44 protein-coding genes (2 of these 44 only partly in view) are annotated in these 57,671 nt (G+C 62.2%); 31 read left to right on the forward strand and 13 right to left on the reverse strand.

Annotated features, from left to right (window positions below):
- Window positions 1-1,543 carry the 3' portion of an AbgT family transporter gene (locus tag BLT92_RS16770; RefSeq protein ID WP_092107425.1) on the forward strand. 95 nt of this gene lie to the left of the window's left edge, so 1,543 of the gene's 1,638 nt are visible here — the last part of the coding sequence; its start codon lies off the left edge, out of view; its stop codon occupies window positions 1,541-1,543.
- Window positions 1,544-1,563: 20 nt separating this feature from the next.
- Here BLT92_RS16770 and BLT92_RS16775 read toward each other — a convergent pair whose 3' ends face one another.
- Window positions 1,564-2,583, reverse strand: a complete 1,020-nt coding sequence (locus BLT92_RS16775; RefSeq protein ID WP_092107427.1) for a Rossmann-fold NAD(P)-binding domain-containing protein — start codon at window positions 2,581-2,583, stop codon at window positions 1,564-1,566.
- A gap of 154 nt (window positions 2,584-2,737) precedes the next feature.
- Between BLT92_RS16775 and BLT92_RS16780 the strand changes: the two genes are divergently transcribed.
- Window positions 2,738-3,391: a TetR/AcrR family transcriptional regulator gene (locus BLT92_RS16780; RefSeq protein ID WP_092107429.1), complete on the forward strand. Its 654-nt coding sequence runs from the start codon at window positions 2,738-2,740 to the stop codon at window positions 3,389-3,391.
- A gap of 60 nt (window positions 3,392-3,451) precedes the next feature.
- On the opposite strand, the gene BLT92_RS16785 is transcribed toward BLT92_RS16780, so the two are convergent.
- Together BLT92_RS16785 and BLT92_RS16790 are read right to left on the reverse strand one after the other, a co-directional pair.
- Window positions 3,452-6,904, reverse strand: a complete 3,453-nt coding sequence (locus BLT92_RS16785) for a DEAD/DEAH box helicase (protein ID WP_092107431.1) — start codon at window positions 6,902-6,904, stop codon at window positions 3,452-3,454.
- Between the two features lie 120 nt (window positions 6,905-7,024).
- Window positions 7,025-7,396 (reverse strand): DUF1844 domain-containing protein, encoded by a 372-nt coding sequence (locus BLT92_RS16790; RefSeq protein WP_092107433.1) that lies wholly within the window; start codon window positions 7,394-7,396, stop codon window positions 7,025-7,027.
- A gap of 273 nt (window positions 7,397-7,669) precedes the next feature.
- On the opposite strand from BLT92_RS16790, the gene infC reads away from it, so the two are divergent.
- The 8 genes from infC to BLT92_RS20520 all read left to right on the forward strand — a co-directional run bounded on the left by infC (window position 7,670) and on the right by BLT92_RS20520 (window position 12,896).
- Window positions 7,670-8,350, forward strand: a complete 681-nt coding sequence (infC, locus tag BLT92_RS16795; RefSeq protein WP_197679631.1) for a translation initiation factor IF-3 — start codon at window positions 7,670-7,672, stop codon at window positions 8,348-8,350.
- A 98-nt stretch (window positions 8,351-8,448) separates the two neighbouring features.
- On the forward strand, window positions 8,449-8,655 hold the full coding sequence (rpmI, locus tag BLT92_RS16800; RefSeq protein WP_009885053.1) for a 50S ribosomal protein L35: 207 nt from the start codon (window positions 8,449-8,451) through the stop codon (window positions 8,653-8,655).
- 101 nt (window positions 8,656-8,756) lie between these two features.
- A complete protein-coding gene (gene rplT / locus BLT92_RS16805) occupies window positions 8,757-9,146 on the forward strand; it encodes a 50S ribosomal protein L20 (protein WP_009885052.1) in 390 nt (129 codons plus the stop codon).
- 105 nt (window positions 9,147-9,251) lie between these two features.
- Window positions 9,252-10,142, forward strand: a complete 891-nt coding sequence (locus BLT92_RS16810; protein ID WP_092107438.1) for a TrmH family RNA methyltransferase — start codon at window positions 9,252-9,254, stop codon at window positions 10,140-10,142.
- 101 nt (window positions 10,143-10,243) lie between these two features.
- Window positions 10,244-10,924: a hypothetical protein gene (locus tag BLT92_RS16815; protein WP_092107440.1), complete on the forward strand. Its 681-nt coding sequence runs from the start codon at window positions 10,244-10,246 to the stop codon at window positions 10,922-10,924.
- Entirely contained in the window at window positions 10,896-12,032 is a 1,137-nt protein-coding gene (locus tag BLT92_RS16820; protein WP_269457397.1) for an XRE family transcriptional regulator, read from the forward strand. The genes BLT92_RS16815 and BLT92_RS16820 overlap by 29 nt, the downstream gene beginning before the upstream one ends.
- The gene (locus tag BLT92_RS16825; protein WP_092107444.1) at window positions 12,029-12,709 is read left to right on the forward strand and encodes a pentapeptide repeat-containing protein; all 681 of its coding nucleotides are present in this window, start codon (window positions 12,029-12,031) and stop codon (window positions 12,707-12,709) included. The genes BLT92_RS16820 and BLT92_RS16825 overlap by 4 nt, the downstream gene beginning before the upstream one ends.
- A gap of 28 nt (window positions 12,710-12,737) precedes the next feature.
- Window positions 12,738-12,896, forward strand: a complete 159-nt coding sequence (locus BLT92_RS20520) for an SdpI family protein (protein WP_157691482.1) — start codon at window positions 12,738-12,740, stop codon at window positions 12,894-12,896.
- A 237-nt stretch (window positions 12,897-13,133) separates the two neighbouring features.
- On the opposite strand, the gene BLT92_RS16835 is transcribed toward BLT92_RS20520, so the two are convergent.
- Complete coding sequence (locus BLT92_RS16835; RefSeq protein WP_092107448.1) at window positions 13,134-14,789, reverse strand: acetolactate synthase large subunit; 1,656 nt, start codon at window positions 14,787-14,789, stop codon at window positions 13,134-13,136.
- A 220-nt stretch (window positions 14,790-15,009) separates the two neighbouring features.
- Between BLT92_RS16835 and pheS the strand changes: the two genes are divergently transcribed.
- From pheS to BLT92_RS16860, 5 genes are all read left to right on the forward strand, one after another.
- Window positions 15,010-16,053, forward strand: coding sequence for a phenylalanine--tRNA ligase subunit alpha (gene pheS / locus BLT92_RS16840; protein WP_092107450.1), 1,044 nt, complete (start codon window positions 15,010-15,012; stop codon window positions 16,051-16,053).
- 1 nt (window position 16,054) lies between these two features.
- A complete protein-coding gene (gene pheT, locus BLT92_RS16845) occupies window positions 16,055-18,628 on the forward strand; it encodes a phenylalanine--tRNA ligase subunit beta (RefSeq protein WP_092107453.1) in 2,574 nt (857 codons plus the stop codon).
- A gap of 179 nt (window positions 18,629-18,807) precedes the next feature.
- Window positions 18,808-19,689, forward strand: a complete 882-nt coding sequence (locus tag BLT92_RS16850; protein ID WP_092107455.1) for an SDR family oxidoreductase — start codon at window positions 18,808-18,810, stop codon at window positions 19,687-19,689.
- A gap of 1 nt (window position 19,690) precedes the next feature.
- Window positions 19,691-22,150 (forward strand): aminodeoxychorismate synthase component I, encoded by a 2,460-nt coding sequence (gene pabB, locus BLT92_RS16855; RefSeq protein WP_172802612.1) that lies wholly within the window; start codon window positions 19,691-19,693, stop codon window positions 22,148-22,150.
- Entirely contained in the window at window positions 22,147-23,001 is an 855-nt protein-coding gene (locus BLT92_RS16860; RefSeq protein WP_092107457.1) for an aminotransferase class IV, read from the forward strand. Before pabB ends, BLT92_RS16860 begins: the two co-directional genes overlap by 4 nt.
- On the opposite strand, the gene BLT92_RS16865 is transcribed toward BLT92_RS16860, so the two are convergent.
- Window positions 22,899-24,275, reverse strand: coding sequence for an ISL3 family transposase (locus BLT92_RS16865; RefSeq protein ID WP_231938889.1), 1,377 nt, complete (start codon window positions 24,273-24,275; stop codon window positions 22,899-22,901). The genes BLT92_RS16860 and BLT92_RS16865 overlap by 103 nt on opposite strands.
- 629 nt (window positions 24,276-24,904) lie before the next feature.
- Entirely contained in the window at window positions 24,905-25,216 is a 312-nt protein-coding gene (locus BLT92_RS16870; protein WP_092107459.1) for a putative quinol monooxygenase, read from the reverse strand.
- Between the two features lie 107 nt (window positions 25,217-25,323).
- On the opposite strand from BLT92_RS16870, the gene BLT92_RS16875 reads away from it, so the two are divergent.
- Window positions 25,324-26,265 (forward strand): GlxA family transcriptional regulator, encoded by a 942-nt coding sequence (locus BLT92_RS16875; RefSeq protein WP_062244175.1) that lies wholly within the window; start codon window positions 25,324-25,326, stop codon window positions 26,263-26,265.
- Between the two features lie 824 nt (window positions 26,266-27,089).
- Here the strand turns inward: BLT92_RS16875 and BLT92_RS16890 are convergent.
- Entirely contained in the window at window positions 27,090-27,803 is a 714-nt protein-coding gene (locus BLT92_RS16890) for an aspartate/glutamate racemase family protein (RefSeq protein ID WP_092107465.1), read from the reverse strand.
- Window positions 27,804-27,913: 110 nt separating this feature from the next.
- On the opposite strand from BLT92_RS16890, the gene BLT92_RS16895 reads away from it, so the two are divergent.
- The 4 genes from BLT92_RS16895 (at window position 27,914) to dctP (ending at window position 32,436) form a co-directional block, all read left to right on the forward strand.
- Window positions 27,914-28,951, forward strand: a complete 1,038-nt coding sequence (locus tag BLT92_RS16895) for a LysR family transcriptional regulator (protein WP_231938890.1) — start codon at window positions 27,914-27,916, stop codon at window positions 28,949-28,951.
- Window positions 28,951-29,445, forward strand: a complete 495-nt coding sequence (locus BLT92_RS16900; RefSeq protein WP_092107467.1) for a TRAP transporter small permease — start codon at window positions 28,951-28,953, stop codon at window positions 29,443-29,445. Before BLT92_RS16895 ends, BLT92_RS16900 begins: the two co-directional genes overlap by 1 nt.
- A complete protein-coding gene (locus BLT92_RS16905; protein ID WP_231938891.1) occupies window positions 29,442-31,016 on the forward strand; it encodes a TRAP transporter large permease in 1,575 nt (524 codons plus the stop codon). The genes BLT92_RS16900 and BLT92_RS16905 overlap by 4 nt, the downstream gene beginning before the upstream one ends.
- Before the next feature lie 139 nt (window positions 31,017-31,155).
- The gene (dctP, locus tag BLT92_RS16910; protein ID WP_092107469.1) at window positions 31,156-32,436 is read left to right on the forward strand and encodes a TRAP transporter substrate-binding protein DctP; all 1,281 of its coding nucleotides are present in this window, start codon (window positions 31,156-31,158) and stop codon (window positions 32,434-32,436) included.
- A gap of 57 nt (window positions 32,437-32,493) precedes the next feature.
- Here the strand turns inward: dctP and BLT92_RS20525 are convergent, their stop codons facing one another.
- Window positions 32,494-33,882: a hypothetical protein gene (locus BLT92_RS20525; protein WP_157691483.1), complete on the reverse strand. Its 1,389-nt coding sequence runs from the start codon at window positions 33,880-33,882 to the stop codon at window positions 32,494-32,496.
- Between the two features lie 441 nt (window positions 33,883-34,323).
- Between BLT92_RS20525 and BLT92_RS16915 the strand changes: the two genes are divergently transcribed.
- Window positions 34,324-36,339: an ABC1 kinase family protein gene (locus BLT92_RS16915; RefSeq protein WP_092107471.1), complete on the forward strand. Its 2,016-nt coding sequence runs from the start codon at window positions 34,324-34,326 to the stop codon at window positions 36,337-36,339.
- An 82-nt stretch (window positions 36,340-36,421) separates the two neighbouring features.
- A complete protein-coding gene (locus BLT92_RS16920; RefSeq protein ID WP_257944362.1) occupies window positions 36,422-36,886 on the forward strand; it encodes an XRE family transcriptional regulator in 465 nt (154 codons plus the stop codon).
- Between the two features lie 108 nt (window positions 36,887-36,994).
- Here the strand turns inward: BLT92_RS16920 and BLT92_RS16925 are convergent, their stop codons facing one another.
- From BLT92_RS16925 to BLT92_RS16935, 3 genes are all read right to left on the reverse strand, one after another.
- The gene (locus BLT92_RS16925; protein ID WP_009884120.1) at window positions 36,995-37,732 is read right to left on the reverse strand and encodes an RES family NAD+ phosphorylase; all 738 of its coding nucleotides are present in this window, start codon (window positions 37,730-37,732) and stop codon (window positions 36,995-36,997) included.
- Window positions 37,729-38,373, reverse strand: coding sequence for a hypothetical protein (locus BLT92_RS16930; protein WP_009884119.1), 645 nt, complete (start codon window positions 38,371-38,373; stop codon window positions 37,729-37,731). Before BLT92_RS16930 ends, BLT92_RS16925 begins: the two co-directional genes overlap by 4 nt.
- A gap of 100 nt (window positions 38,374-38,473) precedes the next feature.
- Window positions 38,474-39,712, reverse strand: coding sequence for an MFS transporter (locus tag BLT92_RS16935; protein ID WP_231938892.1), 1,239 nt, complete (start codon window positions 39,710-39,712; stop codon window positions 38,474-38,476).
- A gap of 185 nt (window positions 39,713-39,897) precedes the next feature.
- Between BLT92_RS16935 and BLT92_RS16940 the strand changes: the two genes are divergently transcribed.
- Window positions 39,898-43,023 carry a DEAD/DEAH box helicase gene (locus tag BLT92_RS16940; protein WP_092107475.1) on the forward strand — a complete coding sequence of 1,042 codons (3,126 nt, stop codon included), beginning with the start codon at window positions 39,898-39,900 and terminating at the stop codon, window positions 43,021-43,023.
- Window positions 43,007-43,813: an SWIM zinc finger family protein gene (locus tag BLT92_RS16945; protein WP_172802613.1), complete on the forward strand. Its 807-nt coding sequence runs from the start codon at window positions 43,007-43,009 to the stop codon at window positions 43,811-43,813. The genes BLT92_RS16940 and BLT92_RS16945 overlap by 17 nt, the downstream gene beginning before the upstream one ends.
- Window positions 43,814-43,872: 59 nt before the next feature.
- Here BLT92_RS16945 and BLT92_RS16950 read toward each other — a convergent pair whose 3' ends face one another.
- Window positions 43,873-44,091 (reverse strand): hypothetical protein, encoded by a 219-nt coding sequence (locus BLT92_RS16950; protein ID WP_009884115.1) that lies wholly within the window; start codon window positions 44,089-44,091, stop codon window positions 43,873-43,875.
- Between the two features lie 83 nt (window positions 44,092-44,174).
- On the opposite strand from BLT92_RS16950, the gene BLT92_RS16955 reads away from it, so the two are divergent.
- The 5 genes from BLT92_RS16955 (at window position 44,175) to BLT92_RS16975 (ending at window position 50,659) form a co-directional block, all read left to right on the forward strand.
- Window positions 44,175-45,113, forward strand: a complete 939-nt coding sequence (locus BLT92_RS16955; RefSeq protein ID WP_009884114.1) for a patatin-like phospholipase family protein — start codon at window positions 44,175-44,177, stop codon at window positions 45,111-45,113.
- Between the two features lie 109 nt (window positions 45,114-45,222).
- Window positions 45,223-47,286, forward strand: a complete 2,064-nt coding sequence (locus tag BLT92_RS16960) for a PQQ-binding-like beta-propeller repeat protein (protein WP_092107479.1) — start codon at window positions 45,223-45,225, stop codon at window positions 47,284-47,286.
- Window positions 47,287-47,373: 87 nt separating this feature from the next.
- Window positions 47,374-47,733 (forward strand): TA system antitoxin ParD family protein, encoded by a 360-nt coding sequence (locus tag BLT92_RS16965; protein ID WP_172802614.1) that lies wholly within the window; start codon window positions 47,374-47,376, stop codon window positions 47,731-47,733.
- Window positions 47,733-48,308 (forward strand): ATPase, encoded by a 576-nt coding sequence (locus BLT92_RS16970; RefSeq protein ID WP_092107483.1) that lies wholly within the window; start codon window positions 47,733-47,735, stop codon window positions 48,306-48,308. The genes BLT92_RS16965 and BLT92_RS16970 overlap by 1 nt, the downstream gene beginning before the upstream one ends.
- On the forward strand, window positions 48,305-50,659 hold the full coding sequence (locus BLT92_RS16975; protein ID WP_092107485.1) for a 2OG-Fe(II) oxygenase: 2,355 nt from the start codon (window positions 48,305-48,307) through the stop codon (window positions 50,657-50,659). The genes BLT92_RS16970 and BLT92_RS16975 overlap by 4 nt, the downstream gene beginning before the upstream one ends.
- 265 nt (window positions 50,660-50,924) lie before the next feature.
- On the opposite strand, the gene BLT92_RS16980 is transcribed toward BLT92_RS16975, so the two are convergent.
- Window positions 50,925-52,835 (reverse strand): GmrSD restriction endonuclease domain-containing protein, encoded by a 1,911-nt coding sequence (locus BLT92_RS16980; RefSeq protein WP_092107487.1) that lies wholly within the window; start codon window positions 52,833-52,835, stop codon window positions 50,925-50,927.
- A gap of 173 nt (window positions 52,836-53,008) precedes the next feature.
- Between BLT92_RS16980 and BLT92_RS16985 the strand changes: the two genes are divergently transcribed.
- Window positions 53,009-55,885, forward strand: coding sequence for a PD-(D/E)XK nuclease family protein (locus tag BLT92_RS16985; RefSeq protein ID WP_092107489.1), 2,877 nt, complete (start codon window positions 53,009-53,011; stop codon window positions 55,883-55,885).
- A protein-coding gene (locus BLT92_RS16990; protein ID WP_092107491.1) for a UvrD-helicase domain-containing protein crosses the window boundary here: on the forward strand, window positions 55,882-57,671 show its 5' portion. Its footprint extends 1,630 nt past the window's final position; 1,790 of the gene's 3,420 nt are visible here — the first part of the coding sequence; its start codon is at window positions 55,882-55,884; the stop codon falls past the right edge of the window. Before BLT92_RS16985 ends, BLT92_RS16990 begins: the two co-directional genes overlap by 4 nt.

Consider the following 57,671-nt stretch of genomic DNA (forward strand, 5'->3'; position numbering starts at 1 on the left):
CTTCCTCGGGCTGTTCCTGATCACGGGAGCAATCTCGACCGGCATGGCCATGGCAGACGTCTCCGTGTCCATTCCCGGCAGCGACGAGACCGTTGCGATCAGGGGACTGTTCACCGGCGAGGGACTGTCGTGGCTGACGACGACGATGGGCGACAACTACATCGGGTTCCCGCCCTTGGCCACGGTGCTGCCGATCCTTCTGGCAGTGGGCGTGGCCGAGAAGTCGGGCATGCTCGCCGCGGCCGTGCGAATCGCCTTCGGCAAGAGCCCGCGCTGGCTGCTGCCCTATGCCGTCGGCTTCGTCGGCGTGGTCGGGTCGATCATGGCCGACTCCGCCTTCATCATCATCCCGCCGCTGGCCGCGCTCGTGTTCAAGGCCGCCGGACGGCACCCGATGGCCGGCCTCATCGGCGGATTCGCCGCCACCGGTGCCGGGTATTCGACCTCGATCGTGCCGACCAGCCTCGATGCGCTCTTCGCCGGCATCACCACCTCGGTGATGGGGACCCTGCCCGGTACCGACTATACGGCCGTCAACCCGGTGTCGAACTACTTCTTCAACATCGTCGCCTCGATCGTGCTGGCACTCATCGCCGGTTTCATCATCGACAAACTCATCGAACCGAACATGGTTCGTAAGGGCGTTCCGCGCGAATACGCGGATGCCAAGGGTTCGGGCCTGGCCAAGGAATACCAGGCCAAGGACAACCCCTACGGTGAGAACGCCGTGTCTGCCGAGGAAGTCGAGGAGTCACAGAAGGAGGTCAAGGCCGAGCTCGAACCCGAGGAGAAACGGGGATTGGTGTGGTCCTTGGTCTCTGCAGTGCTGCTGACTGCGGTGGTGCTCTTCGGCGTGCTCATTCCCGACTCGCCCTGGCGCAATGAGGACGGCGGATTCTTGCCGAAGTCCCCGCTGCTGTCCTCGATCGTCTTCATCGTCTTCGTCTACTTCATGCTCATGGGTGTCGTCTACGGCTTCGTGGTGCGCACCGTCCGGTCAATGAATGACCTCGTGCGGATGATGAGCCAGTCGATCATCGACATGATGTCCTTCCTCATTCTCGCTTTCATCCTCGGCCAGTTCATCGCGCTGTTCAATTGGACGGGGATCGGCTCGTGGATCGCCGTGGCGGGTGCTTCAGGGCTCGAGGCCATCGGACTCACGGGCTTCGCCGCAGTCCTCGGATTCATGCTGCTGGCCAGTGTGCTCAACCTGTTCATCGTCTCCGGCTCTTCGATGTGGACGCTCATGGCGGCGGTGTTCGTCCCGCTGTTCGCGATCCTCGGCTACGAACCGGCCTTCATCCAGGCCGGATTCCGCGTCGGCGACTCGGCCACCCAGGTCATCACCCCGCTCAACCCCTACATGATCGTGCTCCTGGGGCTCGTGCGCCGCTACGAACCCAATGCCGGGCTGGGCACCATCATCTCGAGGATGTTCCCCTTCGTCATTCCGTTCTGGCTGGCCTGGGCGGCGCTGCTGGCGATCTGGTTCTTCTTCGACTTGGCTCTGGGACCCGGCAACGGCATCTTCCTCGAATAGGCTCCCTCGCCGAGGCGGTCTCACAGCATCTGCGTCACGCCCTTACGCCAATCCGTGGTGCCGAGCGACTCGGCGAAGTCTCCGGACTCGATGACGCAGGGGGAGTACCAGATCGGGGAGAGCTGATGGAGCTCGTACATCGACCGTTCGACGACGCCTGCGACGCGAGTCGTCCAACGGGGGAGTGCCAGGGGCTTTCTCGGCTTCGTGCCCGAATGCTCGTGAGTGAACTCCGTGATCTCGCCCAGAGTCGGGTTCGAGGAGGGAGCGATGAGCAGACGATGCGTCCCCGCGGGGACGTCTTCGAGAAGCTGTGCCGCGCGGATCATCGCGGCGGCGAGGTCCGCGATGACGGTGATGCCGTGGGCGACATCGGTGCGTGCGGGCACGATGGCCCGATGCCCTTTGGAGATCGGAGCGGTGATGCACATCTTGATCACAGAGGACCACGGTTGCGCGGTGCTGCCGAGCAGGTCCCCGGCGATGACGCTCGCCGTGGTGGCCGGGTGTTCGCGCCTGGCTTCAAGGAGTCTCTGGCGAATCCGTCCCTTGTCCTCGACCGGGGCGAACGGGGAGGACTCTGTGATCGCTTGACCGAGTCCGGCGAAAGCATAGACCGATTCGGGGAAGATGACGGGAATGCCCAACCGCGCTGCGGTGTCCATGATCGCCGAGTCGAGCCGGGGGAGGGTCTGCTCCCACTTCCGGCTGTCATAGGGAGCATGGGCACAGGCGAAGATGACGTCACTGCCCGCGGCGGCATCGTGAAGCTGTGCACGGTCGGCCGCATCTATGCGAATGTGCGTGATCTCGGTGCCGGCCTCGGGGCTGTGCAGTGTTTGCCCCGTATCGGTCACCGTCTCATTGCCGGCTGGTGACTGAACGTCGGTCACCGTCCGATTGCCTGCTGCAGCTGCCGCAACCGGTGCCGAAGCTCTGCCCGAGCGGGTTGCGACTGTCGTGTGAATTCCTGTTGTTGAGAGTTGGGTGGCGATTTCTTCGCCGATCTGTCCATAGCCGATGATGAGTGCGGATTTCATGAGGTGAGTCCTTACTGAGGTCGTGATTCGGTCGAGCTGCGGAAGACAGTCGAGAGAGCGGTGCTCTCTAAAGTCAGAGTAGACCGCCGAGGACTCCAATTCAAGAGCAGTGCTCACTATTGTTATCTTTGCTCTCTCGTTCTAGGGTGGACGCATGACCACTTCGACTCCGCGTCAGCGAGCCCGGCTGGAAACCGAAGCCCAGATCACCCGCATCGGGAATCAGATGCTTGACGCCGATGGCCTCGACGGGGTCTCACTTCGTGCGATCGCCCGGGAGCTCGGGATCGTCTCAAGCGCGATCTACCGCTATGTGAAGAACCGTGATGAACTGCTGACCATACTCATCCGTGACGCATTCACCTCGATCGCCGACGAGGTGGATGCGGCCCTCGAGAGCAACGAATCCGTTCTCACCGTCGGGGTGACGATGATCGCGTGGTCGCGTAGGTACCCGAACCGTTGGGCGCTCATCTATGGCACTCCGGTCCCCGAGTACCAAGCACCGCGGGATGAGACTGTGGTCCCCGGGACTCGGATTATGGTGACGCTGACCAATTTGGTCGCGAAGAGTTCTGCGGCACAGACGAAGAATCAGGTCCCACCCGCACACGCGCTGGATGCATTGCGGGAAGGCCTGCGAGAACTGGGACTGGAGCCGGACGATCAGGTGATCATGCGTACCGTGACTGTGTGGGCGGCGCTCATCGGACTCATCAATGCTCTGCGGTTCGGACAGTTTGGTCCCGGCAATGATCAGGTCGAAGACGAGCTCATGCAGGGACTCGTGTCGACGCTCGGGCACTGAATCAGCGTATGGGGCGGGCCAACGGACGGGCCAGCGTACGGAGCGGAAGCGACGAGCTGCTCATCCGTCGAGAAGCCCGCGAATGTCCTCGCCGGTGATCGTCGATGAGAATCCCTCACCCTCATTGACCAGGGAGTCGAAGAGCTGGGCCTTCTTCTCCTGCAGAGCCAGTACCTTCTCCTCGATCGTCTTCTCCGCGACCATCCGATAGACCATGACGTTCTTCGTCTGCCCGATTCGGTGCGCGCGGTCGATGGCTTGAGCCTCGACCGCAGGATTCCACCAGGGGTCGAGCAGGAAGACATAGTCGGCCTCCGTCAGCGTCAGGCCGAATCCGCCGGCCTTGAGGCTGATCAGGAAGACCGGTGCATCCCCGGCCCTGAAGTCGTCGATGACCGCGCCTCGATTGCGAGTCGAGCCGTCGAGGTAGCAGTAGTCGATATTGCGGTGCTCGAGCTGTTCGCCGACCCGGGACAGGAACGAGGTGAACTGACTGAAGATGATGGTGCGGTGACCTTCGGCAACGACGTCGTCAAGATGGGAGAAGAGCGCGCTGAGTTTGCTCGATCCGATCGATTCGTACCTCTCATCGATGAGGAATGGGTCGATGGCCAGCATCCGCAGGAGTGTCAGCGACCGGAAGATCGCGAAGCGGTTGCGGTCCATGTCATTGATGAGGCCGAGGAGCTTCTTCCTCTCCTTCTGCAGAATCGTGTTGTAGAGGTCCCGGTGTTTGGTGCTGAGCTCGACGCTGAGGACCTGTTCCTGCTTCGGCGGCAGGTCGGCTGCGACGAGTTCTTTGTTCCGCCGTTTCATGAACGGTCTGATTCGCCGCCGCAGCAGAGCCATTCCATCCGGGGACTCACCTGATTCGATAGGGGAGACGATCTCGCGACGGAACTTCTCGATGCCGGGCAGCAGGCCCGGTGAGGTGATCGAGTACAGCGACCACAGGTCGGTGAGAGAGTTCTCCATCGGTGTGCCGGTGATGGCCAGGCGGAACCGGGCCTGTACCGCCTTTGCCGCAGTGTGGACCTTGGCGGTCCTGTTCTTGACGAACTGCGCCTCGTCGAGGACGAAGGTGTCCCACTCGATCGACCTGAAGGCTTGTGCGTCGAGGCGCAGGATTGCGTATGAGGTGATGACGAGGTCCGCGTCCTCGATCTCTTCGGCCAAGGTGGTCTTCCGCTTCTTTTCCGTCGCGGAGATGGTGGCGACTCGAAGACCTGGTGTGAATTTCTCGGCCTCCGCACGCCACGTCGACATCACCGAGGTGGGCGCGACGACGAGGATGGGGGAGGCGTTCACGCTCGTGTTCTTGATGTGGGTGAACAGGCTCAGTGCCTGCAGCGTCTTGCCCAACCCCATGTCATCGGCCAGGATGCCGCCGAGTCCGCTGGACCACAGGGCCGCCAGCCAGCTGAACCCTTCCTGTTGGTAGGGACGCAGTGTGGCTTCGACCCCGTCGGGCACGTCGAGAGCAGGAATCTCGCCGAGGTGGCTGAGCGCTTCGACCGAGCGTCGCCACGAGGCGGCGGCGGTGGATTCGTCGACAAGCCCGTCGAATTCGGCCCACAGATCCATATGATAGCGCGAGAGGCGAGGTGAGTCCGGCTGCCAGTCTGCGATGACATCCGATTCGGCGAGCATGCGACGAAACTTGTCGAAGAAGGGTGCATCGAGGGAGAAGTACGAGCCATCGGGCAAGACCATCATCGCCGCCCCCTGCGCCAACGCGACGAACAGGTCGGCGAAGCGCACCTGCTGTCCCGCGATCATGATGTGGAAGCGGATGTCGAACCAATCGCTGTCCTCGGCTTCGTCGGTCGACATCGAAACCAGTGGTGCCTCGGTGACTTCTCGATAGGCCGGGCGATCGCCGATCTCATGCACCTCGAGATGGTCGATGTCAGTCAGAACAGGCAGCAGTTTGTCGGCGAAGACCGCTGTCTGCAGACCGTCGAGGTCCACGGTTCCGGCACGGCGTATCTCGCTCGGCAGCGTCAGCGGCATCGAGGTCGCGGCAACAGCGGAGCTCAATTTCGCGAGCACTCCGTCTTCGTGTTCGATGCTTCGGTCGCGGTCTGGCAGATGCCCACGGTGGACGGGAAACGTTTGCATCGGGTGATGATAGTGCCACTCCCACGCCAGGTGCGCACCCCGGTCTCCGTAGGTAACGGTGAGTGCGAGGTCAGGAGGCACGAGCACGGGCAGGGCCACCGAGTCGTCTGAGGAGGCGACGGAGGTGGCGTAGGCGAGCTTGGGATAGAAGTCCGTGAAGAAATCATGAACCTGGTCATGGGAGATGGTGACCGGTTCCCAGCGACGCAGCATCTGAACCACATCATGATTCGTCCGTGGCTCGGCAGGGGCCAGCACGAGGGACGTACCGCCGGAGGTCGAGATTCCGTAGAAGCCATGATCATCGATCGGGCCGCAGAAGCCCTGGTCGAACGACTCGCCGTCTATCGTGATCAGGGAGCGGGCCTCGAGTCCATCCGAGACCGCAACCACATCACATTCGGTCGACCCTTCCTCACCTCGGTGAATCGAGAGTCCGCGGCTGGCGCCGACGAGTTCGATGCCCAGCGACCTCGCCTGATCGAAGAGATGCCAGAGCAAGGGCGAAGTGAACCAGTCAAGGACCACCGAGTCATCATTCGTGATGAGGTGATTCGAACTGATGGCGGACAGGCCGTAGAGCTGTGCGAACCAGGCCGCCTGCCCCTGTGCATATGCACGAGTGTTTGAGTTGTTGGCGATGTTGGACCACGACACGTTCCCTTTGATCCAATTGCTGCGCGCGCCTTCCATCAGTGGTCTCAAGGTGACGACGAGGTCGGTGCGACCGGTGAGCTTGGAGCGTCTGATGGGGTGGGTTTCGAAGTTCCCGAAGCCCGTGCGTCTCAGTTCGGAGATTTCGAAGCCGAGGGCCAGACGGGTCGGTGCACTGCCGGCCAGGGTGCCTCCAGGCCCCGATGCCCAGACCGATTCATCGACTTGGTCGGAGGAGAAACCCGACAGAATCGACTTCCAGTCGGATTCTCTGGGTCCGCGTGATGACGGGGCACTGCCGCCCGCAGGAGTCTGATGCCTGGCCTCCTTGCGGGCAGCGCCGCTGTGGGCAGCCTTCCAGGTGGCGTCTTCGGGGGAGCGGCGCTGGTCGGGGTCGTGCAATGCCGTGGAACCGAATGGTGCAACCTGTCGGATCGATGCCGCCATCAATGCGGCCACCACGTGTTTGCAGTCTCCGCCCACGGGGCAGGTGCATCGCGAGGAGAGAACAGTGAATGATTTGGCTGTGGGGCTGTGCTGTTCCAGTCGCACGATGCTGGTGTAATCGTGTGCAGCAGTCCCCGAGACATCGGCGCGAAGCGTCATCGCGTCGGGATCCCAGCTGGCTTGGCCGACCATGCCCTTGTTGGCGTAGCTGCGCCCGCGCTCGTAGAAGGTCGAGCCGAAGTAGTCCTGCAACTCCTTGGCGCTCACGTACGGCAGTTCAACGGGAGACATGCAACGATGATCTCACTCGCCGCTGACACAGCAGAGCGGCTCCCGACCAAAGGTCGAAAGCCGCAGCGGATATGTCAGCGTCAGGTACCCGACGCAGGCGTCGGCACACAATTGCTTCTGTCAGCGAACCGGGCCGGTGAACTTCTCGCCGGGGCCCTGTCCGGGCTCATCCTGAATCTCCGAGGCTTCGCGGAAGGCCAGCTGGAGGCTGCGCAGACCGTCACGCAGCGGACGGGCGTGATGGTCGCCGATGACGGTCGCGGCCCCTGTGACCAAGCCGGCGAGAGCGGTGATGAGCTTGCGCGCCTCGTCGAGGTCCTGCAGCTCGGCTGCCGGAACATCCGGGGAGTCTTCGGCCAGCCCGCATTTGACGGCGGCGGCAGACATCAGGTGTACGGCTGCGGAAGTGACGACCTCGACGGCGGGTACTTCGGCGATGTCACGGGTGACATCGGCAACCGCCTCGGCGGGTACAGAATTTTCAGAGCTCATGGGACTAGCTTGACATATGATTGACCCGACGATTGCATGTTCGGCTTCGATGTGCGAAGTGTCATGAAGCGTAGTACACTGAGTTGTGGTGCGAAGCGGAGTCTGACTCCCACCTTGATCGCGTAGAGCGATCGGGTCCAATGATCTGATGATCGAACGCCCGGGTGCAAGCTCGGGATCGAAGGTCTCAGATCGAGGTGTATTCACTTGATGCGTGACGGCGATCGAATCCGTTGCTCTGATGTGTGTGCAGGCTCCCTTGGCATGTGGTCAATGGGAGCCTTTTCTATTGCCACGACATCATTTGAGCTAAAAAGGAGTGAACACATCAGCGAGACGCGCATCAATGACCGGATTCGGGTTGCCGAGGTCCGGTTGGTCGGACCCAACGGTGAACAGGTCGGTATCGTTGCCATTCGCAAGGCACTCGACCTCGCAAGCGAGGCTGATCTCGATCTGGTCGAGGTCGCACCGCAGGCGAAGCCTCCCGTGGCCAAACTCATGGACTACGGGAAATTCAAATACGAATCTGCTCAGAAGGCCAGAGAAGCTCGCAAGAACCAAGCGAACACTGCGCTGAAAGAGATCCGCTTCCGTCTCAAGATCGATGAACACGACTATGAGACGAAGAAGGGGCATGTGACCCGCTTCCTCGCCGGTGGCGACAAGGTCAAGGTCATGATCATGTTCCGCGGACGTGAACAGTCCCGCCCCGAAATGGGCATCAAGCTGCTCAACCGCTTGGCCGAAGATGTGTCCGACCTCGGCACCGTCGAATCCTCACCACGGGTCGACGGACGCAACATGGTGATGGTCATCGGCCCACACAAATCTAAATCCGACGCCAAGGCCGAGGCCCGCAAGGCATCATCAGATGCCAAGGGCAGCGCCGCCGAGGTGAAGTCCCGACGTGATCGTGTCGCTGCCGAAAAGCAGGCAGCACCCGACACGTGAGAAGTAAGTACCGAATCGCTGGAGCCTGAACGGTTCCAGCGTGTGAAGTAGTTGTCGGTGGTCGCCACTGACAACGAAATGCAAAGGAGAACGGCTCGATGCCGAAGCAGAAGACGAACAGCAGCGCCAAGAAGCGCATGCGTGTCACGGGTACTGGCAAGATCATGCGTGAAGGCGTGAACAACCAGCACAAGTTCGAGGGCAAGTCCTCGGCCCGTAAGCGTCGCGTTGCCGAGGACCAGGTCCTCACCGGCGGAGATCGCGCCAAAGCCCGCAAGCTTCTGGGCAAGCTCAAGGGCAGGTGAGACCCTCTCGGGTCTCCAACCCGGGCAGCCACGCACGTGGTGCCCACAGCTTGAACCAGACTCCGGCACCGCCGGTTGAACCAATTTTGAAGGAGTAACACGTGGCACGTGTTAAGAGAGCGGTCAACGCTCACAAGAAGCGCCGGGTCATCCTTGACCGGGCAAGCGGCTACCGGGGACAGCGCTCGCGCCTGTACCGCAAGGCCAAAGAGCAGGTCATTCACTCGCTGGTCTACAGCTACCGTGACCGTCGCGCCCGCAAGGGTGACTTCCGTCGCCTGTGGATCCAGCGCATCAACGCCGGCGCCCGCGCCAACGGCATGACCTACAACCGCTTCATCCAGGGCCTCAAGGCCGCTGGTGTCGAGGTTGACCGCCGTATGCTCGCCGAGCTCGCCGTCAACGATTCAGCCACCTTCGCGCACCTGATCAAGGTTGCCAAGGAAGCCCTTCCGGCTGACGTCAACGCAGCGAAGACCGCTGCAGCCTGAGCTGCCGGTCCTCACGCTCTCAACGGCCCCGAACTGACTTGGTTCGGGGCCGTTGATTTTGTCTCAACCAGTCCCTCCAGCAAGAATGCGGGTCAGCGAAACTCCATGAAACTTCCAGACGCCATCTCCTCACCGAATTCGAAACGGGTCAAGAACGCGGTGAAGCTGCTCAAGCGTCACAGCCGCAAGACGATGGGCCAGTTCCTCGTCGAAGGCCCACAGGCGGTGCGTGAAGCTCTGGAACGGCATGCCGAGCTGGATCTTCCCGGCCAGGCACCCGGTACTCCCGACTGGGTCGGGTCGAACGTCGATCCGCAAGGTGGCGTCATCGAACTCTTCATCACCGAGGAGGCCGCCGAGGCTCATCTGGAGTTCGTCGAGACGGTCAAAGACTGTGACATTCGCTGGAACATCATCACCGATGAGGTGCTGACCGAGCTGTCCGCGACAGTCAATTCGCAGGGCGTCGTCGCCGTGTGTGAGCGCATCGATGTCGATCTGACTTCGGTCATCGACAAGGAGGCACAGCTCATCGTCGTGCTCTCTCAGGTCCGTGACCCCGGCAATGCCGGCACGATCATCCGCCTCGCCGATGCGGCAGGGGCCGACGCCGTGGTGCTCACCTCGTCGAGCGTCGACATCTACAACGACAAGACTGTGCGTTCGACCGCTGGCTCTCTGTTCCATGTTCCCGTGGTCACCGGCGTCGGCGTCGCCGAGGTGACCGAACTGGCCCGTGCCCGCGGCCTGCAGGTGCTCGCCGCCGATGCCAACGACCGAGCACACGACATCCACCATCCATGGGACACCGGACTCGACCTGACTGCCCGCACGGCTTGGGTCTTCGGCAACGAGGCCTGGGGGATGAAGGAGGCCGACCTGGAGCTCTGCGATGCCTCGGCGGCCGTGCCCATCTATGGGAAAGCCGAGAGCCTCAATCTGGCCACGGCGGCTGGGGTCTGCATCTACGAGAGTGCCCGCAACCAGCGGATGTGAGTATGAGCCTCGGTCGACACTCCTTCTGACCTCGACGTATTCCGGTTTTCGACAGTGATGTGAGAGCATAGATCATCGCGAGTATCGGGAAGGGATACGTGATGGACGAGCCACTGTTCGACGAAGAATTCGGCAATCGATCCTTTGATACTGTTCAGCAAGGTGAGAGCTGTCTACGCAGACTCAGGGAGCTTCGAATCGGTATTGATCGAGTCCAGCACGCCTTACGTGCCGGTGACCAGGCTGCACGTCAGGCAGATGAATTCAGCCCGAAGACTGCAGCTGGATTGCAGCGGTGGACGAACACGATACAGGAGCTGCGCCGTGGTCTTGCGACTGACGGTTGGGAATGTGAAGATCCGAAGAACTCGCCGCGTTTGGTCCGTGCAGATAAGGCTGTCTCGCTGGCGGTGGTGACCGGAGATAAGCACACAGGGGTACCTGAGCATTTTCCGAAGAATGCACATCCACTTGGGTCGACGATGGTGGATGCAATTCGTCATAACGACTCGAAACAGGTTGCCGGCCAGCAGCCGATTGAAGTGGTTGACTCGTTCGCCAAGGGAATTCTGGAGCTGAACTCGATTACTTGGGTGTTGCTATATCGAAGGACCGCGAAATTCGGGCTGCGGGCCGAGATCTCTTATCCAGCACTGACCCGCGACCGAGTCATCACTGATTGGAAAGAACGTTTGATTCTGCCAGAGGCAAAGTTTATTGAGGAGAACACACCATTGGACGCCGACACAGATGATGTCTATTTCGAGATCCGTGAAGCGTAACAGAGCGGTGCTGGATCCCACTAGAATCACGCTTGCACGAGAGCTCCGAGGGCTGAGCAAAACAGAGCTTGCCAAAATTCTCGGCGTGACACCTCGAACACTGCAGAAGTACGAATCCGAAGGTGCGCCAGTCGAACGGGCCAGCGTCCTTGCTGATGCAGTCGGAGTAGAACAGGAATTCTTCCGGTTGCCCGCAAACGAAGGACTCTCGACCGAGCAAGGTTTCTTCAGATCTCTTCGCCGTGCAACTGCAGCTCAGCGCAATACGGCCAGAGCTGCCGCAGCGATCGGCACCGAGGTGTACACGTTCATTACCGAACGCTTCAAGCTGCCTGTACCCAATATTCCAGAAATTGAGCAGTTGTCGCCTGCTCAGGCTGCCGCAACGCTGCGTGCAGCCTGGGGGAGGGGCACTGGGCCACTGCCAAACCTCATACAGCTGGCAGAAGCAAATGGAATTCGAGTACTGTCTTTGCCATCGAACGCAAAGACGGTGGATGCGTTCAGCTTCGTTCGCGATGACGAGGCATACATTTTCCTGTCGACGGTGAAGACAGCCGAACGTTCACGTTTTGACATTGCTCATGAGCTCGGTCATCTGGTGATGCACACTCGGGAATCCCCAACTGGCGCAACAGACACTTTGGCTAGTCAGGAGCTTGAGAGACAGGCGGACGAATTCGCAGCGGAGTTCCTGATGCCAGCGGAAGCTGTACTCCCTCGTTCCAGCAGAGAACCAGCCGTACCAGAGATCATGGAGCTGAAGGCAACCTTCAAAGTGTCTGCTATAGCGATGACAAAACGCCTCCACGACGTGGGTAGGGCTTCCGAGTGGGCCTATCGGCAAAATTGCGTTGAGCTCGCGAAGCGAGGATTTCGAGTAGGGGAGCCTGATGGAATCTCTCGCGAACGCTCGAGGGTGTTTGACACGGTATTCCCTGCGATAAGAGAGAAGCACAATCTACATGCTGAGGTTGCTGGTCATCTCGGGATAACGCTCGACCTATTGCACCAACTGACCTTTGCGCAGATACCTGTTTCGGTTACCGGAGACAAACAGAGAGCCTCTGGCGAAGGCCCCGACCTCAAGCTGGTGCATAGCCGGTGAGCCGAACTCGGAAGACGGAGTCGACTGAAGCTCCCCGCGCGCCGAAGATCACGCTGTCGAACCTGACTCCCGGATACCTCGGCGATATCGGTCTGGAGGATTTCCTCGAGGGCATGGAGTTCACAGACCTTGACCTCACCGAGGTGGATTCCACCCAGGCCACGTACCTGGACTGCTCCCTGTCCCGGGTGAACTTCGGCGCAGCCGAGTCTCCAGCGAACCTCACAGGCGCACGGTTCTCAGGAACAAAGATCGAGGATTGCCGCGCCGATACGTGGACGATGCCGCGGGGGAGCCTTCTGCACACCGAGATCTCGGGCACGCGGATCGGCGCCGGGGTGGCTCATGACAGCGTGTGGGAGAAGCTTGTTATCAGTAACTGCCGGATCTCCTATCTCAACCTGCGTTCAGCCAAGCTCACGGACGTCGAATTCCGGGACTGCGTCATCGACGAAATCGACCTTGACCGGTCCAGGGCCAACCGTGTGTCCTTCCCTGGCTCGAAGGTCGGGGTCCTGCAGTGCGAAGGTGCGACCCTGAGCAATGTGGACCTACGCGGTCTGCAGCCGCATAAGATCTCCGGCGTGCACTCGCTGCAGGGAACCACGATTGATGAGATGCAGTTGATGCTCTTCGCTGAACTTTTCGCCCGTGAGCTCGGGATCAGCGTCGAGTGACTGCCGCTCGAGGAAGGAAGCAGCACTGATGTTCTACGCGCCGATGGCGGGCTACCTGATCGTGGCAGCAGTCAGCGTCTTTCTCATCATTGCCCAGCGCAAACACGCGATCGGCAGAAACTCTGCAATCGGTATCCGGACGCGGCACACGCTCGCATCCGATGCCGCATGGGACGCAGGTCAATGAGCAGGCGTGCCCTACCTTGGCGCCATGGCCGGCATCAGCATCGGCCACGCCGCGGCACTGTTCGGCGTCGAATTGTCGGATGCCAGGACAGCCGGCCACGTATTGTCGGTACTCGGATGGGTGCTCATACTTGTCTGCGCTGTATTTGCCGGGAGAGCGGCAAATGCTGCGGCGAGGTCAGCTGGTTCCTGAAATCAGCTCTCCCGCCCGCCGTGTCGAATCAGCGAACGCCCAGCCCTACCGTTCGTCGAGCTCGGCGTCCTTCCGCTGGCTCAACTCGTCGATGAGCACTCGTTCGTTCTCCGAATAGTCGACGGGCACCACGACGACATGCACTCCGCCGGCGGCAAACGCCGACTCGAGCGTCTCGTGCATATCGTCGGGGTCCTCAAGTCTGTGCCCGGTAGCACCATAGGATTCGGCGTAGGCGACGAACTCAGGGTTGCCGAAGGTCAGCCCGTAGTCAGGCATGCCGTCGACTGCCTGCTTCCACCGGATCATGCCGTAGGCGCGGTCTTCGAGGATGAGGACGACGAGGTCGAGGCCCAGACGCACCGCCGTCTCCATCTCCTGGCTGTTCATCATGAACCCGCCGTCGCCCACGACCGCCATCACGCGGCGTTCTGGATGGGTCAGCTTGGCGCCGATGGCAGAGGGGAGCCCGGCTCCCATGGTGGCCAGCGCATTGTCGAGCAGCAGCGTATTGGCTCGAGTGGTGCGGTAATTGCGGGCGAACCAGATCTTGTACATCCCATTGTCGAGCGCAACGATGCCGTCCACGGGCATGACATTGCGGACCTCGGCGACGATGCGCTGCGGGATGAACCGTTCGTCGTCGGAGTTCTCTTCGATCTTCTCCAGAATTCTTGCCCGCATGGGCAGAAGTGCTCCGGCGTTGGGCACACGACCCACCAGCTCTACGGCGAGGCGGTCGAGGCTCGGACCCAGATCGCCGATGGTTTCGACCTGCGGGAAGTAGACCTGTTCGACGACGGCCGCACGATAGCCGACATGGACGACTGTCGGCCCGGTCTCATCCATGGTGAACGGTGGCTTCTCGGTCGAATCGTGACCGATGGTGACGATGACGTCGGCCTCATCGATCGCATCGTGAATGTAATCACGGTTGGTCAGGGCTGCGGTGCCCAGGTAGAGATCGGAGGATCCGGAGACGGATCCTTTGCCCATCTGCGTGGTGAAGTAGGGGATGCGCACCCGGGAGACGAACTTCGACAGTGAGGCGGTGCAGTCCGAACGAGAGGCATCTGCGCCGAGCATGAGCAATGGTCGTTTCGCACCTCGAATTGCCCCCGCAGCGGCTTCGACGGCATCCTCGCTGGCAATCGCCCGTCCCCTGTCGTGGGGCCGCACGAGTTGGTACTGGTCGAGTGGCATGGCAGCGATGTCTTCGGGCAGCTCGAGGTGGACGGGCCCCGGCCGTTCGGCCTGGGCGACGCGGAATGCCTCCCGGATCATTGTGGGAATCATCCTCGCCGAGGTGATCTGCTGGCTGGCCTTCGTCAGCGGCCTCATCGTCGCGACCGTATTGACGATCTGGAACCGTGCCTGCTCTGCCGTGCGGATCCCCTTCTGCCCGGTGATCATCAGCACCGGCATTCCGCCGAGGTGGGCGTAGGCGGCCCCCGTCGCGAGATTGAGGGCGCCGGGACCGAGGGTGGTCAGGCAGACTCCCGGCTTTCCCGTCAGTCGCCCGTAGGTCGCGGCCATGAAGGCGGCTGCCTGTTCATGGCGGGTGAGGATCAGGTCGATGGACGATCGGCGCAGAGAATCGACGAAGTCGACATTCTCCTCGCCGGGGATGCCGAAGATGCGCTCGACTCCCTCGTTCTCCAGGGCCTTCACCATGACATCGGAAGCTCGCTGAGTCGTCATGCTTCGACACTACATCCTTTGCCGTCGCGCCTCGATGGCACAGATCACAGATTTCCCCGACGATCGACAGGGTCTCATTGACTGCCGTCGGGACATGATTGAGGGCTGTCGATGCATTTTCCGCGACGCATGGTCGGGCGTGGTTTCACAGGCGATAGACTGATGCGCGGTAGAAGTGGCGTAGAAGTACGGCACCAACGCAGGCACATAAAGGACATTGATGACTGACCAGCTCGACCCATTGGACGAGTCGGCCGTGAATGCGGCCGTTGACGCGGCTCTGAGCGCATTCGCGGACGCACGCACCCTCGACGATCTCAAGGCCGCGAAGATCGAGTTCACGGGCGACAAGGCCCCGCTGGCGCTGGCCAACCGAGCCATCGGCGGACTCGACAAGGCCGAGAAAGCCGCGGCCGGAAAGATCGTCGGCAAGTCCAGAGGTCAGGTCAAGAAGGCACTCGACGCCCGTCAGGCCGAGCTGGAAGCCGAGCGCGACGCAGCCGTTCTCATCGAAGAGTCCATCGACGTCACGCTGCCCACTGACCGCAACCGCCTCGGCGCTCGCCATCCGCTCTCCCTCATCCAGGAACAGGCCGCCGACTACTTCATCGGCCTCGGCTGGGAAGTTGCCGAAGGCCCCGAGATCGAATCCGAGTGGCTGAACTTCGATTCCCTCAACTTCGGACCCGACCATCCTGCTCGCCAGATGCAGGACACCTTCTTCGTCGACCCTCCTGAGGCCGGCCTCGTCCTGCGCACCCACACCTCACCGGTGCAGTCGCGTTCGCTGCTGCAGCGCGGTGTCCCGCTCTACATCGTGTGCCCGGGCAAGACCTTCCGCACCGATGAACTCGATGCCACTCACACGCCGGTCTTCCACCAGATCGAGGGCATCGCCATCGACAAGGGCCTGACCATGGCCAACCTGCAGGGCACCCTTGACGGCTTCGCCCGCGAGATGTTCGGCCCGGAGTCGAAGACCCGCCTGCGCCCCAGCTTCTTCCCGTTCACCGAACCGAGCGCGGAAATGGACTTCTGGTTCCCCAACAAGGTCGGCGGGCCCGGCTGGATCGAATGGGGCGGCTGCGGCATGGTCCACCCCAATGTGCTCAAGGCCGCGGGCATCGACCCCGATGTCTACCAGGGCTTCGCCTTCGGTATGGGCATCGAGCGCACCCTGATGCTGCGCGAAGGAATCAACGATATGCATGACATGGTCGAAGGCGATGTGCGCTTCTCGGCCCGTTTCGGAATGAAGGCTTGATATGCGCGTCCCACTGAACTGGCTGGCCGACTATGTCGATCTCCCAGCCGAGACCGATCCCCATGCCCTCGCTGCCGAGTTCGCAGCCGTCGGTCTCGAGGAAGAGGACTTCTTCGGACCCGAGATCACTGGCCCACTCGTTGTCGGACGGGTGCTCGAACTCGTCAAGGAAGAGCACTCGAACGGCAAGACCGTCAACTGGTGCCGCGTCGACGTCGGCCCCGAACACAACGAAGCCCAGGATGATCCGAAGGACCCGCAGCCCGGTCCCGAGGTGCCCAGCCGCGGCATCATCTGCGGTGCGCACAACTTCGTGCCCGGCGACCTCATCGTCGCCTGCCTGCCCGGAGCCGTCCTGCCCGGTGACTTCAAGATCGCTGCTCGCAAGACCTACGGTCACAAGTCCGATGGCATGATCTGCTCGGCCAAGGAACTCGGCCTGGGCGAGGACCACGACGGCATCATCGTGCTGAAGAACCTCGGCCTCAGTGGCGAACCCGGTGACGATGCGATCGCCCTCCTCGGACTCGACCAGGTCACCCTCGACGTCAACGTCACCCCTGACCGCGGCTACCAGTTGTCGATGCGCGGCATCGCCCGCGAGTACGCGCAGATGAAGGGGCAGTCCTTCACCGACATCGGAAGCCCCACCGTCGCCGAGGTCAACGCCGCCACCGATGACGGGTTCCCTGTCGTCATCGAGGATTCCAACCCCATCAACGGGGTCGTCGGCTGCGACCAGTTCACCGCCTTGCAGGTCACCGGGCTCGACCCCGCAGCGACAACCCCGTTCTGGATGCAGCGCCGACTCATCGCCGCAGGCATGCGTCCCATCAGCCTCACCGTTGATGTCACGAACTACGTCATGCTCGAACTCGGCCAGCCGCTGCACGCCTACGACACGGCGCTGCTGGGCGAGGAGATCGTCGTGCGCCGTGCCCAGGCGGGGGAGAAGCTGACCACACTCGACGGTGTCGAACGCACACTCGATCCCGAGGACCTCCTCATCACCGATCGTGGCGGCAAGGGCGGCAAGATCATCGGCCTCGCTGGTGTCATGGGCGGAGCCGATGTTGAGGTGGGAGAGACGACCACCGACGTGGTCATCGAGGCCGCACATTTCGACCCGATCTCGATCGCCAGGACCGCCCGGCGGCACAAGCTGTCGTCCGAGGCCTCGCGTCGCTTCGAACGTGGAGTCGACCCGTTGCTCGGCCCCGTGGCCGCACGCCGCTGCGCTGACCTGCTCGTCGAACTCGCCGGCGGCACACTCAGCCCGGCGACAACACAGGTCGGGCAGGCTCCCGAACCCACCGTCATCGAGCTTCCGGTCAAGCGAGTCGACTCCCTCGTCGGCGTCGACTACACGACCGCCGAGGTGACTGGTCTGCTCGAAGGCATCGGTGCAGGCATCGAGGTCATCGGCAAGGACCGTCTGGCCGTGACCGTGCCCTCCTGGCGCACGGACATCACCGCAGACGTCGACCTCATCGAGGAAGTCGCCCGCACCGGCGGCTACGACCGGATCCCATCGATCCAGCCGGCCGCTCGCGCCGGACAGGGCATGACCGAAGCACAGCGCACGCGGCGCCGGATCTCGAATCTGCTGGCTGCCGACGGGTTCACCGAGGTGCTGTCGTACCCGTTCACGAACGACAAGCGGGACGATCAGCTGCGGCTCGAGGCTGATGATGTGCGCCGCAAGCACGTGCGCCTGGCCAACCCGATGTCCGAAGACCTGCCGCTCATGCGCACCACCCTGCTCTCGACTCTCGTCGACCTCGTGGTTCGCAACCAGGGCCGCGGGGCGAAGGACGTCGCACTCTTCGAGGCGGGACTGGTGTCCACCTCAGCGGGTCTGCCTGAGGGTCCCGGGCCGCGTCACCTGCCCGGATACCACCCGAGCGATGACGAGCTCGAGGCGATCTACGCCTCGGTGCCGCATCAGCCTTATCATTATGCCGGCATCATCTCCGGCAATGCGGAGATGCCCGGCGTCTGGGGCAAGGGCCGTAAGGCCGAGGCGACGGATGTCATCGACACCGTCCGCCGGATCGCTGCGCTCAATGGCCTCGAGGTCACCGTCGAGGCCGATCAGATCGCTCCGTGGCATCCAGGACGGGCGGCGAAGTTCGTCCTCGCCGATGGGCAGACTCTTGGCCATGCCGGTGAGCTGCACCCGAAGGTGTGCGAGAACCTCGGCCTGCCGGCACGGACGGTCGGATTCGAGATCGATCTTGACGCATTGCTGGCTCAGGAGGATCTGCGTGCCTGGGACGGTGCGCTGTCGACATATCCGGTGTCGCGTCAGGACGTTGCGCTCATCGTCGATGCCGAGCTGCCGACGCAGACTCTGGCCGCGACGCTGCGCGAAGGTGCAGGGGAGGAGCTCGAACTGCTAGAGACCTTCGACCTCTACACCGGTGACCAGCTGCCCGAGGGCAAGAAGTCGCTGGCGTTCCGCCTGACCTTCCGGGCCCCGGATCGTACGCTCAAGGCCGATGAGGCCTCGGCGATGCGCGAGGCGGCGACGAAGTTGGCTGCCGAGCGTCACGGCGCCGAAGTCCGCAGCTGAGAACAGTGCGTCACAGAGCCCGGTCGACCGATACAGTGGTTCGACCGGGCTTTGCCGTGTCCGCTCGAAGCATCACGGCAGAGCGCACAAGAACATCCGAACACGTTGGTGTGAGGATCTGTGCTGCGCACCACGACACCTGACCACTCGTACCCGATCACCGCTGAGGAGTCCCAACCATGTCCGAGAAACTGCCCTACGGAACAAACATGCCGACCACCGACGGAACCCCTGAGGCGACTGCGGTCCCGTCCGAGACGATTGCGCTCATAACCGGCGGTGCGCGCGGAATCGGACGCCATCTGTCGGAGGCATTCGCTGGTGCCGGATATCACGTGATCGTGACGGCTGCCTCGGCGAGCAATGCGGAGGCTGCGGCCGACGAGATCGCTGAAGCGACCGGGGGAGGGGTGACCGGTGTTGGGCTGCGCACCGATGACATTGCTGCGGTGAAGGCGCTGCGTGAGTCGGTGGTCGCGCTCGAGGCCGAGACGGGCAAGCGCCTGCAGGTGCTCATCAACAATGCGGGGCGCATCGAGTCGTCCGAGGGTCCGCTGTGGGACGCCGACCCGGAGAGCCTCAAAGCCGTTGTCGACGCGAACGTCACCGGGGTTGCGCTGATGATCAACGTCTTCGCACCGGTGCTCATGGCCGGCGCCGAGGCGACCGGTCGACCGAGCCGCATTATCGACCTCAACTCGGGGTCGGGAGCGAAGGGAACACCGGCGTATGCCGTGTATTCGGCGTCGAAGGCGTCACTGTTCCGTCTGGCCGATTCCGTTGTCCACTTCGGGCACGATAAGGGACTGCGCATCTTCGAGATGGCACCCGGTGTCGTCGAGACCGAGATGACGAAGTCGATGCCCGTGCATGATTTCCGACAGGGCGATGATTGGACCTCGCCCGCGCAGGTCACGGACCTCGCGTTGGCGTTGGCGTCGGGGACTTTGGACGCGTTCACTGGACGGTACGTCCGTGCGGGTGCGGACTCCGAAGAGTCACTGCTCGCCGAGGCGGCCAGCGGGTTGTCGGATTCGACCCGCCGGATCGTGCTCGGCTGAGATGGTTCCAGACGGAGCGTCGGCGACAACGAAGCCGCTTCGAACTCTGCTCATCGACAACGCCGATTCGTTCACGCTCAACCTCTTCCACCTCCTCGCCGAGGTGAATGGGTGCGCGCCGACTCTTGTGCCCAACGATTGGGCCGAGTTCGAGCTGAGCGTGCTGGACGAGTTCGACAATGTCGTCATCCCACCAGGACCGGGCACTCCGGAGCGGCCGGCCGACTTCGGCATCTGCGCCGAGGTGATCGAGCATTCCCCGATTCCGGTGCTCGGCGTGTGCCTCGGCCATCAAGGCATCGCGCATGTGCACGGGGGTGTTGTGGCGCATGCGCCAGAACCTCGGCACGGTCGGGTGTCTCCGATCAGGCATTCCGGTACCGGGCTCTTTGCGGGTCTGCCGTCGCCGTTCTCGGCGGTGCGGTATCACTCGCTCGCGGTCACGGAACTGTCCGAGTCTCTCTATGCGACGGCGTGGTCCGAAGACGGCGTCATCATGGCCTTGCAACATCGGACGAGGCCTCAGTGGGGAGTCCAATTCCACCCAGAATCGATTGCCTCCGAGGAAGCACGGACGCTGCTGCAGAACTTCGCCGAGCTGACTGAGGCGTGCAACCGGCAGGAACAGTACAAGAATGACCTACCGGCCAGCGAAGGTTGGGTTGAGAAGGACGTCGACTCCGATGACGACGTCCCCGCGGGGACGTGCGCATCTCTTGTTTCCACCCAAGCGAGTACCGGCCCTCTCGACGCTCGGCGCCACTACACTCTTGACACTGATGTACTCCCGCAGACGATCTCCGACGAACGTCTCTTTGCAGATCTCTTCGGTGATGAGCCCGAAGCCGTCTGGCTCGACGGAAACCTACCTGGAAACTACTTGTCCCGGTTCTCAATCATGGGTGCGCCGTCCGGTCCGCTTAGCAAAATAGCGACCGCCTCGGTGCCGGAAGGGACTGTCGAAGTTCGCTCAACCGGTGGCGAATCAGAGAACTTCATTCAGTCGTCCGGATTCTTCGACTGGCTCGATGCCGAGCTCGCTGGCACGACTGTCTCAGTGTCAGGTACAGGGGTTGAACCGCCCAGGGCCGGATCCGAAATCCCCGGCATGCGCGCGGGCATCCAAGGCCTTCCGTTCGAGTTTCGACTCGGGTGGGTCGGGTACCTCGGCTATGAGCTCAAAGCCGAGGTGGGCTCGCCGAACCAGCATCAGTCGGACCTGCCCGACGCCGTGATGATGTTCCTCGATCGTGCTCTCGTCATCGATCACGACGCCGACCGCATCCACCTGCTCGCACTGCGCGAACCTGAAGATCCTTCGGGCACTGCCGTGTCTCAAGAATGGTTCGATGACATCCGTGCACAGATCGAAGCAATCCCGGCTGACGACGTCGGTGAACTCGTTCAGCCGGGCGCTGCCTCGGCGCGGTTTGAGGACACATCTTCCTCCGGCCCCTCACGCTCACACTTGTCGGCACGGCATAGCCGACATGAATACCTCAACCTCATTGATCGAATACAGCGAGAGATCACCGACGGTGAAACGTACGAGGTGTGCCTGACGAACGTGCTTGAGGCTACGGTCGATTCACACGAGGACGCACTGGCGATGTACCTACGCCTACGTCAGGACAATCCGACGCCGTTTGGAGCGTTCATCCGGACCCGGGATGCAACGATTCTCAGCACGTCCCCGGAACGATTCCTGCGCATTGATGCCGATGGTCGAGTGGAGTCGAAGCCAATCAAGGGCACGCGTCCCCGCGGGGACACTCTCGAGGAGGACGAGGCGATCAAGGCTGAGCTGGCCGCCTCGGTGAAGGATCGGTCGGAAAATCTCATGATCGTCGATCTCGTTCGGCACGACCTCGGGCGTACGGCCAGTTTGGGGTCGGTGCAGGTGGACACGCTGTTCGGGATCGAGTCGTATGCGACGGTGCATCAGATGGTCTCGACGGTGAGTTCACGCTTGGCTGAGGACGCCAGTCCGGTGGCGTGTGTGCGGGCGGCGTTCCCACCAGGGTCGATGACCGGGGCGCCGAAGCTGCGGACGATGACGACCATCGAAGAGCTCGAGGCCGGCCCGCGTGGGGTGTACAGCGGAGCAGTCGGGTATTTCTCGCTTGGCGGTGCCGTCGATCTCAGCGTCGTCATCCGCACGCTCGTCGTTCAGGGTGAGACTCTGAGTTACGGGGTCGGCGGAGCGATCGTTGCGCTCTCGGATTCCGAGGAGGAGTACGAGGAGACAGTGGTGAAGGCGGCTCCGGTGCTGAGGTTGCTCGGTGGAGTGGAGTTCCCCGGCGAGGTTGTCGTTCATGCGAACGACCCGTCCGAACTGAGGACACATATCCATTTGACTGAGCAGATAGGCGATGTTGACGTCCACACCATGATCCCCGCCGAGGAGGCCGGACCGACCGATACCGCTGTGGCCGAATACTCGGGTGGAGTTGAGCGATGAACGTGTGGCTGTGGAATCAACAGGATCACCGTTTCGAGGAGCCTACGACGGACATCAGCTCATCGAAGCTGATGGCCGCCGATTCGTGGCTTGTTGAAGACGGGCGGGTACGAGCGTTCGACCTCCATCGGACACGGTTCGGTGATGCTGCTGCGCAGGTCGGGATGGGTGATGTGATCACCGACGATTTTTGGGCGGCAGTGGTCGAGAAGATCCCGGCGAAGGGGGAGTGGTTCCCGCGCGTAGATGTCCTCGATGTTTCTCCTGACGCCGAACGTGAGTTGGCATTCCGGTTGCGACCAGCACCGACTCGGAAGCAGGAGTTGAAGGTTCTCATCCCGCCATATTCCGACCCGCGAATCACTCCGAATCGGAAAGGCCCGGACATCGCATTGCTTGAGCGTGTGCGGGAGGACGCCGGTGAGCAGTACAGCTGTGACGAGGTATTGCTCATCAATGGGGACGGGTACGTCATCGAGGGAGCGACGACGAGCCTGCTGTGGTGGGATGAAGAGACGCTCTGTGCACAGGATCCGGAGTTGGGCGCACTGCCGGGAGTCACCTCGGCGGTGATCCTCGAGGAGGCTCGCGCTCGATCGGTTCCGATCGAGTTGCGGCGAGTGCGGCTCGAGGAGCTTATCGAGCACGAAGCATGGCTCGTCAACGCGCTCCACGGGATTCGGCGAGTGAGCGAACTCGTTGACGGGCGTGACTTTCACGACAGCGTGCAGCGCGGCGATGAGCCGAATCAAGCTTGGACTAAGCGAAGAAGCGGGCCCCATGCGGATGCGGTCCGGCTCGGCCGTTGGCGTGAATGGTTGGAAACGAATAGGGTCGCTCCGGGCATGTGAAGGCTCCGGGCGATGTAGTTGGTCAGGTTTCGGAACCCGAGTGCGGAGCCGCGCAGGTGTTCGAGCCGTCCGTTGAGCGCCTCGGTCGGCCCGTTGCTGGTGCCGGGTCGTTCGAAGTAGGCGAGCACGTCAGCGGCTCGCTTCTTCAGGGTCCGGTCCAGGGTGGTGAGCTCGGTGAGCACCTTGGGGACGCCGGCGCTGAGGTCGGTGATCAGCTTCTCCATGAGCTCGCGGCCACGTTGCCGGTCCTCGTGGCGATAGGCGGCGATCATGCGCTGGTAGACACCCCAGGCCGCCTCGACCTCGACGTGAGCGTCATCAACGAACAGCGCGCGTAGCCTGTCTCTCTGCTTGTCGGTGAGCAGGTCCGCGCCGGTGTGCAGCGTGCGCCGCGACTTGTAGAGCGTGTCCTCCCTGAACCCACGGTGCCCGTGGATCGCGAGTTGGACCCGGCGCCGGCACCTGTCGAGGGCGTCACCGGCCAGGCGCACGACGTGGAAGGGATCCATCACCGTGACCGCGACCGGGATCTCCTCTGCAGCGGCGGTCTTGAACCCGGTGAAGCCGTCCATCGCGACCACCTCGACCGCGTCACGGAAGGCGTCCTCGCGGTCGGCGAGCCAGGTCTTGAACGCCGCCTTCGACCGGCCCTCGACCATGTCCAGCAGCCTTGCTGGGCCGGCGCCATCGCGGACCGGGGTGAGGTCGATGATCACGGTGACGTACTTGTCGCCACGCCTGGTGTGGCGCCAGACGTGCTCATCGACGCCAATGACCTTCACGCCCTCAAACCGCGTGGGGTCGTTGATCAGCAGCCGCTTGCCTTCAGCCAGGACCGCGTTGGTGGCGGTGTCCCACGCGACCCCGAGCCCCTCGGCGACACGGGCGACGGTGAGGTGTGCGACCACGCTCCCTTCCAGCGCCCACCGCAGCCCGGTGCGCGAGAGCTTCGCGCGTGGCTCCGCCGCGGCGCTGGTGTCTTGGCGCCACACGTGTCCGCAGTCTGCACAGCGGTAGCGGCGCACTACAACTTCCAGCACGGCCGGTCGCCAGCCCAGCGGCTCGTGGGCCAACCGCCGGATCACGGTGTCACGAGCAGCGCCTTCGCTGCCGCACCGTCGGCACCACTGATCTGGTTCCACCACGCGGCACGCGAGGACCGCACGATCCGGTTCAAGTCGTTGTCCGGTCACGCTCAGACCGAGGCCGTCGAGTCGAGCGAAGGCGGTCAGGTCAAGGCGGCCGAAGCCGGCCGGCGGGGTAGCGTCGGACACGTCGAGGTCTTTCGGATGGATGGCGTAGGAACCTCCGTCGTCGGGAGACCTCGACGCCTATCTGCGGACCGACGCGCCCGGCCGACCTACACCGTCATCTGAGAAGACCCCTGAAACGTCTTCGACGACGGGACCGGCGAGGAGGAGGGCGCGGTGAGCTAAAGGAATGGAGCTTGCTCGGCTTCGACGCCGCCGCAAGCTCCGGTGAAACGGTCGGTACTGGTCGGTCGTCGTCGGTCACCACCGGATGGCGGCGTCCCCCACGCTCGGCGTTTGCTCAGGTCAGCGGCTCGTTCGCCCAGTGGGCGCATCAAGCGATAGACGCAAAGCCGACGTGATTAGGTCGTCGGTTCGATTCCGACAGGCGGCTCCGGCGAACAGCCCCTGCCCTGCGGAAACGCAGGGCAGGGGCTGTTCGGTTCTGGTGGTCGCGCGATGCGCTGGCCTCACGGCTCTGCCCGACACCGACGTCGCTCTCCTCTGCGACGGACCCCTCGCCGGCTGAGCGCTCGCGGCCGGCATCCTGTCCGTGTGCCGATAGGCCTCGCACCGCTCGGCAACGCAGCATGGCGTTGCGTCGCGACCTGGCGACGGCTCGGCGGGGCGCGATCGTCTCGTGCGTTGGCGGACTACGGGAGCTTGGACGCGAGGACGTCGGCCGCCAGGATCTCGGGTGCTGCGCTGAGGAGGTGCTGGTTGGCCGTCAGGGCTGCGACGATGGCGCCGTTGGCGTGGGCGTCGCGAGCGGCCTCGTCGTGGAATGCATCGAAGATCCAGAAGGTGTCGGCGTGGGTCCTGACCGCGAACCAGACAATCGTTCCTACTTCTTCGTTGGCGAGTGCGACAGCGCCGGCGAGCAGATCGGCGAGCGCGTCGTGCTGTCCATCGGCCGCGACGATCTTGGCGACGAAGGCATACGGAAGTGATGCGGGTGTTGACATGAGGGACTCTCCTTGAAGTCGTGATTCTTCGTGTGACGAGTTCAGCGTATGACGAGCGAGGGCCGGTGGGTAGTGGCGTATACGGCAGTATTGCTATTGTTTACGTCATGCGTATCGGACTGATCGCGATCGACGGCTGCTTCGGTTCGGCTATCGCGTCGATCATCGACATCGTGCGGGTAGCCGACGGAGCCCGCGGCGATGTCGACCCGCGGATCGACCCGATCGAACTCGCCATCCTCGGACCGAAACGGCGAGTGACCACGACGGCATCGATGACCCTGTCGGTGGACCACCCGCTGTCGGAGTCCGCAGAGTTCGACGTGGTCGTCGTCCCTGCGCTTGGAACCCTTACGGCCGCCGCTACCAACGACGCCCTCCAGAGCCGAGATGCTCGTTCGGTCATCGCCTCGCTCGGGCGCCTCGACGAGGCGACCACCCGGATCGCCGCGGCGTGCACCGGCGTGTTCGCTGTCGCCGAGACCGGACGGATGCATCATCGGCGGGCGACGACCAGCTGGTTCCTGGGGCCGGAGTTCCTGAAGCGCTATCCGACCGTCGCCCTCGATCTCGACACCATGGTCGTGGTCGACGGGAACCTCGTCACCGCCGGCGCCGCGTTCGCCCACATCGACCTCGCGCTCTCACTCGTGCGATCGATCAGCCCCGACCTGGCCCAACACGTCGCCAAGCTCCTCATCATCGACGAGCGCCCGTCGCAGGCGGCCTTCGTCGCCTACGAACATCTCCGGCACGAGGACCCGATCGTCGTCGAGTTCGAACGCTTCGTGCGCGCCCGACTGGACGAACCGTTCAACGTCGCCTTCGTCGCGCAGTCGCTCGGCACCAGCCGGCGCACCCTCGAACGACGAGTCCGTGCGGCGCTCAACCTCACTCCGCTCGGCTTCGTCCAACGGCTTCGCATCGAACGAGCTCGGCACCTCTCAGCAACCACGGACCTCACCTCCGCCGAGATCGCGCTACGGGTCGGCTACGCGAACGCCGAGACTCTGCGCTCCCTCCTGCGTAGGGAGCGACGCCGTTCCTGACCTATCGCCATGCCTGTAGCCGGTGTGCTAGTGCTCGACTGGAACCACCTCTCAGCACGTCGCGTCGACGCTCCTGCGTCGCCCCTGGACGACCAACTCGACACGCCCGCAGCACAGGCCATGTGACGTGTCCCGGCTTCCCGAGCGGTCGGGGTTGGGTGGCTGTGATGTTGCTGCGTTCTCGTCGAGAGGATCAGCAGACCCGATCAGAGTCGATTGGGATAAGACGCGAAGGCGGTCAGGTCAGGGCGGCCGAAGCCGGCCGGCGGGGTAGCGTCGGACACGTCGAGGTCTTTCGGATGGATGGCGTAGGAACCTCCGTCGTCGGGAGACCTCGACGTCTGTCTGCGGACCGACGCACCCGGCCGACCTACACCCTCATCTGGGAAGAGCCCGATTCTTTGGCTTGGACGTCCATCGTGGCTGCTCGGGGCGCAGTAGACCAACAGGGGTATGTTGACGATTTGCTGGAGACGGGCGACGAATTTGCAGATATGGCATAGCCCGAATCCTTACCGGTGTGGGATGGCTATCAGCAGATCGCAAATCTCAATTATGAGGTCGCAGGGCTCAAACTGGACATCACTCTAGGTCAAGACACTGATGGGCGATATCAGGAAGTTGCTGATTTTGGAAACGAACTTCTGGATATTTGTGATGATGAAGGCTATGAATGGGACTATGAGTTTGTATCTGATGTGTCACAGATTGAGGCATAAATAGGAATCAGTCCTGATTCGACTCCATTTGAAGGCGCACCGTTCTTGACCGGATGCGTTTTGGCTCGTGGCGATCACCGTTCCGATCGTCGCAGTCTCCGATGTTCAATGCCGAATGGTTACAGGCTCGTCCGCCATTATCCACTCGACGATTGCGGCAACATGAGCATCGACCGAGTCGAGGGCCGGTAGGGGAGCGGTCTCCGGTGGGACTAGCAGGCCGATCTCCGTGCACGACAGGGCCACAGCGTCAGCGCCACGAGCCTTGAGGTCGTTCATGATTTCGACGTAGCAGGCTCTGGAGGCATCGGTGAACTTCCCTTGGGTGAGTTCATCCCAGATGATCTGATCGACCTCGAGGCACGTTGCCTCATCCGGTACCAGAGTCTTGATGCCCTGTGCTTCGAGCCGGCCGGTATAGAAGTCTTCGAGCATCGTCCATCGGGTGCCGAGAACCGCCAGCGTCGAATACCCCTGGCGCTTCGCCAACTTCGCAATCGAATCGACCATGTGAATGAGAGGGGCATCGACCTGCGCCTCGATTGACGGGGCGCACTTGTGCATGAGGTTCGTGGCAATCGCGACAGCCTCGGCACCGCCATCGACCAAACGCTGTGCCGTCGAGACGAGCGACGCATCATTGCCCGCCCAGTCGTTGGCCTCCTGCAGCTCCCGGATATCGGCGAAGTCGCACGAGTCGAGCAGGATCTGCGCGGAATGGTGACCACCGAGCTGCTTGGCCACTACATCATTGATCTTCGTGTAGTACTCGATGCTCGAATGCCAGCTCATTCCACCCAGCAGACCGATCCTGCGCATACTCCAACTCCTCAACTTGGCAATGACTTCAACGCGACTACTTCCAGTGTGGTGCGCATCATCCGCCTCCGGTAGACCCAGATCGCTCTGCTCTGACATAAGCTGGACTTATGGCTACGGTCTTCGAGCAGGCTCTCGACCTCGGCGAGCCCAAACGTCTCCTCATCTTCGGCGCCATCGCCGAATCCGGCAGCATCGGTGCCGCCGCCCGTGAACTCGGCTGGTCCCAACCAGCACTGTCACAACACATGAACGCCCTGGAAAAGGACCTCGGTGTCACCCTCTTCGACCGCACTCCACGCGGCATCCGACTGACCACCGCCGGCCAACTCGCTCGTATCCGCGCGAACGAAGTGGCCGCTTCGGTGAAGGGACTGCGCAGCGACCTCGCGAAAGCCTTCGGCCTCGGCGGACGCAATGTCCGGCTCGCTGGATTCCCCAGCTTCGTCATCGGCCCCTTGGCTGCAGCACTCGGCAGGCTCGAGGCAAACGCGGGCACAAATACCGACTCGCCGCTTCACCATTCGTACGAAGTCTCCGAGGTCGAACCTCCCGAAGCGCTGCGCCTCCTCGATGACGGCGACATCGATATCGCCTTCCTCTTCCATCACGAAGACGAAGCCCCACCCGAGCTGCCCGGACACATAACCGTCGACCTCGGTGCCGACCACCTCGACCTGCTCGTGCCCGAACGCTGGAACCGTGCCGGCCAGATCCAACACCTCAACGACGTCGCCGAGCTGCCGTGGATCATGGGATGCGTGCGCTGCCGGTCCACCGCCGAACGCCTCTGCCGCACCGCCGGCTTCGAGCCCCGTACCCGGCACATCACCGATAACCCCGGCGCCATCCAATCACTCGTCTCCAATGGACTCGGTGTCGCGTTGCTCCCTCGCAGCGCTCGCCGCTACTCCAAAATCCCGGGCATCGACCCCATCGCCCTTCAAGAGGCGGGCGCCCGTCGTGTCACCGCGATGATCCCCGACGGGCTGGCGGACGCCTCCGAGGTTGTCGACCTGATCGATGCATTGCGAGCTGCCGACGTGACCGGCAGTGGGGCAGGCGCCGCAACCGGTGTGGAAACAATGGAAGTCGCGAACGGTGCAGGCGCCACCAGCACCTCGACCGACGGCTACAGTGACTCCTGATGAGTACGTTCACCAAAGTCCTCGATAGGTGGCTGACGGTCACCACGGCCGCGGCGATCATCGTGATGATGCTCCACATCGTCACCCACGCCCTGGCGCGGTCGATCTTCCATGCCCCGATCTACGGCACCAACGAGATCGTCGAATACTGGTACCTGCCCATCGTCGCGCTCCTCGGCATCCCCGCCGCCCAGCTGCAGAAGGAACACATCACCGTGACCATGGCCATCGAGCGGGCAAAACCCGCCACCGCTGCGGTATTTACGGTCTTCGCATGCCTCCTCGGCGCACTCGTGTCGATCGCTTTCGCCTGGTTCGGGCTGAGCAAGGCACTGGAAAACACGGCTATCGGATCGACCGCCGATGTCTCCGCCGTCATCACCTGGCCCGTGTACTACCTCGTGCCGGTCGTGTTCGTCCTCCTCGCTGTGCTTTACATCCTCGATGCCGTCGCCATCCTCCGTCGCCGCACCGAAGCAGGGGAGCAGCAGTGAACGCGAACACCGACTTCACCGGTGCACCCCTGCTGCCAGAGGACGCGAGCACCGCGAATGTCATCGGCATGACGACCCAGAAACCAGCCACCGCACTCTTCCCATCAGGCTCCCGCCGCGAACGCCCCGGCGTACTCGCGCTGACTATCGGGTTCGGACTCGTCGCCGTCTGCCTCGCAGGCCTCTTCACCAGCCCATCTGCGGCCATTGGGGGAGCCTGGTGCATCGGGATGATGCTCGTCCTCCTCTTCCTCTCCGTGCCCGTGGCCATCGCCTTGTCCGTGCCCTCGATCATCGGCGTCTACGCCGTCTCCGGCGTCCCAGCGACGATGAACATCCTGGCCACCGCCCCATTCAGCGCCGTCTCCGACTGGTCGATGAGTGTGCTTCCCATGTTCATCTTCATGGGCATGCTGCTCACCCAATCAGGACTCTCCGGCAAGGTCTACCGCGTCGCCGACCACTGGTTCAGCTGGCTGCCCGGCGGCATCGGCATCGGCACCACCTTCGCCGGGGCTGGACTGTCGGCCGTCACCGGATCGACCATCGGCATGACCTACGCCCTGGGCCGAGCCGGCATCCCCGAAATGCTCAAAGCCGGCTACGACCGACGCATGGCCGTCGGCACAATCATGGTCTCCGGCATGACAGGCAATCTCATCCCACCGTCGATCCTCATGGTCATCTACGCCGGCATCGCCTCCGTGCCCGTGGGCCCGGCACTCATGGCCGGCGCCCTGCCCGGAATTCTGCTCGCCCTGTGCTTCGCCGTCTTCATCTTCGCCATCGGTGTCATCGCTCCGAAGCTCGTCGGCCGCGGCGTCGACACCGCCGACCGTACGACACCTACCTGGCGCCAACGGCTGACCTCACTCGGCGGAGTCTGGGGCTTCCTGGTCATTCTCGTCGTTCTCTTCGGCGGCATGTTCTCCGGCATCTTCACCCCCACCGAGGCCGGAGCCGCAGCCGCACTGTGCTCCGTTCTGCTGTGCCTGTGGGAAAAGCGGGGCGACCATCCCTGGCGAAAGATCGCGGACTCGGCCATGGCCACGGTGTCGGCCACGTCGGCGATCTTCTTCATCATGATCGGTGCGACGATGCTCACCAGCCTGCTCGCGATCACGGGGCTGGCCCCCATCCTCACCGGCTTCATCACCGACCTGGGGCTGTCCCGGTTGGGCTTCCTGCTCGTGCTCATCGTCCTCTACATCATCATGGGCATGTTCTTCGACACCATGTCGATGATGCTGCTGACCATCCCGATCCTGCTGCCGACGCTGGAGACGATGGGAGTCAGCCCGCTCTGGTTCGGTGTCTTCGTCGTTCTCCTCGGCGAGTTCGGCATGATCACCCCGCCGGTCGGCATCATTCCCTACATCATCCACAGCATCGTCAAGGACAAGGCCGTCAACCTCGGGCACACCATCACGCTGCGCGACATCTTCATCTCCCTGCTGTGGTTCCTCCCCGTCGCCGTGGTCTTCCTCGTCCTCCTGGTCGCCGTACCAGGCATGACCGAATGGCTGCCCGATCTCATCGAGCGCACCAGCGGTGGCATGGCCAGTAGCTGACCCTCGCCGAGGTGGCCCTGCAGTTCCGTCGCACACGCCGTTGCGGGGATTCCGGGCGGTGTGAGGGGAGTCATAACAGGGCGGACCCATTCAGATCTATGATCGAAGGAAACTCTCAGTCGTTGTTCAAAGGGGTCTCATGAATCGCATTCGGTCGGCGGCAGTCCGCCCTCTCACCGCCATCGCGACGGTCGCGTCGCTGGCGCTCTTGGCCGGATGCGCCGGATCTGTCGGCGGGAGCGATTCAGACTCGGATGCTTCCGCGGGGGAGGGCTTCGCCTACGACGCTTCGCAGGACGAGATCGATGATGCTCTGGCCGATCTTGAACCCGTGACTCTGAAATTCCAGCCTTCGGCGATGTCGGAGAAGTCGATCCTCGCGCCGAACGGGCTCGATGTGAAGAAGGCGATCGAGGAGCGCTCGGGCGGGAAGATCACCGTCGACATCGTCTGGGGTCAGGCGATCGCCAGCTACGCCGACGTCGATGACGCTTTGGCTGACGGGCGAGTCGATCTCGCCTTCACACTGCCGTCCTACACTCCGGCCGAATACCCTGCCTTCGACGCGCTCGGCACCGCCATGTCGACTCTGCCGTCCTCGCCGGTGGCCAGTGATCTGGCCGCCAACGCTGCCGGTGTCCAGGCGGCGTGGGAGACGCCCGAAGTGCTTGCCGAGTTCGAGGACAAGAATCTCGTTCCGCTCATCCCGATGCTCGCCGCCGGTGGGTATTCCACAATGTGTTCGAAGCCGATGACGTCTCTCGATGATTGGAAAGGCAAGCAGCTGCGTGTCGGTTCGGCTGCCGCCGGGAAGCAGGTGACCGATCTGGGAGCCACTCCTGTGTCGCTGTCGTTCCCGGAGACCTATGAGGCGCTGCAGCGCGGCACCGTGGACTGCGATCTCGGGCAGCTCGCCCCGAACGTCGAGGCCGGCACGTTCGAAGTCGCTCCGAACATCGGAGTCGCCTCCGATGCGGGAATCGCACGTTCTGCCGGTGCGATCGCTGCAGGCAAGAAGTACTCGGAGCTGCCGGTGGCTTACCAGCAAGTTGTCTTTGACTCGATGTCCACGACATTCAGCACCATGATGGAGGTCGTCATCGGTGCCAAGGCGATGGCCGTTGAACAGGCCAAGGACAACGACGGCAAGGTTGAGCCGTTCGACGATGATGTGCAGAAGCAGATGGCGAAGTACGCCAAGACGCTCTCTGATAAGACGGCGAAGAAGGCAGGCGTTCCCGACGCGCCGTCGACGTTGAATACCGCGGCAAGCGACTGGCAGAAGAGCGTGACTAAGCTCGGCTATGAGGACAAAGGCGACTTCGCTTACCTCGACGAGTGGTACCCGAAGGACGCGAACTACGACGAGCTCGGTACGCAGCTCTTCGAGAAGGCCATGGCCGATCACCGGCCGGAGTGAGTGGAATTGTCTTTCCAGATGCGGCAGCGGGTGGTGCCGACCGCCAGGGCTGAAGTATCAGCAATTACTTGAACTTGCACACAATTTGAACCATCCGAATTCTGGTCCGTAGTAGGCGATAAATAGTACTGCCAAGGTCTCAGCAATCGCGCCCAAGACTGGAAATAGCCATCCTGCTACGAATAAGATCTTCGATCCCTTTGAAGAGTGGGAACGATGCCATATTGCGCCCGCCGATAAGAATAGGGCTACAAAAGGGACTAGACTTAGAATAATGGCAGAGCCCGATAGCAGTTTCCAAGTTGCACCTTCTGGCGGGGTGCCTGCATTGTCTTTTTTATACCGTCCGATGAGAATGGTTAATTGATTCCGCGCGAAATCCATCAGTGGAGCTGTGTGATTTCGAGGGAACTTCAGAACCGCGAGAATTGCCACCGTAACGAAGGGCGGAACCGCTACCAGTAACCCATATGCGAGTGCAGGAATATAGGATTCTGGCTTGGTCGGATCGGTGATATAAGGTAATGCCAGAACTATAGACTGCATTGAGACGATTACGATGGCGAGCGCTGGAAGAAGTAATTGGAAAATGGATTCCAGAATTCTGCCTCGAATCACTGTAGGTATCGACTGCGTACAAACGAGGACCATGCCAGCAGTCGATATAAGTGAAAGGACCGCGAACGTAAAGGTCAATACTGGTTGGTGCATCAAACTCCACGCTGCCCAAGTTGCGGCGCCAACTAACGCTGAACCGACTAGCAGGCTGTGCCATACAAGTGCGGCAGTTGGATGTTTCCGTTGATTGCCTGCGATTCTGCCCCTAGCCTGAGTCAAGGATCGAATTTTCATTTCCCGAATCTTCTGAACGAGGTCTTCTCGTCTAGCCTCTTCCGAGATTATAGTCACGGCGTCTGATGCGAAGATGAGTGCGATAACTGCGACCAGTGGTATTCCGAGCGCCTGACCTAAGTTCAACACGCCCGTTTCGACTGAGGAAATTAATGCGTCCACGATGACATAAGGGATAAGGAACGCTGACCCCACCGCTATCAGTGTTGCAATAGGGCCCCAGAACTGGTGGTGTTCGACCGCGTCTTCCCTGGTGAAACGTTCAGGGTCGCGAGGGAGCCTGAGGAAGACCTGAACGGCAATGGCAGAAGTGATCAAGAGGGTAACTGCAACGCCTGCCGCTTCAATATTTGCCGATGGGTAAGGGATCTTTGGTGTTGTTGATTCCGCAGTCGATATATTCGAGATCATCGCGAGAAACCATTGCATTGAGTATAGTAGTCCCGCTGCTACTCCGGTAAATCGAAACGTTGAGAACATGGATCGAGAATAGCTATCCATTTCATGTTGCTGAATATCGGGATCTGACTCAATGTTTTCAATTCTGATAGGTTGTGATCCGCTCTTTAGGATCCTTCTCTTTGCTTCGGTCATCCAGCTAGCCTATACGGAGGTGTAAGCGACTACTCCTACGCGGTGAGTACTGTATTGAGACCTGAGGTAAAAAGATGGCTTGCAACACCGTGGGTTCGAAATCGCAACGCGGACCTTGACTGTGGTACCAGGCACGAACGGTCGTATGAGGTGTGCCCTGTGGTGAGTTTGGCTCCTGTGTCGGGCATCGTGGTCCGGTATTGCGCCTGGCCCAAAGGTCGCGCGAAGGTTCAGGACTGTCAGTGAGAGTCCTAGTTTATGCAGTGGTTCTTCGTCTTTAATGCTTCCGCGATGCGCGGGAAAATTTCGAACTCGGCCCCTCATAATCTACTAGGCTAGTGATGGCGTCGGGCTTCGGCGTACCACGCCGGGTATCGGCGACCTGAGCCGAACTAAGCGGCACCTCGGCAGACCAAGCGGGACGACAGAAGGGCTTGACGGGTGACAATCCTCTACTCCATCGGGCTGGGCGTCCTCAGCGCACTCATCGTCGGCTTCCTCGTCCGGCGGATGATGTTCACCGGCACCGGGGCAGCACGCAACACCATCGTTTCCCTCGCCATGGGGCTCTCGATCTGGCCGATCACCCTCCAGGCCTATCGCCTGCTGGGCATCGCCGAGGGCGGCCAATATCCGACCTTGGATATGAGCTTCCCAGCCATCATGGTCTTCCTCCTGTTGTTCGCGTGGTTCATCGTCATCCAGATGTTCGTGCTCCTGGCCATCGAGCTCGTCCTCCCGACAGGATCGCTGACCTCCCTGCTGCGGTCGGCACCGAAGATCCCCACCTGGTATCGCAGGCTCAATCGTTTGGCCCAGATCCAAAAGATCCTCATCCAATTCGGGCTCTCCCGCTACCTCAAACCGCGAATTCCGACCCTGCGGGTATCCCTGCGCGAGATCGCCTCGACGACCCGTGATGCGTTGGCCGCGGCCGGTGTCACCTTCATCAAGCTCGGACAGTTCATCGCCACCCGCGGTGACATGATCCCGCACGAATTCGTCGAGGAGTTCTCTACCCTGCAGGCCGGAGTGCCGCCGGTGCCGTTCAGAGAGGTCAAGGACCAGCTCGAAGCCCAGTGGGGCAGGCCCGTCGCCGAGGTGTTCGAAGAGTTCGACGAGGTCCCCTTCGCCGCAGCTTCGGTTGCGCAGGTCCACCGTGCCGTCACCTGGGAAGGCCGCGTTGTTGCCGTGAAAGTGCAACGACCGAAAATCCGCAAACAGGTTCGAGCCGATTGCGATATCGTCCTCACCCTCGCCGAGCGCCTTGAACGGTCCACCGATTGGGCGAGTAGGGTCGGCATCGGGAAGCTGGCCCGCAGCTTCGTCGATTCCCTGCAGGGAGAACTCGACTACCGCGGGGAGCTGGCGCACATCGAAGCACTTCGCACTGCCGACGAGACTGGTCGATCCACCTCAGGGACAGACTCCATGGTGCGCATCCCGCGGGTGTACAAGGAGTACTCCGGTGAGTACGTCCTCGTCATGGATCTCATTGAAGGCGTTCCTCTCTCGCACGCCACCGAGGTCATCGACAGCCTCTCCGAACTGGCCCGCAATGAGATCGCCCAGGACCTCTTCCTCATGGTTGTTCGGCAGGTGCTGGGCAAAGGCATCTTTCACGCAGATTTGCACGCGGGCAACATCGTCATCTCACCAGCAGGCCGAGCAGGCCTCGTCGACTTCGGCGCCGTCGGCCGCATCGACAAACGAGACCGTCGCGCCATCGCTCTGCTGCTCATGGCCTTCGACTCCCAGAACTCCCAGGCCGCGACTGCCGCAATCCTCGACCTCCTCGGCACTCCCAGTGACGTCAATCTCCGGGAGCTGCAGCGTGAGATCGGACAGATTCTGCTCAAATACGGTGACGGTCAGCCCGGGTCAACCTCGGCGGCTCTGTTCGGGGAGCTCATCGACTTCGTCGTGGACTTCGGGTTCCCGATGCCGGTGTCGGTGGCGACCGCTTTCCGAGCCATCAGCACTTTGGAAGGGTCGATCACAAGGCTCAATCCCGAATTGAACCTGCTGGCCCTGGTCACGCAGAATGGGCGCAGCCTGCTGCGTGAGGTCGGGGGACTGGGCGTCGACCGGCACGAGGCAGCCCTCTACGCGGCCGCAGTGGGTCCACAGATCGCGGAGCTGCCTGGTCAGCTCTCACGGATTGCCGGCCATCTGCAGGACGGTACCCTCGACGTCGGCACAAGTGGTTTGAACATTTCGATGATCAAGAACCTGCTCAAATCCACGGTCGAACAGTTCATCCAGGTGATCGTGTCCACGGCACTCATCCTCGGCGGCGTGATCCTCATGGCCGCGAACTTCGGTCCGCAGCTGGCACCGGAGCTCAAGCTGTTCACGTATTTCGGGGCGTGGGTGCTGCTGGTCGGCAGTGTTATCGCTGCTTTGGTGCTGGCACCGGCGCTGAGGCAACGGATGGCCTGGGACAGGTTGGGGTAAGGGCGCGAATGCCGCGGCCACCCTAAATCGTTCAAATACAGCGGATGCGCGATAATATGAGCATATAAGCACTACAGGCGCCATTCTCCGTCAAGCGCGGAAGGACGCAGTGCTGACTCAAAGTGTGCTTTCTCGGCGCGCCGGTTTCTCTCAAAGTTTCATCAGTGCTTACGAGCGTGGCAATCGAGAACCGTCGGTGGCAGCGCTGAATCTTCTTCTCAATATGGCAGGGTACAGCCTTGCCGCTATACCGGAACCGGAGACACTTCGCCTTGTTCGCTCTCACTCTCGCGAGCTGATTAAAGCGCTTGCACGACTTAGCGCCACGAACATGTCCGTGTTCGGCAGTGTTGCTCGCGGAGACGACCGACCGGACAGCGACATCGATCTGCTTGTAGATCTGGATGATTCTGTCGGTCTCTTCAAGCTCATGCGGATGAGGAGTCGAGCCGAGGAGATCCTCGGCTGCGCAGTCGACATGATTCCTCGCGAGGGGCTGAAGAAGGAAGCTGCTGTGACTGCGTCTCGAGATGAGGTCTCATTATGAGCCGCGATCCTCAAGACGGCATGCTCTGCGACGCGATAGGAGTCCGTCCGATCGAAATTGGAAAGGCCGTCAAAGACCTGCCGTCCCAGCTTCTCGACACTGCGCGCCTCAGGTGAGCTCGTCAACGAGAGTCACGCCCAGTGAGTCCGCCAGCCGATCGACAAGCAACCACCCAGACCCTTCTAGGAGTGCCCCCATGGACGAGAAGTTGGGCACGAGCTGCCAGTCTCCGCGGTCAGTCGGCACTCGATCGGCGAAGAGCACAAGCACTTCCGCTGCTGGGAGCTGATTGATCTCCGTTTGCCGGGAGTGCCAGAGAATACCGGCAATGTTCTGCCCTGAGGTGTGGATGCGTTTGGCCACTCGCCGCGTACAGGGGTAGTGCTCCCGCGGGCTCGAGGCGAGGCCAGCCCGGCCGATTCCCATGGCTTTCAGGCTCCGGTCCCGCAAATCCACGACGGAGAGATCAGTTGGAAGTTTGACTTGAGCGTGTGCCATGCCGAGGAGGGTGGAGACGTTCACTTCTCTCGGGGGCAGGATCGGGACGTCATGGAAACTGGTTTCGAGCAGGGCCGCCTCGAGTGTGTCGGCGAGGTACATGCTGGGGACGCGTGCCTGGGTCCCCGCTTCGTTGAATGGTGAGAACCGAGAGTTCCCTTTGCCCGGGTTGGGTGTGGCGTATCCGTCCACAGTATTGAACACCCTGAACCACTCGCTATCGGCTTTCAACACCGTCAATGGCAATGCGCCGGCCGCGACAGCATCACAGAGTTCGTCAACAGCGACGGGGCACTTCGCGGGATCGGGGCACCTGAGACGCTCTGGCGGCAGAATGATCGGGCTCATGCGGTCCGATCTTTCGCATCCCTCAAATCCTCTGCATAGAGCTCGGCAGCATTCACTGCCCGCTTCGGGCTCGTCTCCGCAACCTTTGCTGGGATCTCATCACTGAGCAGACCAGTGGGTGCGGTGAGCCAAGACCATAGTCCCCAGCTGCCTATGCCGACTTTGAGCAGCGGTGCAATCAGGGCGGTGACGTTGTCATTGAGCGTCCCGCGATGGGTCAGCTGGACTTTTGGGATGAACGTCTTGCCCTCCACGTCGATGGTGAACATGTGGAGTTGCTCCCGTTGCCGTGCCACCCAGGTGCGAACGGTGCTCTGCGAAGATCCGCGCAAGGTTGCCAGGGATTCGTAAGTCTCCACGCCCTCCTCTTCAAGCAACCGAGCCCGGAATGCCACGCTGCGCTGCGCTTGCCTCTGGGTGGCTTCGGGGATGAGCTGAATGGTCCTTGTCAGGTACGAATGGGCCAAACGTTTGGACAGGGAGGAGCGCTCATCGAGTTGTTCCTGGACGATGGTCCGGTACAGCTCGAGGGCATTTTCAACTTCGGCTGGGCTCAGTCCCTCCACGTTGATCTGCGACCATTCGAGGTTCTGGGCCTGCAGTTGACGGTTCTGCGGAGCCCCATATGCGTGTGCGGTCATGGTGTGCCTCCAAACTGTATTCCAAGTGTAGCAGTCTGAATAGTGCAGAGTTAAGAGATTCGACTGCTACATTCAACCCCGGCAAGCGACACTTCTTGCATCAGTCCCCAGATTCGTGCGGTGCACTTGTTGGTCGAATGCCCAAATCCAGCTCACCTCGAAGCATGATCACCGCAACGAAGCAGCACGCGAGGAAAAGCACTCCTCCCGCAGCAATCGGAATCCTCAGGTCGAAATCGGCCAGAATGCCACCGAGCGCGGATCCGACGGCCAGGCCAGAGAGTCCGAGCACTCGCGTGGCCCCACCGACTCGTCCGAGGAGGTCGTCTGGAACGAGTCGCTGCCGCAACGACAGCGAACAGATGTTCCAAACGACGGCGTGCAGGATATAGAGCGCCAACAGCAAGCCCGCGACGATTGGATTCTGAGTGAGCGCAAGGCCGCCGAGGGCAACTGCTCCCAGGATGAGGCTGGCAACAATCGTCCATCTGGACCCAAGACGCGCGCGGAGGCGCGATGCAAGCATTGAACCGAGGAGACCTCCGAGGGCGGAGAACGCGAGCAGCAGGCCGTAACCGGTGCCGTTCAGCCCGAGACGTTCCCGGGCGAAGAGAACGAGGATCGAGAACGGCAACATGTAGCCGATGCTTGCGAGTGCTCCGATGACGGCCAGGCCGCCGACGACATGGTGGCGTCGCAACCAGGCAATGCCATCGACAGCCTCAGCAAAGACTGACCGTCGGGAGGAATGTGCGTCAGCGGACAGTGTCGACGGACTCCGGGTCGGCAGAGCAAGAGCGATGACTCCCGCAAGCGCCCAGAGCCCGCCCATTGCAAAGGCGGGGACTGAGGCCGCAAGTGCGAACAGGAATCCACCCAGGGGAGGGCCAGCGAATTCATCGGCGATCAACTGCGTCGCTGCAATACGTCCGTTCGCAGATTCCAGTCGTTGGGTCCCGACAAGCGACGGCAGGATCGCTATTGCAGCGCTGTCTGCAACGCTTTCTAAAGCCGCGACTACGGCCATAGCCGAGTACAGCACGATGAGGGAGGAGACCCCGAACTGGATGGTCAGCGCGAATCCGGCCAGCGCACCTCCTCGCAGAATGTTGGCCGCGACGATCAATGTTCGTCGATCAAACCGGTCGACCCAGACGCCGATCGGCAAAGCAGCCACGAGTCGGATCACGGCATAGAGAGTGGCCAATCCGGCTACAAGGCGAGGATCATCCGTCATCGAGGCTGCAAGCAGCGGCATTGAGACGAACGCGAGGCCGTCGGCGAGGTTCGATAGCGCGCTCGTGCTCCAGAGAGCGTTGAAGCCACGACCGATTGCCATGTCCATCAGCCTAGCGGGATCGCTCTCGACGCCGACCATCTCGAACTGTTGAGGTGACGCGAGCCGACAAGTGGCAGCATCGATCGTAACCTGCCCCTCACCGGCACTGACAAAGTCCATGATGAGAGCTCGGAAGACTGTATCGTAGATGCGTCGACCGGTGAGCCAGGTGTGAAGGAGTCAGAGTGTACGTTCTGCATGCTTGTGCACTGCCCGATGCCCAGTACGGAATCGACATCGGCATGTGGGCCGAGGACTCCGCCCTCCCGGTCTCGAGCCCCAGCGCAGCAGTGCGCCAAGTCCGCGACCACCCCTTCGCCGTCCCCACCGACTCACTCGCCGACATTCTCGGGCGCTCAGAGGGGGCTCGCAGAACGCCCCAGACTCTCCTGCTTCCATCCCTGCAGCGCTCGCCCTTGGATCCACCCGAGATGGTGCGCATCCAGCCTCGGCGCCGGTCCTCTTCGGCTCCGTCTCTGCTGCCGTGGTCTGTGCCCGTGATGCGGATTCCCGCTTCCGAACTGTCCTCTGTTCTCGACTCGATCCTGGGGGATCAGTCGGAGGTCGACGTGCGACCGGCCGCCTCCGTTCATTATGTTGCTGAACTTCGCCGACATGGCGAGATGCTCGTGGATCGTTCCCGCGTGCTCCCCACCTGTGTCATCGTCGGCCGAGACGACGAAGACGACAATGACACCACCACCACCGAGGTGCAGGCCCGGTGGCGGGTGTTCGCCACCGGTGCCGACGCCGTGACGAACCACGGTCTGGTCCAGACCATGCCGCCGTCCTTTCGCGCCGCCGCACCGGAGACACCGCAGGCCGAGTTGACCCTGGGACTCTTGGACGGCGTCGTCGACGCCCTCGTGCGCCGGCGCCTGCCCGCAAACCTACTGGCACCTCGGCGGGGCCGTCGTCCCTCCACTCTGCCCGCCGCCGAGACGTGGTTCGAGTCACTGACCGGTGATGATGCACGTGTCGACATCGCCCCCGCCGCGGCGGAAGAACTCATCCGTGAACTCGACCCGTGGGTACGCGAAGGAGCGGAGTCACCTGGTCCGGCACAGTTGGTCCTGCGCCTGCGTGATCCTGAACCTGAAGGAGGCACCCTCACCGAATCGGACGCTGCCGAAGTTCGCTGGCACCTCGACTTCCTCCTGCGCTCACGCAGCGACCAGAGCCTCGTCATCGACGCCTTTCGAGTCTGGGATGACGATGGGAGTCTGGCGAGGTGGCTCGACAAACCCCGCGAGGTGCTGCTGGCCGAACTCGCTCGCGCTCAACGGGTATACCCGGATCTCGAGGCGGGGCTGCGCAGGGCCGAACCGACGGAACTTGAGCTCTCCACCTCAGCGGCCTTCGACTTCCTCAATACTGCAGCGACCGGACTCGCCGAGGCGGGGGTCGAGGTGCAGCTGCCGTCCTGGTGGGGCACGACGCCCAAGGTCGGTCTCAAGCTCCATGCCACACCGACAGACGGCGACCCACAGGAAGCGAAGATCGGCAGGGACGGGCTGGCCAGCTTCGACTGGGCGCTCGCCGTCGGGGACCACGGCCTCAGCGATGACGAGATCGCGGCCCTCATCTTTGCCAAGGCACCCTTGGTGCAGATGCGGGGACAGTGGATTGTCGTCGACCAAGAGCGAATCAGACGTGGACTCGACTTCCTCAAGAACCATGAGGAGGGCCAGATGCCAATCTCCGAGGTGATGACGCTCGCCCTCGGCGATCCTGAGGAACTCGAGACGCCCTTGGAGATCACCTCCGTCGAGGCAGACGGGTGGTTGGGTGACCTGCTCGACGGCACTGCGGCCCAGACTATCGAGACAGTCGACCCACCTGAGGACTTCCGGGCCACACTGCGCCCGTATCAGGCTCGGGGATTGAGCTGGCTGGACTTCCTCGGACGTCTGGGAATCGGCGCCGTCCTCGCCGATGACATGGGCCTCGGCAAGACCGTGCAGCTGCTCGCCCTGGAAGCCACCGCCCGCGCACGCGCCTACGCCGCTGCTGACCCCGACACCATGACCAGTGCCCCGACCCTGTTGCTGTGCCCGATGTCGCTGATCGGCAACTGGGAAGCCGAGGCTGCCAGATTCGCCCCCAGCTTGCGCATCCTCGTCTACTACGGGTCGGCCCGTCCCCGCGGGGACGCATTTGATGCGGCTCTCGCCGAGTCGGACCTCGTCATCACCACCTACGCCACCGCATCCCGCGACATCGCCGAACTCGAACGCATCGGCTGGGTACGCGTCGTCCTCGACGAAGCACAAGTGATCAAGAACCGCCTCTCCCAGACCACCAAGGCCATCCGGCGTCTGAACGGGGGACAGAAGATCGCGCTGACCGGCACCCCGGTGGAGAACCGGTTGAGCGAACTGTGGTCGATCATGGACTTCGTCAACCCGGGAATGCTTGGCACCCCGGAGAAGTTCCGCGAACGATTCGTCCGTCCGATCGAGGTGAGGGCCGACGAGGAGCGAGCGCACCGCCTGCGTCGGATCACTCGGCCCTATATCTTGCGACGGACGAAGACTGATCCGCGGATCATCGACGATCTGCCGGAGAAGATCGAGATCAAACAGCACTACCGCCTCACAGTCGAACAGGCCTCGCTGTACCAATCCGTCGTCGCCGAGATGATGGGGCGCATCGAGGAATCGAGCGGTATCGAGAGGCGCGGGCTGGTGCTGGCGGCAATGACGAAACTCAAACAGGTCTGCAACCATCCTGCCCATCTCCTCCACGACGGTTCGGCGATCGGGCAGAGGTCGGGCAAACTCGAGAGGTTCGAAGAGATCATGTCCGAGACCCTGGCGGAGGGGGATCGGGTGCTGTGCTTCACGCAATTCACCGACTTCGGGGAGATGCTCGTGCCTCACCTTGCGGCCAAGTTCGACACCGATGTCGCCTATCTCGCCGGAAGCACCTCGAAGCAGCGTCGCACCGAAATCGTCAAAGACTTCCAGGAACCGGACGGTCCGAAGATCTTTGTGCTCTCCCTCAAAGCCGGAGGCACCGGGCTCAATCTCACCGCTGCCAACCAAGTCGTCCACCTCGACCGCTGGTGGAACCCGGCTGTGGAGAACCAAGCCACGGACCGAGCGTTCCGAATCGGGCAGAAACGCCGGGTGCAAGTGCGCAAGTTCATCGGCATCGGTACCTTGGAGGAGAGGATCGACGCAATTCTCGAGGAGAAGAAGGAGTTGGCCGATATGGTTGTCGGTGAGGGAGAGTCATGGTTGACCGAGATGTCGACGGACAGTCTGCGCGACCTCTTGACTTTGTCGAAGGATGCCGTTGGTGAGTAAGTCATTCGGATCCCGGTTCTATCCGCCGTCGAAGCCGCGCACGGTCGACGGCGGCATCCGCGCGAAATCGAAACGCGGTTCTATGGCCCAGGCCTGGTGGTCGACACGGTTCATCACCGTCCTCGAAGGCATGGGAATGGGCACCCGGCTGACCCGTGGCCGCAACTATGCCCGCAGAGGCCAGGTCCTCGACATCGACCTCGACGCCGGTCTGGTGAGCGCAACCGTGCAGGGCTCGAGAGCTCGTCCCTACCGCGTGCGCATCGGACTGCGCGCCTACGGCAAGGCCGAATGGGCGAGCATCGAGGAGAGAATGAACGAGGACGCCTGGTTCGTCGCTCAACTGCTGTCAGGGCAGATGCCCGCCGACATCGAGAAGCTCTTCGACGATGTGGGCCTCACCTTGTTCCCGATCAAGGGCGAGCTCACTCTCGACTGCTCCTGCCCGGACGCCGCCGTGCCGTGCAAGCACGTCGCGGCAGTGTTCTATCTGCTCGCCGAACAGTTCGATGAGGACCCATTTCGGATCCTCGCCTGGCGAGGACGCGAACGCGAGGACCTTCTCGAGCACCTGCACACCGGTTCGACGGTGGAGAACTCCGCCCCGGTGCCCTTGACCGAGCTCCTCGACGAGTTCTACTTCCAGCCCGCCCAGATTGTCCCGCCACGCCCGCTCGGGACGGCGGTCTCCGTGCTCGAACAGGTGCCACCGATTACCGTCACGGTGCGGAAGCAGCCCCTCGCCGAGGTGCTCCGCCCCGCCTATGAGGCGCTGGCCGAGGACGGCTGATCAGTGAGGTTGTCCAGAAGTCCTCTCACTCCAGCAGCTCGTCACGGTCCAGCACCGTGTCACGGTCTTCGATGATGTCGGCTCGAACCCACGAAGTCAGCAGTTCCGGTCGCCGGCTCATGAGCGAGCCCGCGGCGGAAGGCTGCCGGGTTGGAACTCGCCGTTCTGTTGAGGGTTCGCAGCACCACTGTGGTCATCTCCTGATCCTGGAAGTGGGCATCGGCGAGGCCGAGGTCGATGTGGTCGACCGGGATCTCGGGGTCAGTGCTGACTGACATCGATGCTCTTGTCTTGGCGGTGACTCCGCCGTCTTTGGGTGCCGGTCAATTACCATCGGGTAGCCTTCTTTAGGATGACGATTATGAAAGGTGCAAGTCAGGTGACGACAGCGGCGGACACGACTCGGATCGGCGATACAGCTCTGATCTTCGAGGGCGGTGGCATGCGGGCGTCGCTGACGAGCGGGATGGTCGTCACGCTGCTCGAAGCTGGCTTGGATTTCGACTGGGTCGCGGGTATCAGCGCCGGGGCCTCAAATGCGGTGAACTACTTGTCCGGTGACGCGCGACGCGCTCGTCGGTCATTCGTCGAGTTCGCCGCCGATGAACAGTTCGGCGGCCTGCGCTATTTCGCTCGTGGGCAGGGCATGTTCAACGCGGAGTACATCTACCAGCAGGCGGGCGGCCCCGACGAGGCGCTGCCGTTCGACTGGGAGTCATTTCAATCGAGTCCTGCAGACATGAGGATTGTCGCGTTCGATGCGGTATCCGGTGATGATGTTGTGTGGTCGCGGAAAGACACTCCTGAGATCGAGGATCTGATGGTCCGTGTACGCGCCTCCTCGACGATGCCTGGGCTGATGCCGCCGGTCCACTTAGACGGGCATGTGTACGTCGACGGGGCGATGGGCGAGGACGGCGGAATCGCTCTGAGTCAGGCACAGATAGAGGGCTTCGAAAAGTTCGTCATCGTGCTCACGCAGGAGCGCTCGTATCGAAAGGCGCCGCAGCGCTTCTCCGCAGTCTACCGGAGCATCTTCCGTCGGTATCCCGCATTGGCGGAGGCGCTGTTGACCCGGTGGGCACGGTACAACGAGACGCGCGAACGGATCTTCGCTCTCGAAGCGGAGGGAAAGGCACACGTCTTCGCTCCTGAGCGGATGCCGGTCGACAATGGCACCCGTGACCTTTCACGCCTCGCCGCTGCTCATCGCATGGGACTGTCCCAGGCCCGCCGCGAGCTGCCCGCGATCCGTGAGTTCGTAGGTGCGTCAGGCAGCCCAGTGCCATCGAGTCGATGAGGACGTGTGCTCCTCCCAATCGTTGACCACAATTGCGATCTGACAACATTTCGGTGATCCACTACAGTTCGTGTAGTCGCGTCAGGGCTTCCTGCTAGATTCACTGAGTATGAGCGACCACCCGAATTCCTATGAATCACAGCCGCCCTCGCCCGAGCAGGGCGCGACGATGAAATCGAAATCCAAACCCGTCCTGCTCGGCATTGCCGCAGTTGCGGTCGTGGCACTCATCGCAGGAGGCTCCTTCGCCTTCTTTTCCGGGTACAACCCCTTCGGCGATCCGAAACCCAACTACGCTCAGACTCCCAGCCAATCCGATGTCATGGACTTCAGCGGTCTGAGTGCGGATATGCACCTCAGCGGCGCCCCGCTGACTGCCTCTGCCGAAGCGGGTGAGACCTCCCCAGAGATCCTGCGGTTCATCGGGTCAACCACCTCGATTCTCACCCGAGTGGATGACTATGATCAGCCCGCCTGGACGGTGTCCGTTCCGCACCAGGACATCGACACCGGCAAGACCGAGCCGCTGGACGAGGCGCTCGACCCGGACGCTTCCGACGACACCTCCGACGACGAGGAGAAACTGGCCGGCACTCCCACCGCATGCCGAGTCTCCGGTGGCGCTGTCCAGTGCGGGGACCGAGCGGTCGCACTCAGCGACGGGTCGGTGACAACGGCTGAGAGCAAGGCCGATGTCGACCCGGATCCCGCATCGTCGAGGGTTCCTCTCGACATCGACGATGCAGGAGCAGTGACCGGGCCGGACGATCAGACCTATGACGGTTTGAATCTCGCCCCTGAGGCCCATGCCTCGATGATCGCCGGTCCCCAGGTGGGGGAGACCGGACCGTGGGTGGTCTCCGATGGTCAGACCCTTGCCGCCGTCGATTCCGACAGCGTCCTCTGGACGCAGGACCTCGATCCCTCCGCCGCCGAGGTGACCGGGCTCGGTGACAAACGCGTCACCCCGTCGTGGACAGCCGTCGATGGTGTTCTCATCATCGGAACCTCGGGCGGGGTGAAAGGCCTTGACCTCTCGACCGGTGACCAGCTGTGGGCAGTGTCTGCGCCGGCCGACGGGTTCGCGGTCGCCGGCAGTCAGCTGCGCATCCAGCATGAGGGCGCAGTGAGCTCCTTCGACTTCACGGACTCGTCGGACGACGATTCCGTGACGGCTGACAAGGGCTTCGATGAGAGCATTTCGGCGCTGCCCGCACCGAAGCTCCCATCGGAGGACGACATCCGCAACGCGAAGCTGGAGGTTCCTCCCGCCTGTGCAGACTTAACTATGGCCGAGGGAGCGAAGCAGGCATTCGCAGACGGCAAAACCGCAGAAGGAGACTACGGGTCATCGATCGCCATCAATGACGTGACAACGTCGGTGGCCACACCGAAGCCGATGGTGGCTATCGACTTCGTCTGCTATCCGGGTGGGAACTGGGTGACGGATTCGGTCGGTGTCTATGACCAGAAGCTGAACCTCGTCACCTCGATCGAGCCGTGGAGCGAGGACTCGGACTTCCAGCAGCTTGCCGACTTCAACCGCAGCATCGTCTCTGCGGTCGACCTCACCGGCCCCTATATGACAGCGACGGTGAGCAATATCGCTGTATACGGCGATGAGGATTACAACGCCGCAGAGCGCACGGGGGAGGTGGAGCTCCGATTTGCGTGGGCGAAGGGAGGATACGAACCTCAGGATGTGCTGTTCACCGTCGGTGGAGAAACTGTCCGGGTCCCGGAAGTCGAGGAAGTTCAGAAGTTCGTCGATGCGGCCGCGAAAGGCGACGATGGCACTGCCGGTGCGATGGCCACTGATGAGGTCATGCGAGACCTGGATACAGTCATCGGGGATGCGTCTGCGAACCCACCGCTGACCTACCGAAATCTGGCTCTCCAGGACGGGACCGAAGTCGATACCTGCGAACTTATCGGAGTCGTGGGCGAGGAATACGGGGACTACACCATGAGCAATGGTGTTGGCCTGATGGAAGGAATCGGCGGTTTCGGCGCCGATGCCTTCAAAGCCGGCGACGTCATCTGCGGGCTGAAAGGCCCCGGCGAGACGATCGACCCGGACGATGAATACAGCTGGTACGCAGCGCACCTGCTGCTGAAAGGTAATGAGGCAGGAGCGGTCAAGGTGTATTCGGTGTCTTCATACACCGGATGAAGTCTGCGCATTCGACAATGATCGACCTGCCCTGGAAACGTCGTCCGCCCCTGGAAGCCGCGTGTAGCGTCGTACTACAATGGGGTCATGACTAGGAGCAGCCAACCGACGAGATTGCCGGCAGACGTCTACGAATCCGCTGTCGCGGCGGCTAAGGCCGCTTCGAGGACGGTGCCTCAGCAGATTGCGCATTGGGCTCGTATCGGGCGTGAAATGGAATCGTCGCCCACGGTCAATCATCGTCAGATTACGCAGGTCTTGGCCGGAACGAGCTCCTATGACTCGCTCGCCGAAAGAGAACAGGCCATCGTGCGCGAGGCGTGGGAAGAACGCACTCGCACACTGCGAGAGGGACTGGATTACGCAACCGGCTTCGACTCAGCCGGTGAAGAGTATTCGGAGCTGGACGAGGACGGCAACCTGGTCGTGCATCGGCCAACGGCCTGATGCCGGTTCTGCATCTGCTCGCGGGGCCGAACGGCGCTGGGAAATCAAGCTACCTCCATGATGTCCTGGCACCTGTGACGCATCTGCCGTTCATCAACGCCGACGTCATCGCAGCGCAGAGATGGCCGGACGCTCAGCTGGAACATGCCTCTGAAGCAGCACGGATCGCAGAGAGGCTAAGGCGGGAACTCATCGCCGAGAAGCGATCTTTCATTTCAGAGACCGAGTTCTCGCACCCCAGTAAGGTCCAGCTGGTCACTGATGCTGCCGAAGCCGGATTCCTCGTCACACTGCACATCGTCATGGTCCCCGTCGACCTCACGGTTCAGCGAGTGTGCGAGCGTGTGCGTCGCGGGGGGCACACAGTGCCGGAGCACAAGATCCGGGAGAGATACGAGCGTTTGTGGGACCTTGTCGCGGAGACGATCGGAACGGCTGATTCGGTGAAACTGTACGACAACAGCAGCGCTCGCCGACCGTTCCACCTGTGCGCCAGCTTTGAACTCGGAGCACTGGTGGGCTCGCCGGATTGGCCGACCTGGGTCCCTGACCCGCTGAAGAGACTGGGAGAATGATGTCCTCGCAACCGATCGCCGACCGACTCAAGACGCACTTGAGCCGCGTCGGTGCGGACATCGTCCATGCGGCATCGACACGTGTGCAGCCCGATGGCCTCAACATCCTCATCGATCGTGCGCCGTTGTCCTTCCCCATCGGCGAAGACGACATCGCAGCGCTGATCTCGATCGCCGAACCCGCGCACTTCGGCAGTGGCGAGGACACCGTCTTCGACCCCACAGTCCGCGACACCTGGGTGATCGATCCGGCGCACGTCCACCTGGGCGACCCAACCGGTGCCACGGGGACAGACAACTGGACGGGAGCGCTCGACGAGTCTCTCGGCCACCTCGGTGCCGCGCTGGGAATTCCTGCCGATGCGACGGTCCGCGCCGAACTCCACTCGATGCTCGTCTATGGGAAGGGGCAGTTCTTCCTGCCGCATCAGGACTCGGAGAAGGACGACTCGATGCTGGCCACACTCGTGGTCGGACTGCCGACCACACACACCGGTGGCGAACTCGTCGTCGACGACGACGGCGCTGACCGGATCTTCACCGGCGACCAGGACGACATCACACTCGCAGCGTTCTACGCTGACCGACGGCATGAAGTGAAGCCGGTGACGTCAGGTCATCGGGTGACACTGACCTTCAACCTCCTCGTCGACCACCCAGCGGCCGAAGACACAACGGCCGACGACCACACGATGACAACCACAGCCGCCGACGACGCCGGCACCGGCGATCCCGTCGACAGCGAACTGACGGCTCTGATCACCGAATACTTCACCACACCGGTCAAGCCGCGATTGGGTGGCGGGAATGCGACACCTCCCCAGCGGATGGTGTTCCTCCTTGACCACGAATACAGCCGACACGGTCTGAGCCGAACCACGCTCAAGGGCGGCGACCGCCTGCGAGCCGCATGCCTGCTCAGTGCCGCCCGATCTGCCGGATGCGAAGCGATGCTCGGTCTGAGCGAGATCCACGAAACGCGCGAGGCTGCGATCGACGACCGCGGCGGTTACTACAGCAACCGGGGTCGTTATTGGGCTGACGAGGACGAACCCGACATCGAGACCCTCGACACCGATGGCGAACTGCTCGACGGCGACATCACCTTGAACTGGTGGATGGTTCCCGACACGGGGGTCGGCGAGTCGATCGAATCGCGAGTGGGGGAGGAAGAGACGCTGGCCGTCACCTCCACTCGGCAGCTCACTGCTCATGCGGCCGAATACGAAGGCTATATGGGCAACTACGGCAACACCGTCGACCATTGGTACCGGCGGGCCGCGATCATCCTGTGGCCGATGGAATCGTCGTTCGTCGTCCGTGCCGAGGCCGGTTCGGGATGGGCGCTGCGAACCTTGGCCGACCGACTGGCTCAGGGGCAGATCGCCGAGGCGGCCGCCGATGCGCGATCGCTCGAGCCGTTCTGGTCGGGAGCCGGTCCCGAGTCGCTCGACCTGGCATTGGAAGTGGCGTTGGGCGTCGAGGACAGAACAGCCGCGACCGTCGTACTCACCCCGTACGGAATAGCGGGTCTGGGTGCAGAGCAAGCGGAGGCGCTGGGCGCGCTGACAGAGAGGTACGGAACGTCCTGGCTTGGTGACCTACTGGGTTCGTGGGCATCCGCCGGACCGCGCTTCACAACGCCCGGAGTCCGTGCCCTGATCGAATGGGTGAACACCTCCATGGCGTCGACGATCGCTGTGTTGCGAACAGACGAGTCCCCATCGGGTGCGACCGTTGCTGAGGTGTTGACCTCTCATGCGGCAGCCTTCATTCCCCAGCAGGTCGCTTCGGCGGCAAGGCAGATACCGCCGGCTCAGGCGTGGAGATCATTGGTGGACCTCGGCGCTTTCGTCGCCGAGGTGGTGTCGGCGGCGACGAGGGACCACGCCGCAGCGATCGTCGATGGCCTCGACGGCCTGGGCGGCGATCTGATTCCCCTCTACGTGTCCGTTCTGCAATCGGCGGCGGACCCGACTGACGAGAACTTCGCCCCCATCGTCGCCGAACGTCGGCGTCGTCTCGAGGCTGAACTCGCGAAGCCCGAACGCGCCGCCGATGACTGGTCGATTCCCTTCACCGGCTGCGGGTGCGCCGACTGCGATCACTTGGCCGGATTCCTGGCATCGTCGGAGCAGCGATCGCTGACCTGGCCGTTGGCGAAGCTGCGCCGACAACACATTCACAATGCCATCGATGCGCAGGGTCTGCCGGTGACACATACGACGGAACGGACAGGAAGCCCGCACAAGCTCAAATTGCATAAGACGGACTTGCTCATGAAGGAAGATGTCGCACGGCGTAAGTACTGCGCAGAACAGTTGGCCTGGGTACGGGGACTGAACCGGTGACACCGGCAACGACGACGCAGCGCACTCTGCTGTTCCGCCCGCTGCGTGGCGCGTTATGACGGCTCTTCAGTTTGTGCGACAGCTATCGATGGTCAGCCCCGTGCGGACTGCTGGAATCGTCCGAGAGGCTTGGCGTATATGTCTGGAGAACCTGATCTGCGAGGGGAGCCGCGTCTCTATCCTTCAACGTGTATCACCACAGCATGCTCTGTTCGACCTGCCAATGGCCGTCCCGACGAGGCTGATTCTGCGTCCGCGTGGATGTTCAGTGTTCGTTGACGGAGACAAGCGTCGCGTCGGGTACCGCTCCTGGAATCGAGTCGTCGACCGACTCATCGGCGGATTCGGCGACTTCCGCCTCTTCGAACTGGGACGATCCCTCAACAAAGTATCCCTGTGACACGTCCCTCTGTGCAGGCTTCTGCATCGCTGATTCGACCAGACCGAGCAGTTTCTCGCGTCGGTCAGAGAAGAAGCCATCGAAACTGTCGTTACGCAGAAGACTGTGATTAATGCAATGCGAGTCAAGCACTTCATCGACCTGATCGGTCGTGATCTGTGCATTACGCTCGATGAGATCCAAATAGTGTGAAGGGGCTCGAGCACCGATCGAGCGGTTTGTCTTCGCACTGATTGCTGTCTTATTGACAATCGACTCACGGTGCTCGTCGTCGATGTTGTGATCCGCACACCACTTCTTAGGAAATATGTGGTGGATATCGACGGCTAATTCGCGATGCTGAACCAGGTCCAATCGTTTGTCCTCCATCCAGTCACGCGCCTGATTTTCAAGCAACAGTGCGTAGATGCCCTTATAAGCAGCAGCGTTGCGAGTGCGCAGAGAATGGAGTCTGGACTCGACGAACTGTGCGTCCTGCACTGTCGTCGGAACTCGTGCTCCGTCCACCGCCCGAGCCCAGTCGGGCACAAGCATGACATCGCGGACGAAGCGCGTATCCGTCGTGCCTCCATACAGCTCACCGAGGATACCGCACCAGAACCATTGGACGATCCGGCTGCGAGGTCCACGCAGATCCGCGTCGGCTCCCACGATCACCTTGATGACGGCCAGAGGGATCAGATGCGTCCCGTACGGCAGGAACCGCGTGTCGAAGATATGTCTGTCAGCCAGGAATCCCGCTGCCCAGAGGAAGGCCTCCCGCAGCGGGTCACGCCACTGCAGATACTCCGAGAGGCTGATCCTCAGGGCGTCTTCGTTGCGAGCGGACACGGCAGTCGGGCGTGTCCTTGTGTCAGTCAGATGCTTCCTGCGAGTCGCGAGGAGAGTCACTGCTCGGAGGAAGTCCGTGCTGCTGACCTCCTGCAGTACCGGCTGGGATTCGAACACAGCTCGCGTCTCGCGCCAGTCGTCATTGAGGCGGAAGTCCGTCCCGTGTTCGGCATAGTAGTCGGCGTCTCCGGCGAACGTCGCCGTCAGCAACTCGAAGACGTTCAGTTCGAGCCCGCCGGTATTCACCTTCTCGAAGACCGTAGCTACCGCGGATTTCGAGGTATTGCGGTCTAGTTCGATGGCGGGGATAGAATACCTCGCTGCGGGGGTCAGCACCTCTGCGTGGAACCGCCCCGCCAACTTCTGGTCGATCATGGCGTACTTGAGTATCCAACCTTGGCTCTCCACCGGCTGGAACAGGAGATTAAGCGGAAAGTAACCCTGTTCCCTTTGCAAATCGGGTGTCGACAGGTCGAGTTCCACATCTCGTTTGAAATTGGTCCAGATTCTCCCATCCTCACCGACCGAGATGACGGCTTCATCCATCGATCCTTCGCCGTCCAGTGCTTTGCTGATGTTGACGAAATACCGTAGAGACATGAGCTTGCCACGCGAGTCCTTGGTTTCGACGACTCCGTCGTTAGTCAATGCCTGAGTCAATGAGGTGAGGCGCTGCTGCCCATCGAGCAGCAGATGAGTCGGTGATATATCCGCATCCAGTCGAACGCCTTCGACCGGTCGCGGTTTGAACCGAACTTCGTCATTGTTCGTGTCGAGCAGCATCACTACGCCCATAGGGTGGCCGCGCAGAATGGTGACCAGCAACTGGCGAATACGTTCATCATCCCATTTGTATCCCCGCTGGAAATCAGGGAGTTGGATCGCCCCGGAAACGGTCCTAGCGAGGTAGTCATCTAGTGTGTACTGCGGAGTCTGAAATCCCATACAGCGACCTTACATCGTGTGTGGGACATCGAACCATCGGCTTGCGATCGGACGAGTCCACAGACAAACTGGTCGATTTCTCAAGTATTAATGAGTCAATTACTCGTAAAGCCGTTTGGCGAAATCTCGCAGCCCTACTACTGTCGTCATCAGTTGGTCAGGGAGGAGCAAGGATGCACATCAAGTTCGGGTGGGCCCTCGACCGAGCCCCGTGGCAGTCTCAGAACAGCGTCGATTCCACCGGCACCACCACCAGCCCCGCCGGCACAACAGTCGTCACCGGCCCGCTCGGTTTCCTCGGTGTCCTGCAGACCCGGCTCGGAACTACACGAACGACCGTCAACCGTCCCGTCCGCATCGCACAGTACCGGTCTCTCATGGCCGAGGCCGACCACCCCTGGTATCAGCGTTCTTTTGCCACCGATCCCTGGAACACCGCCCACCATCTCCTCCGCCTGCGCGATGACGCCATCGAGGCCGGCTGGCAATCGACCACAGACACCGAAAACTACGCTGAACACCCTCGGCTCGATGCCCTGGCCGCAGTGGAACGTCTGGTGCACCTCGGTCCGGACCACGACCGCAACGCGACCCTGGTCCCCGGCAGAGCCGATGACCTGCGCGAAGTCCTCACACTCATCCGCCACCACGGACCGAACTGGCCACTGGGCATCGATACGATCGAGATCCAGGACCGTCTGACCGACCTTCCGAACACATGGCAGAACATCCTCGAAGCGCTCAACATCGCAGGTGTCACCATCACCGAGGCGTCCCCACATTCCGGAGTCCCTGAGCTGACCATCGTCAGCGGACCAGATGAATGGTCGACCGCCGAGGGCGCCGCACGTTGGTTGTCCAATGCCCCTGACCGTGACAAGCTCTGCATCATCTCCGGAGGCTCAACAACCGTCCTCGATCATGAGCTGGCCCGCCGAGGCACTCCGACACTCGGCATTGCCCGCCGGTCGGCGACAAGTCCTTCCGGGCAGGTGCTGCCGGTCTTCCTCAGCGCCATCCTGCCGCCGACAGACATCCGCCGGGTCGCGGAGTTCCTCAGTCTCTCCTTCGGAGCTCCGAACTCGGAAGCATCGGCGAAGGCTCTCGTTCCCCGCTCGGTCTCAAAAGCACTCCTCAATGCGCTGACAGCCGAACCTGGCCTCTCCGGCGACCCCGACTCCGCATGGATGAAAGCACTTCGCGATCTCCACGACGACGCCGACACCGACCCAGAGGTCAAAGCGAAGGCAGCAGAGACTGCACACACCATCGACCGGCTCATTCGCCTCTCACCGCCGTCCGTCGACAACGACCTCGTCGATCTCACGACACTTCAACCTGCCCTCGACTGGCTGGCAAGCCGTCTGCGCGCACTCGCACACCACCCAGGCGAGACGGCCTCGGAAACTACGACAACCTTCATCACCGAGGCCACCACCCACCTCACCTCCTTCCGCGAAGCACTCGCCCAACTGTCCGAGAGAAAGCTGCGCGTCCGGGAACTGTTCGACATCGCCGATGCCTGTGCCCCAACCGCACCGCACAGCACCGCCGAGGCGGTCGCAGCGAAATGGACCGTGGTCTCCGAACCCTCCGAAGTCCCCGACGACTGCGAGACCATCCTTTGGTGGTCCTCATGCCGCAGCGACAGCTCTGAGACCGAACTCTGGGACCCCGAGGAAACCGCGGCACTGTCCCACGCCGGCGCCCAGATCTCGACCGCAGCAGAACGCGAACGTCTGCGCCAGGCTGCGGAGCTGCGCGGGCTCCGCCACGCCGCCACTCTGATCTGCTTCTGCCCCGACCGCGTTCGCGGCGAGGTGACGTCACTTCATGCCGCCCTCTCACGCCTGGCCGAGGACATCGCTGCGTCGGACCCCGAGCGATTCGCCTCGAAAGGCGTCGATGCTGTGCTGGGCGATGCCTCGGTCGCCCGCCCGGTTCCCACACTGCACGAGGCAGAGACCTGGAGACTGTGCGACGTCTCGACAACCCTCGACGAGGTGACCCTCGAGACCACCACCCCACCGAGCACGATCTCCCGTTCCCTCGACGGCGAATTCACTCATATCCTTCCCGACAGGCTGTCCTTCACCCAGATCGAACAGCTGCTCAGCGACCCACTGGGCTGGACACTGGAGCGCGCCCTCGGGATCAAACGCGGCTTCTCCTCCGAGGTTCCCACCGGCAACCGCATGATCGGCACGTTCGTCCACGCCATCGTCGAGAATCTCGTCACCAGGGGAGCGGCAGCGAATGGATCACTCCCGACGACACCGATGATCGCTGACACCTTCGACCGGTTCGTTCCGCGCTTCGCCTCAGAGCTGCTTCTGCCCGGCCAAAAGGCCCGGCTGGGGACCATCCGCTCCACCGTGCTCGCCTCGTTGACCTCCCTGTTCACCGCGCTGCAGAACCGCGGCATCACCCTCACCGGCGCCGAGGCTGACTTCACCCACGCATGGGAGCTCACTGTCGGGGGCTCACCCAGAACCGTGGAACTGGGCGGAATGCGCGACCTCGAAGGAACGTTCGACGACGGGCGACCGGCCATCATCGACCTCAAATGGTCGAACTCCGGTAAGCGGTATCGCACGATGATCGACGAGGGTGAAGCCGCACAGCTGAGCGTCTATTCCCGCACGGCCGAGGCTGGCGGCGACGGGAATCCGCTGACAGCCTACTTCCTGCTCAAACAGGGGCGATTCGTCTGCACCGACTCCGCTCTCGACCCGGACTTTACCGGAGGACTCGATGAGACTGACGACAGCGAGACTGACTTCGGCAGGGACCCCGCTGGTTTGTGGCCGCGCATCGAGGCCTCAGTCGAAGACGCCCTGACGAAGATCGCCACGGGCGACTTCGAATCACTCAGCGCGGACGTCTACGCCGACTTCGGCATCACGCCCGAGGAGAAGAGTACGGACCTCAACAAGGCGATCAAGGCCATCAAAGACGCTGCAAGCGCAGAGGGGCGACTCTTCATCGACAAACCGCAGAGATTCAGCGCCTTCAACATCATCTACGGGATCGCGGGAGACCACTCATGAGCGTCCACGTCATCACCGCCTCGGCCGGCTCGGGCAAGACGTACCGACTCACCGAAGTTCTCTCGCGGCGCCTGACCGACACTCCCGCCGACGGCACCCGACCACTGAAGGCCAGCGAAGTCATCGCGACCACCTTCACCGTCCGCGCCGCAGCCGACCTCGTCGAGAAGACACAGAAGCGACTCCTCGACGATGGCAACACCGTCGCGGCCGAGGAGATCGGTACAGCACTCATCGGAACCATCAACTCGGTCTCCGGCAGACTCGTCACCGACTACGCGATCGATGCCGGGTATTCGCCCGAATTGCGCGTGCTCGACGAGTCCGAGCAGGCGATGGTCTTCACCGCAGCCGTCGACGACGTCATCGCCGACGCCGAGGCGGCCCACCGGGACCTGCTGCTGCGCACCGGTCACAACGGTAACCCTGAGGACACGAATCCTTTCGGCCATGGGCCGGTCGTCTGGTCCGGCCTCGTCAAGTCCGTCGCCGAGGCTGCACGGGCGAACCACCTCGGCGAGGTGAAGCTGCGCGAATCCGCGGACGCCTCGGTGGAACTTTTCCTTTCCTCCATGCCCGAGAGGCGTCCCGACAGGCGCGAGGCGTGGCGGGGCCGCTTGGCCAGCGATATTGACCAACTCCGTGCGGCACTGCGGCACTTCAACGGTGACGAACTGGACACGACAGCCGCGCCTCCGATCACGATAGACAAACGAAGCGCCGGCAACGTCGAAGGCAGCATCATCACCCTCGACCATTTCCTCCGCGACCTCGATGCCCGCGGCGACCTCGATGCCCGCGCCGAGGAGGACGATCCCAACGCCGGGATCGCTTGGTCAACGTGGGCCAAGGTCGCCGAGATGAAATATCCGCAGGCTCCGGGAGGAAAGACTCTTGGCAAGGTGCCCAAGCAGGTCCTCGAAACTTCGAGTGCGTCGCTCGTGGCCGGTGAGCTGTTGGCCAACGATGCTTTCCACGATGATGTCGAGGCACTCATTCGCCTGATCATCGACACAGCGATCGCCTCCCTCGACGCCTACGAGGAGCACAAGAACCGGCTGGGTGTCATGGACTTCGTGGACCAGGAAGTGAGGGCACTCGACCTGCTGCGGACGAATGACCGTGTCCGTCGTTCCGTCGCCTCGAAATTCCGCCTGCTGGCAGTCGATGAGTTCCAGGACTCCTCGCCGATCCAGCTGGCGATCTTCGTGGAACTGGCCGAACTCGTCGACGAGGTCGTGTGGGTCGGCGACCGCAAGCAGGCAATCTACGGGTTCCGCGGTGCGGACCCGGAGCTGATGAACGACGTCTTCTCCGCCCTCATCGACGGCCAGACAGAGTTAGGGACCGCGACGACGGAGAACCTCGGCGCGTCCTGGCGATCGACCGATCCGCCGTTGGACCTGTCGAATGCGATCTTCAGTTCAGTCTTTGCAGACCAACCGGAGGACGAAGTCGTCCTTAGCATTCCACCGGCACGTCAGGCACAGCGTGCGGCCGGCGGACGTGAGCTTTGGGTGCCGAATACGGACAAGGGCGGCACCCGAAGTTCGGACAGCAGGATGGTGCGCACGATCGCCGAAGGCGTCGTCGACTTCCTCTCCCGCTCACCACAGCTGTCGGACCGGGACGCCGGCGTAGGCGACATCGCAGTCCTCGTGCGCACGAACACTCAGGTCGCGAAGACCGTCGCCGAACTTCACGAGCGCGGGATCCCCTCCATCGGCTCGACCACGGATCTGCTCGCGACGAGGGAGGGGCAGATCGTTGCCGCAGGGCTGGCCGC

It is taken from the genome of Brevibacterium picturae (assembly GCF_900105045.1).
Lineage (GTDB): Bacteria > Actinomycetota > Actinomycetes > Actinomycetales > Brevibacteriaceae > Brevibacterium > Brevibacterium picturae.

Bases quoted from the DNA above. Each gene is read 5' to 3' on its own strand.
- BLT92_RS16925 (WP_009884120.1), bottom strand. From the start codon at position 37,732: ATGAGCCCGATCATTCTGCCGCCAGAGCGTCTCAGGTGCCCCGATCCC.
- pheS (WP_092107450.1), top strand. From the start codon at position 15,010: ATGACTGACCAGCTCGACCCATTGGACGAGTCGGCCGTGAATGCGGCC.
- BLT92_RS16775 (WP_092107427.1), bottom strand. From the start codon at position 2,583: ATGAAATCCGCACTCATCATCGGCTATGGACAGATCGGCGAAGAAATC.
- BLT92_RS16890 (WP_092107465.1), bottom strand. From the start codon at position 27,803: ATGCGCAGGATCGGTCTGCTGGGTGGAATGAGCTGGCATTCGAGCATC.
- pabB (WP_172802612.1), top strand. From the start codon at position 19,691: ATGGTTCCAGACGGAGCGTCGGCGACAACGAAGCCGCTTCGAACTCTG.
- BLT92_RS16875 (WP_062244175.1), top strand. From the start codon at position 25,324: ATGCGTATCGGACTGATCGCGATCGACGGCTGCTTCGGTTCGGCTATC.
- infC (WP_197679631.1), top strand. From the start codon at position 7,670: ATGGGAGCCTTTTCTATTGCCACGACATCATTTGAGCTAAAAAGGAGT.
- BLT92_RS16975 (WP_092107485.1), top strand. From the start codon at position 48,305: ATGATGTCCTCGCAACCGATCGCCGACCGACTCAAGACGCACTTGAGC.
- BLT92_RS16950 (WP_009884115.1), bottom strand. From the start codon at position 44,091: ATGTCAGTCAGCACTGACCCCGAGATCCCGGTCGACCACATCGACCTC.
- BLT92_RS20525 (WP_157691483.1), bottom strand. From the start codon at position 33,882: ATGACCGAAGCAAAGAGAAGGATCCTAAAGAGCGGATCACAACCTATC.
- BLT92_RS16980 (WP_092107487.1), bottom strand. From the start codon at position 52,835: ATGGGATTTCAGACTCCGCAGTACACACTAGATGACTACCTCGCTAGG.
- BLT92_RS16960 (WP_092107479.1), top strand. From the start codon at position 45,223: ATGAGCGACCACCCGAATTCCTATGAATCACAGCCGCCCTCGCCCGAG.
- BLT92_RS16790 (WP_092107433.1), bottom strand. From the start codon at position 7,396: ATGAGCTCTGAAAATTCTGTACCCGCCGAGGCGGTTGCCGATGTCACC.
- pheT (WP_092107453.1), top strand. From the start codon at position 16,055: ATGCGCGTCCCACTGAACTGGCTGGCCGACTATGTCGATCTCCCAGCC.
- rpmI (WP_009885053.1), top strand. From the start codon at position 8,449: ATGCCGAAGCAGAAGACGAACAGCAGCGCCAAGAAGCGCATGCGTGTC.
- BLT92_RS16985 (WP_092107489.1), top strand. From the start codon at position 53,009: ATGCACATCAAGTTCGGGTGGGCCCTCGACCGAGCCCCGTGGCAGTCT.
- BLT92_RS16815 (WP_092107440.1), top strand. From the start codon at position 10,244: ATGGACGAGCCACTGTTCGACGAAGAATTCGGCAATCGATCCTTTGAT.
- BLT92_RS16970 (WP_092107483.1), top strand. From the start codon at position 47,733: ATGCCGGTTCTGCATCTGCTCGCGGGGCCGAACGGCGCTGGGAAATCA.
- BLT92_RS16785 (WP_092107431.1), bottom strand. From the start codon at position 6,904: ATGTCTCCCGTTGAACTGCCGTACGTGAGCGCCAAGGAGTTGCAGGAC.
- BLT92_RS16835 (WP_092107448.1), bottom strand. From the start codon at position 14,789: ATGACGACTCAGCGAGCTTCCGATGTCATGGTGAAGGCCCTGGAGAAC.
- BLT92_RS16810 (WP_092107438.1), top strand. From the start codon at position 9,252: ATGAAACTTCCAGACGCCATCTCCTCACCGAATTCGAAACGGGTCAAG.
- BLT92_RS16955 (WP_009884114.1), top strand. From the start codon at position 44,175: ATGAAAGGTGCAAGTCAGGTGACGACAGCGGCGGACACGACTCGGATC.
- BLT92_RS16930 (WP_009884119.1), bottom strand. From the start codon at position 38,373: ATGACCGCACACGCATATGGGGCTCCGCAGAACCGTCAACTGCAGGCC.
- BLT92_RS16935 (WP_231938892.1), bottom strand. From the start codon at position 39,712: ATGGCAATCGGTCGTGGCTTCAACGCTCTCTGGAGCACGAGCGCGCTA.
- BLT92_RS16820 (WP_269457397.1), top strand. From the start codon at position 10,896: ATGTCTATTTCGAGATCCGTGAAGCGTAACAGAGCGGTGCTGGATCCC.
- BLT92_RS16780 (WP_092107429.1), top strand. From the start codon at position 2,738: ATGACCACTTCGACTCCGCGTCAGCGAGCCCGGCTGGAAACCGAAGCC.
- dctP (WP_092107469.1), top strand. From the start codon at position 31,156: ATGAATCGCATTCGGTCGGCGGCAGTCCGCCCTCTCACCGCCATCGCG.
- BLT92_RS16860 (WP_092107457.1), top strand. From the start codon at position 22,147: ATGAACGTGTGGCTGTGGAATCAACAGGATCACCGTTTCGAGGAGCCT.
- BLT92_RS16895 (WP_231938890.1), top strand. From the start codon at position 27,914: ATGGCTACGGTCTTCGAGCAGGCTCTCGACCTCGGCGAGCCCAAACGT.
- BLT92_RS20520 (WP_157691482.1), top strand. From the start codon at position 12,738: ATGTTCTACGCGCCGATGGCGGGCTACCTGATCGTGGCAGCAGTCAGC.
- BLT92_RS16900 (WP_092107467.1), top strand. From the start codon at position 28,951: ATGAGTACGTTCACCAAAGTCCTCGATAGGTGGCTGACGGTCACCACG.
- BLT92_RS16965 (WP_172802614.1), top strand. From the start codon at position 47,374: ATGACTAGGAGCAGCCAACCGACGAGATTGCCGGCAGACGTCTACGAA.
- BLT92_RS16850 (WP_092107455.1), top strand. From the start codon at position 18,808: ATGTCCGAGAAACTGCCCTACGGAACAAACATGCCGACCACCGACGGA.
- BLT92_RS16945 (WP_172802613.1), top strand. From the start codon at position 43,007: ATGCCGTTGGTGAGTAAGTCATTCGGATCCCGGTTCTATCCGCCGTCG.
- BLT92_RS16870 (WP_092107459.1), bottom strand. From the start codon at position 25,216: ATGTCAACACCCGCATCACTTCCGTATGCCTTCGTCGCCAAGATCGTC.